The 56,604-nt window shown below is 60.1% G+C and carries 53 protein-coding genes (1 of these 53 only partly in view); 33 read left to right on the forward strand and 20 right to left on the reverse strand.

The window, feature by feature from the left end; all coding sequences use genetic code 11:
- Positions 1 to 108: 108 nt before the first annotated feature.
- The gene (locus tag OKC40_RS09150) at positions 109 to 2,736 is read left to right on the forward strand and encodes an AAA family ATPase (RefSeq protein ID WP_270794907.1); all 2,628 of its coding nucleotides are present in this window, start codon (positions 109 to 111) and stop codon (positions 2,734 to 2,736) included.
- Between the two features lie 118 nt (positions 2,737 to 2,854).
- A complete protein-coding gene (locus OKC40_RS09155; protein ID WP_182938194.1) occupies positions 2,855 to 3,340 on the forward strand; it encodes a GNAT family N-acetyltransferase in 486 nt (161 codons plus the stop codon).
- A 123-nt stretch (positions 3,341 to 3,463) separates the two neighbouring features.
- Here the strand turns inward: OKC40_RS09155 and eno are convergent, their stop codons facing one another.
- The 5 genes from eno to rlmD form a co-directional block, all read right to left on the reverse strand.
- On the reverse strand, positions 3,464 to 4,765 hold the full coding sequence (eno, locus tag OKC40_RS09160) for a phosphopyruvate hydratase (protein ID WP_270794908.1): 1,302 nt from the start codon (positions 4,763 to 4,765) through the stop codon (positions 3,464 to 3,466).
- Positions 4,766 to 4,853: 88 nt separating this feature from the next.
- Positions 4,854 to 6,491, reverse strand: coding sequence for a glutamine hydrolyzing CTP synthase (gene pyrG / locus OKC40_RS09165; RefSeq protein ID WP_033135024.1), 1,638 nt, complete (start codon positions 6,489 to 6,491; stop codon positions 4,854 to 4,856).
- A 141-nt stretch (positions 6,492 to 6,632) separates the two neighbouring features.
- Positions 6,633 to 7,430 (reverse strand): nucleoside triphosphate pyrophosphohydrolase, encoded by a 798-nt coding sequence (mazG, locus tag OKC40_RS09170; protein ID WP_270794911.1) that lies wholly within the window; start codon positions 7,428 to 7,430, stop codon positions 6,633 to 6,635.
- Positions 7,431 to 7,610: 180 nt separating this feature from the next.
- Positions 7,611 to 9,824: a GTP diphosphokinase gene (gene relA / locus OKC40_RS09175; RefSeq protein ID WP_182938196.1), complete on the reverse strand. Its 2,214-nt coding sequence runs from the start codon at positions 9,822 to 9,824 to the stop codon at positions 7,611 to 7,613.
- A gap of 432 nt (positions 9,825 to 10,256) precedes the next feature.
- The gene (gene rlmD, locus OKC40_RS09180; RefSeq protein ID WP_182938197.1) at positions 10,257 to 11,579 is read right to left on the reverse strand and encodes a 23S rRNA (uracil(1939)-C(5))-methyltransferase RlmD; all 1,323 of its coding nucleotides are present in this window, start codon (positions 11,577 to 11,579) and stop codon (positions 10,257 to 10,259) included.
- Positions 11,580 to 11,732: 153 nt separating this feature from the next.
- On the opposite strand from rlmD, the gene barA reads away from it, so the two are divergent.
- The 7 genes from barA to galE all read left to right on the forward strand — a co-directional run bounded on the left by barA (position 11,733) and on the right by galE (position 20,754).
- Positions 11,733 to 14,450 carry a two-component sensor histidine kinase BarA gene (barA, locus tag OKC40_RS09185; protein WP_182938198.1) on the forward strand — a complete coding sequence of 906 codons (2,718 nt, stop codon included), beginning with the start codon at positions 11,733 to 11,735 and terminating at the stop codon, positions 14,448 to 14,450.
- Positions 14,451 to 14,539: 89 nt separating this feature from the next.
- On the forward strand, positions 14,540 to 15,019 hold the full coding sequence (locus OKC40_RS09190) for a DUF1456 family protein (RefSeq protein WP_042063090.1): 480 nt from the start codon (positions 14,540 to 14,542) through the stop codon (positions 15,017 to 15,019).
- A gap of 34 nt (positions 15,020 to 15,053) precedes the next feature.
- Positions 15,054 to 15,941: an N-acetylmuramoyl-L-alanine amidase gene (locus OKC40_RS09195; protein ID WP_182938199.1), complete on the forward strand. Its 888-nt coding sequence runs from the start codon at positions 15,054 to 15,056 to the stop codon at positions 15,939 to 15,941.
- A 155-nt stretch (positions 15,942 to 16,096) separates the two neighbouring features.
- A complete protein-coding gene (locus OKC40_RS09200) occupies positions 16,097 to 16,564 on the forward strand; it encodes a Dps family protein (RefSeq protein ID WP_021229540.1) in 468 nt (155 codons plus the stop codon).
- Between the two features lie 288 nt (positions 16,565 to 16,852).
- The gene (gene hcp, locus OKC40_RS09205; protein WP_182939790.1) at positions 16,853 to 18,502 is read left to right on the forward strand and encodes a hydroxylamine reductase; all 1,650 of its coding nucleotides are present in this window, start codon (positions 16,853 to 16,855) and stop codon (positions 18,500 to 18,502) included.
- Between the two features lie 131 nt (positions 18,503 to 18,633).
- Positions 18,634 to 19,623, forward strand: a complete 990-nt coding sequence (locus OKC40_RS09210) for a hybrid-cluster NAD(P)-dependent oxidoreductase (RefSeq protein ID WP_182938200.1) — start codon at positions 18,634 to 18,636, stop codon at positions 19,621 to 19,623.
- Positions 19,624 to 19,740: 117 nt separating this feature from the next.
- Positions 19,741 to 20,754 carry a UDP-glucose 4-epimerase GalE gene (galE, locus tag OKC40_RS09215; RefSeq protein ID WP_270794915.1) on the forward strand — a complete coding sequence of 338 codons (1,014 nt, stop codon included), beginning with the start codon at positions 19,741 to 19,743 and terminating at the stop codon, positions 20,752 to 20,754.
- A gap of 70 nt (positions 20,755 to 20,824) precedes the next feature.
- Here the strand turns inward: galE and OKC40_RS09220 are convergent, their stop codons facing one another.
- The gene (locus OKC40_RS09220; RefSeq protein WP_182938201.1) at positions 20,825 to 21,538 is read right to left on the reverse strand and encodes a phosphatase PAP2 family protein; all 714 of its coding nucleotides are present in this window, start codon (positions 21,536 to 21,538) and stop codon (positions 20,825 to 20,827) included.
- Positions 21,539 to 21,796: 258 nt separating this feature from the next.
- Here OKC40_RS09220 and mpl point away from each other — a divergent pair, with 258 nt between their 5' ends.
- Both mpl and OKC40_RS09230 read left to right on the forward strand, forming a co-directional pair.
- On the forward strand, positions 21,797 to 23,167 hold the full coding sequence (mpl, locus tag OKC40_RS09225; protein WP_182938202.1) for a UDP-N-acetylmuramate:L-alanyl-gamma-D-glutamyl-meso-diaminopimelate ligase: 1,371 nt from the start codon (positions 21,797 to 21,799) through the stop codon (positions 23,165 to 23,167).
- Complete coding sequence (locus tag OKC40_RS09230; RefSeq protein ID WP_182938203.1) at positions 23,164 to 23,775, forward strand: flavin prenyltransferase UbiX; 612 nt, start codon at positions 23,164 to 23,166, stop codon at positions 23,773 to 23,775. The genes mpl and OKC40_RS09230 overlap by 4 nt, the downstream gene beginning before the upstream one ends.
- A gap of 70 nt (positions 23,776 to 23,845) precedes the next feature.
- Here the strand turns inward: OKC40_RS09230 and OKC40_RS09235 are convergent, their stop codons facing one another.
- Positions 23,846 to 24,460: a TetR/AcrR family transcriptional regulator gene (locus OKC40_RS09235; protein ID WP_042656644.1), complete on the reverse strand. Its 615-nt coding sequence runs from the start codon at positions 24,458 to 24,460 to the stop codon at positions 23,846 to 23,848.
- Between the two features lie 201 nt (positions 24,461 to 24,661).
- On the opposite strand from OKC40_RS09235, the gene hpt reads away from it, so the two are divergent.
- The 12 genes from hpt (at position 24,662) to OKC40_RS09295 (ending at position 34,761) form a co-directional block, all read left to right on the forward strand.
- On the forward strand, positions 24,662 to 25,192 hold the full coding sequence (gene hpt, locus OKC40_RS09240) for a hypoxanthine phosphoribosyltransferase (RefSeq protein ID WP_005335618.1): 531 nt from the start codon (positions 24,662 to 24,664) through the stop codon (positions 25,190 to 25,192).
- A 111-nt stretch (positions 25,193 to 25,303) separates the two neighbouring features.
- Positions 25,304 to 26,221, forward strand: coding sequence for an ABC transporter ATP-binding protein (locus OKC40_RS09245; protein WP_042063102.1), 918 nt, complete (start codon positions 25,304 to 25,306; stop codon positions 26,219 to 26,221).
- On the forward strand, positions 26,218 to 26,991 hold the full coding sequence (locus tag OKC40_RS09250; RefSeq protein ID WP_042656642.1) for an ABC transporter permease: 774 nt from the start codon (positions 26,218 to 26,220) through the stop codon (positions 26,989 to 26,991). Before OKC40_RS09245 ends, OKC40_RS09250 begins: the two co-directional genes overlap by 4 nt.
- A 217-nt stretch (positions 26,992 to 27,208) precedes the next feature.
- Positions 27,209 to 28,360, forward strand: a complete 1,152-nt coding sequence (locus tag OKC40_RS09255; protein WP_182938204.1) for a double-cubane-cluster-containing anaerobic reductase — start codon at positions 27,209 to 27,211, stop codon at positions 28,358 to 28,360.
- 9 nt (positions 28,361 to 28,369) lie between these two features.
- Entirely contained in the window at positions 28,370 to 29,152 is a 783-nt protein-coding gene (locus OKC40_RS09260; RefSeq protein ID WP_182938205.1) for an acyl-CoA dehydratase activase, read from the forward strand.
- On the forward strand, positions 29,149 to 29,406 hold the full coding sequence (locus OKC40_RS09265; RefSeq protein WP_182938206.1) for a DUF3343 domain-containing protein: 258 nt from the start codon (positions 29,149 to 29,151) through the stop codon (positions 29,404 to 29,406). Before OKC40_RS09260 ends, OKC40_RS09265 begins: the two co-directional genes overlap by 4 nt.
- A gap of 134 nt (positions 29,407 to 29,540) precedes the next feature.
- Entirely contained in the window at positions 29,541 to 30,551 is a 1,011-nt protein-coding gene (locus OKC40_RS09270) for a sugar ABC transporter substrate-binding protein (RefSeq protein WP_058052511.1), read from the forward strand.
- On the forward strand, positions 30,552 to 31,310 hold the full coding sequence (locus OKC40_RS09275) for an ATP-binding cassette domain-containing protein (protein WP_182938207.1): 759 nt from the start codon (positions 30,552 to 30,554) through the stop codon (positions 31,308 to 31,310).
- Positions 31,307 to 32,290, forward strand: coding sequence for an ABC transporter permease (locus OKC40_RS09280; protein ID WP_182938208.1), 984 nt, complete (start codon positions 31,307 to 31,309; stop codon positions 32,288 to 32,290). Before OKC40_RS09275 ends, OKC40_RS09280 begins: the two co-directional genes overlap by 4 nt.
- A gap of 9 nt (positions 32,291 to 32,299) precedes the next feature.
- On the forward strand, positions 32,300 to 33,661 hold the full coding sequence (melA, locus tag OKC40_RS09285) for an alpha-galactosidase (protein ID WP_182938209.1): 1,362 nt from the start codon (positions 32,300 to 32,302) through the stop codon (positions 33,659 to 33,661).
- 148 nt (positions 33,662 to 33,809) lie between these two features.
- Entirely contained in the window at positions 33,810 to 34,229 is a 420-nt protein-coding gene (locus tag OKC40_RS09290) for a MauE/DoxX family redox-associated membrane protein (protein ID WP_182938210.1), read from the forward strand.
- Positions 34,230 to 34,233: 4 nt separating this feature from the next.
- A complete protein-coding gene (locus OKC40_RS09295; protein ID WP_182938211.1) occupies positions 34,234 to 34,761 on the forward strand; it encodes a rhodanese-like domain-containing protein in 528 nt (175 codons plus the stop codon).
- 80 nt (positions 34,762 to 34,841) lie between these two features.
- Here the strand turns inward: OKC40_RS09295 and OKC40_RS09300 are convergent, their stop codons facing one another.
- The 10 genes from OKC40_RS09300 to thpR all read right to left on the reverse strand — a co-directional run bounded on the left by OKC40_RS09300 (position 34,842) and on the right by thpR (position 43,803).
- Positions 34,842 to 36,206, reverse strand: coding sequence for a cation:dicarboxylate symporter family transporter (locus OKC40_RS09300; RefSeq protein WP_182938212.1), 1,365 nt, complete (start codon positions 36,204 to 36,206; stop codon positions 34,842 to 34,844).
- 144 nt (positions 36,207 to 36,350) lie between these two features.
- A complete protein-coding gene (locus OKC40_RS09305) occupies positions 36,351 to 36,701 on the reverse strand; it encodes a putative quinol monooxygenase (protein WP_139406465.1) in 351 nt (116 codons plus the stop codon).
- Between the two features lie 24 nt (positions 36,702 to 36,725).
- A complete protein-coding gene (gene panC / locus OKC40_RS09310; protein ID WP_042656634.1) occupies positions 36,726 to 37,583 on the reverse strand; it encodes a pantoate--beta-alanine ligase in 858 nt (285 codons plus the stop codon).
- A gap of 201 nt (positions 37,584 to 37,784) precedes the next feature.
- Positions 37,785 to 38,579, reverse strand: coding sequence for a 3-methyl-2-oxobutanoate hydroxymethyltransferase (gene panB / locus OKC40_RS09315; RefSeq protein ID WP_042063124.1), 795 nt, complete (start codon positions 38,577 to 38,579; stop codon positions 37,785 to 37,787).
- Entirely contained in the window at positions 38,576 to 39,085 is a 510-nt protein-coding gene (gene folK / locus OKC40_RS09320; RefSeq protein WP_139406477.1) for a 2-amino-4-hydroxy-6-hydroxymethyldihydropteridine diphosphokinase, read from the reverse strand. The genes panB and folK overlap by 4 nt, the downstream gene beginning before the upstream one ends.
- Positions 39,086 to 39,096: 11 nt before the next feature.
- On the reverse strand, positions 39,097 to 40,572 hold the full coding sequence (gene pcnB / locus OKC40_RS09325) for a polynucleotide adenylyltransferase PcnB (protein WP_058052520.1): 1,476 nt from the start codon (positions 40,570 to 40,572) through the stop codon (positions 39,097 to 39,099).
- Between the two features lie 344 nt (positions 40,573 to 40,916).
- The gene (gluQRS, locus tag OKC40_RS09330) at positions 40,917 to 41,825 is read right to left on the reverse strand and encodes a tRNA glutamyl-Q(34) synthetase GluQRS (protein ID WP_182938214.1); all 909 of its coding nucleotides are present in this window, start codon (positions 41,823 to 41,825) and stop codon (positions 40,917 to 40,919) included.
- Between the two features lie 111 nt (positions 41,826 to 41,936).
- Complete coding sequence (gene dksA, locus OKC40_RS09335; protein WP_005335644.1) at positions 41,937 to 42,386, reverse strand: RNA polymerase-binding protein DksA; 450 nt, start codon at positions 42,384 to 42,386, stop codon at positions 41,937 to 41,939.
- A 119-nt stretch (positions 42,387 to 42,505) separates the two neighbouring features.
- Positions 42,506 to 43,249 carry a DNA/RNA nuclease SfsA gene (gene sfsA / locus OKC40_RS09340; protein WP_111807100.1) on the reverse strand — a complete coding sequence of 248 codons (744 nt, stop codon included), beginning with the start codon at positions 43,247 to 43,249 and terminating at the stop codon, positions 42,506 to 42,508.
- Positions 43,246 to 43,803 (reverse strand): RNA 2',3'-cyclic phosphodiesterase, encoded by a 558-nt coding sequence (gene thpR, locus OKC40_RS09345; protein WP_182938215.1) that lies wholly within the window; start codon positions 43,801 to 43,803, stop codon positions 43,246 to 43,248. The genes sfsA and thpR overlap by 4 nt, the downstream gene beginning before the upstream one ends.
- Positions 43,804 to 43,981: 178 nt before the next feature.
- Between thpR and hrpB the strand changes: the two genes are divergently transcribed.
- The 3 genes from hrpB (at position 43,982) to gloA2 (ending at position 49,317) form a co-directional block, all read left to right on the forward strand.
- Positions 43,982 to 46,429: an ATP-dependent helicase HrpB gene (gene hrpB, locus OKC40_RS09350; protein WP_270794935.1), complete on the forward strand. Its 2,448-nt coding sequence runs from the start codon at positions 43,982 to 43,984 to the stop codon at positions 46,427 to 46,429.
- Between the two features lie 109 nt (positions 46,430 to 46,538).
- Complete coding sequence (gene mrcB / locus OKC40_RS09355; protein ID WP_139406457.1) at positions 46,539 to 48,857, forward strand: penicillin-binding protein 1B; 2,319 nt, start codon at positions 46,539 to 46,541, stop codon at positions 48,855 to 48,857.
- Positions 48,858 to 48,915: 58 nt separating this feature from the next.
- Positions 48,916 to 49,317, forward strand: a complete 402-nt coding sequence (gene gloA2 / locus OKC40_RS09360; RefSeq protein WP_182938217.1) for an SMU1112c/YaeR family gloxylase I-like metalloprotein — start codon at positions 48,916 to 48,918, stop codon at positions 49,315 to 49,317.
- Between the two features lie 90 nt (positions 49,318 to 49,407).
- Here the strand turns inward: gloA2 and OKC40_RS09365 are convergent, their stop codons facing one another.
- Together OKC40_RS09365 and OKC40_RS09370 are read right to left on the reverse strand one after the other, a co-directional pair.
- On the reverse strand, positions 49,408 to 49,728 hold the full coding sequence (locus OKC40_RS09365) for an SMR family transporter (RefSeq protein ID WP_182938218.1): 321 nt from the start codon (positions 49,726 to 49,728) through the stop codon (positions 49,408 to 49,410).
- Positions 49,716 to 50,117 (reverse strand): SMR family transporter, encoded by a 402-nt coding sequence (locus tag OKC40_RS09370; protein WP_182938219.1) that lies wholly within the window; start codon positions 50,115 to 50,117, stop codon positions 49,716 to 49,718. The genes OKC40_RS09365 and OKC40_RS09370 overlap by 13 nt, the downstream gene beginning before the upstream one ends.
- Before the next feature lie 158 nt (positions 50,118 to 50,275).
- Between OKC40_RS09370 and OKC40_RS09375 the strand changes: the two genes are divergently transcribed.
- The 3 genes from OKC40_RS09375 (at position 50,276) to ppa (ending at position 53,599) form a co-directional block, all read left to right on the forward strand.
- The gene (locus OKC40_RS09375; protein ID WP_182938220.1) at positions 50,276 to 51,157 is read left to right on the forward strand and encodes a LysR family transcriptional regulator; all 882 of its coding nucleotides are present in this window, start codon (positions 50,276 to 50,278) and stop codon (positions 51,155 to 51,157) included.
- Between the two features lie 110 nt (positions 51,158 to 51,267).
- Positions 51,268 to 52,848, forward strand: a complete 1,581-nt coding sequence (locus tag OKC40_RS09380) for a response regulator (RefSeq protein ID WP_270794936.1) — start codon at positions 51,268 to 51,270, stop codon at positions 52,846 to 52,848.
- Between the two features lie 220 nt (positions 52,849 to 53,068).
- Positions 53,069 to 53,599 (forward strand): inorganic diphosphatase, encoded by a 531-nt coding sequence (ppa, locus tag OKC40_RS09385; protein WP_033137821.1) that lies wholly within the window; start codon positions 53,069 to 53,071, stop codon positions 53,597 to 53,599.
- Between the two features lie 28 nt (positions 53,600 to 53,627).
- Here the strand turns inward: ppa and OKC40_RS09390 are convergent, their stop codons facing one another.
- Positions 53,628 to 53,975, reverse strand: coding sequence for a hypothetical protein (locus tag OKC40_RS09390; protein ID WP_182938222.1), 348 nt, complete (start codon positions 53,973 to 53,975; stop codon positions 53,628 to 53,630).
- A gap of 139 nt (positions 53,976 to 54,114) precedes the next feature.
- Between OKC40_RS09390 and OKC40_RS09395 the strand changes: the two genes are divergently transcribed.
- From OKC40_RS09395 to OKC40_RS09410, 4 genes are all read left to right on the forward strand, one after another.
- Positions 54,115 to 55,005: a hypothetical protein gene (locus OKC40_RS09395; protein ID WP_111807086.1), complete on the forward strand. Its 891-nt coding sequence runs from the start codon at positions 54,115 to 54,117 to the stop codon at positions 55,003 to 55,005.
- A gap of 220 nt (positions 55,006 to 55,225) precedes the next feature.
- Entirely contained in the window at positions 55,226 to 55,768 is a 543-nt protein-coding gene (locus tag OKC40_RS09400; protein ID WP_182938224.1) for a YtfJ family protein, read from the forward strand.
- Between the two features lie 44 nt (positions 55,769 to 55,812).
- Positions 55,813 to 56,112, forward strand: coding sequence for a DUF2607 family protein (locus tag OKC40_RS09405; protein ID WP_182938225.1), 300 nt, complete (start codon positions 55,813 to 55,815; stop codon positions 56,110 to 56,112).
- Between the two features lie 31 nt (positions 56,113 to 56,143).
- On the forward strand, positions 56,144 to 56,604 hold the 5' portion of the coding sequence (locus tag OKC40_RS09410; RefSeq protein ID WP_182938226.1) for a DUF2796 domain-containing protein. Its footprint extends 118 nt past the window's final position; 461 of the gene's 579 nt are visible here — the first part of the coding sequence; the start codon lies at positions 56,144 to 56,146; its stop codon lies off the right edge, out of view.

Consider the following 56,604-nt stretch of genomic DNA (forward strand, 5'->3'; position numbering starts at 1 on the left):
AATGAGCGTTCACATTGGTCCGGAAATGGTGTTCACGTTGAACCGGAATCGGTGTTCATGATCAGCCGGAATATGCAGTAATTACTTTTTGAGACAACAGGAAGCTTTATGGCAAGTGTTTACTCGGAATATCACCGTTTTCTTGCATATCTATCACAGCAAGATGTGCCGGATGATGTGCGTCGACTTGCACACCTAGTGCTCGCTCATCTTCAACCCCTTTCAGAGGTCGGCGCAACACGCCGTGGCCGATCAACCCGACTAGCACCATTGGCTATTGAACATCTGGCACAAATGCCAGTCGAGTACACAGGTGATACACATCGAGCAGAAGCAGTGCCTACAGCTGGTCGCTTGCTACGGCTCGAAGTCGGTCCATTTCGCGGATTCATGCGCCAAGAAATATTCGACCTTAGCCATGATATAACGCTGATCTATGGAGCTAATGGGACTGGTAAAAGCAGCTTCTGCGAGGCATTAGAAGTGGCGATGCTGGGCTCCATTAGCGAGGCACAGATCAAACGGGTAGATCGGCGACTTTACTGTAACAATGCCCGACTGCGCAGACATGTAGCACCAACCTTATTTGCTGAAGATCCTCATGGGACCCAGCTCCCCCTTCAACCCGACGAAGCAGAATACCGCTTCTGCTTTATCGAGAAAAACCGGCTAGATGACTTCGCTCGTATTGCCGCTAGGACTCCGAGCGATCAACGACAGCTAATCGCAACATTATTCGGTGTAGAGCAGTTCAGCGAATTCGTTCGTGGATTCAACCCTTCGTTAGACCAAAATCTTATACTGGCCGGCCCCCTAGCTTCTCAACTTGCTCAGCTTCGCCAGCAACTAACAAACGCTGAACAGATAATCTCAGCTCATTCACAAAAAGTAGCGGGAATCGAATTACAAGAAGTAGCCTTGGCGCAGCGCATTTGGCCAGATGCGACATATCAGTGGTTCGTTGATTGGTTGCTTGGGACCCCGCACCAACAGGGTCGCCTGCCATATTTGCAAGCCCAGCTAAATGCGATTCCGCCAACGATCCACAATGTTACCCAAGCACAACTACAGGCTCGGCTGGAAGATGCATACCGTGTCAATGGATTATGGCAAGACACCTCACAGCAACTCGCAGCTCGAGCAGGGGAAGTGTCATACGCCAAGCTTTATGACGCGGTGTTAGCACTTTCCGATGGAGCGACTGTATGTCCTGCATGTGGCACCGGACTTGCTGCTGTAAGACAGAATCCCTTCACAAAAGCTCGTGTGGGTTTGGAACAACTGGCACAACTTGCTGTTCTTCAGCAGCAGGGGGAATCTCTTCGGGCACAGTTGAATGAGGCTGTTCGAATATTGTGGGAGGAAATGCGTCGAGTAGTGGAAGTTGGTACACGAGCTTGTCCTGCTGAACTACAAGCCGCAGGGCTCCCTATCTTACCGACGTCATATGCAGGAGATTGGCTAAGAACATGGGTCGATGGTGAACAGCATGCTTGGTCAGCTTTACTGCAAATCGCCAGCATTATTGAGGGTTTTGATGCACAGGCTAGAGCCATCCACGAACAACGCTCTGCGTTAATCCAAGAACGGGATAGCTTAGATCAATATCGGTTGGAAATTGAACGGTTGCGAGTTATGCGAGAAACAGTAGAACAAGATCTCGCATCAGCTCGCCAGACTGTAGCTCAATTCGTAGAGACAAACAGCGAACTGATTCAGGCAGTAGAAGATGAAGCGCCTTTGGTATCTCATCATCAACGGGTCAAGGCAGCCTATGATGGCTTTATTCCTAAGATCCAAGCCTATCTGGCCGCACTACCTAGCCTCCTCCTACAAGGATTAGGGGAACAGGCATGTAATCTCTACAATGCTTTCAATCGTGATGACCCACCCGGAGACCTACTCCACGCGCTGTGGCTGCCTGTGGCGGAGAACGGTGATATCGACATAGAGTTTGCAGGTGAACCTGGCGTCCGTTACGACGCCCTGATAGTTCTTAGCGAAGGACACATCAAATGTCTTGGCCTAGCAATCTTGCTTGCGAAGAACATCTCTCAGGGCTGTTCTGTGGTTATTTTCGATGATGTTGTAAATGCAATTGATGATGAACACAGAAATGGTATCTGGCGTACTTTCTTCCAAGACGGGCTTTTGGATGATAAACAGGTCATTCTGACCTCTCACGCAGAAGAATTTCTACATCGTATTCAACAAGAGCTAGGGGCTGGCCGTGCAGCAGCCATTAAGCAATATAAGTTCCTGCCCCATCATGGTGAACATGATCTTCGGGTTGATAGCCATCCCCCCATGAAGAACTACGTTCTACTGGCCCAACAAGCATTAGAGAACGATGAGAAGCGCGAGGCATTGCGCCAAGCTAGACCCGCACTTGAGAGCCTTACTGATCGACTGTGGTCCTGGTTGGGGCGCCGCGGGGATGGTCGCATTGATATCAAACTCAGCGGGCCCCGTTCACCTTGGGAACTGAACAACAAGTGCTCCAAATTACGCTCAGCAGTTGAGCGTATCGCAGCCCAACATGTAGGAGCGCCTGAGGCTGTTGCCGCACTGGTTCGCCTGCTCAACATCAATGGTACGAGTATTGAGTGGGGCTATCTCAATGGTGGCGTACATGACTCCCAGCGTGACCATGAATTTGACCGATCTACAGTAAGAACAATTATCGAATCCATTGTCTCATTAGATACAGCACTCGATCGCATGCAAAACAGATGAAAATATGCATGTCATATTGTACAGGTCTAGTTATCACCTGACAGCAGCCTCCAGTTGGTGCCTTGCTCCACTTGCTATCACAGCCAATAACGGTTTGACGAATGCGCCAAGGAGATAAATGAAGCCTGACTTAACCGGCACACGGATTGTGCTGCGCACCATTGGCCCGCAGGATGCCGCCGATCTGTTCGAGATTTATGGCAATCCACTGACCATGGAGTTTGCCTCTGATCCCTGCTTTACCTCTCTCGCCATGGTGGCACAGATGATGGCGAGCGTGGTGCGGCTGGAGCAAACGGGGGAGTCGCTGGAGTGGGCGATTGTCGAGCGGGAGGGCAACAAGGTGATCGGCACCTGCGGCCTGCACAGTTTCAGCGAGGCGGGTCGCTGCTGCGAGGTGGGCTGTCTGCTTAATGCGGCCTATTGGCGCAGAGGGTTTATGTCGGAAGCGCTGGGATTGCTGTTCGCCCACGCGAGCACGCTGGGAGTCACCCGCCTCACCGCAGATATCGATGCAGATAACGTCCGCTCTATCGCCCTGTTTAAAAAGCTGGGCTTCAAGGCGCATGCAGGGCGCTATCAGCGCATGCTGCCCTTTGTCTGACCCTAGACCAGAGGCACCACGCCCTCGCCTCTCGGGCCGTTGTGGCAAGGATCAGACATAAAAAAACCGGAACCCAAGGGTTCCGGTTTTTTTCATTCCAGCCGAGGCTGGCAAACCAGCAAATTAAGCCTGGTTTTTAACTTCTTTCAGACCGCGGAAAGGAGCTTTGGCACCCAGAGCTTCTTCGATACGGATCAGCTGGTTGTACTTGGCAACACGGTCAGAACGGCTCATGGAACCGGTCTTGATCTGGCCAGCAGCGGTACCAACAGCCAGGTCGGCGATGGTCGCGTCTTCGGTCTCACCGGAGCGGTGGGAGATGACGGCAGTGTAGCCAGCGTCTTTGGCCATCTTGATGGCAGCCAGAGTTTCGGTCAGGGAACCGATCTGGTTGAACTTGATCAGGATGGAGTTGGCAACGCTGTTGTCGATACCACGCTTCAGGATCTTGGTGTTGGTTACGAACAGGTCGTCACCCACGATCTGGATTTTCTTGCCCAGTTCAGCAGTCTGGTAAGCAAAACCGTCCCAGTCAGATTCGTCCAGGCCATCTTCGATGGAGACGATCGGGAACTTGGTGGTCAGGTCAGCCAGGTAGTCAGAGAACTCGTTGGAGGTGAAGATACGACCTTCGCCTTTCAGGTTGTACTCTTTCTTCTCTGCGTCGTAGAACTCGGAAGCAGCACAGTCCATCGCCAGAGTGATGTCGGTGCCCAGCTTGTAACCGGCAGCAGCAACAGCTTCAGCGATAACTTCCAGCGCTTCGGCGTTGGATTTCAGGTTAGGAGCGAAACCACCTTCGTCACCGACTGCAGTGTTGTAGCCCTTGGACTTCAGCACTTTGGCCAGGTTGTGGAACACTTCAGCGCCCATGCGGACAGCTTCTTTCAGGGTCTTGGCGCCAACCGGCTGGATCATGAACTCCTGGATGTCGACGTTGTTGTCGGCGTGCTCACCACCGTTGATGATGTTCATCATCGGCAGCGGCATGGAGTAAACACCAGCAGTGCCATTCAGCTCGGCGATGTGGGCGTACAGCGGCATGCCTTTGGCAGCAGCAGCAGCTTTGGCGTTAGCCAGGGAAACAGCCAGAATGGCGTTGGCGCCGAACTTGGATTTGTTCTCGGTACCGTCGAGGTCGATCATGATCTGGTCAACAGTGGCCTGGTCCTTGGCATCTTTACCCAGCAGAGCTTGAGCGATCGGGCCGTTTACGGCTTCGAGGGCTTTCAGCACGCCTTTACCCAGGAAACGGCTCTTGTCGCCGTCACGCAGTTCCAGCGCTTCGCGGGAACCGGTAGACGCGCCAGACGGAGCGGCTGCCATACCAACAAAACCACCTTCCAGGTGAACTTCGGCCTCAACGGTCGGGTTACCACGGGAGTCGATGATTTCACGACCGATCACTTTAACGATCTTGGACATGTGTATTTCCTCAGGTTTCGTAAAAAAACAACAAAAATATGCCAAAAAAAGCGGCTGTGGCACAGGCCCCAACCGCATTTATTTTAAATTACTTCAAATTACGCTTCTGATACTCGCCTGCCGCCTTCACAAAACCGGCAAACAGAGCGTGGCCATCACGGGGAGTTGAGGTGAACTCCGGGTGGAACTGCGCGGCCACGAACCAGGGGTGATCCGGGATCTCGATGATTTCCACCAACTTCTTGTCGGCGGAGAGACCGGTCACTTTCAGACCTGCCGCTTCAATCTGCGGCAGCAGCTTGTTGTTCACTTCGTAACGGTGACGGTGACGCTCGTAAATGGTCGGGCTGCCGTACATCTGACGCACCTTGGAATCGTCGACCAGGTGGCAGAGCTGGGAACCCAGACGCATGGTACCGCCCAGATCAGACTTCTCGGTACGGGTCTCGACGTTGCCTTCTTCATCCACCCACTCGGTGATGAGGCCGACGACCGGGTACGCGCAATCTTTCTTGAATTCGGAGGAGTGAGCCCCTTCCATGCCCGCCACGTTGCGAGCGAATTCGATCATGGCAACCTGCATGCCGAGGCAGATACCCAGGTAGGGGATCTTGTTCTCGCGCGCATACTGGGCCGCCTGGATTTTGCCTTCCACGCCACGCTCACCGAAGCCACCCGGTACCAGGATCGCATCCAGACCTTCCAGCAGCTCGGAGCCACGGGTCTCGATGTCCTGGGAGTCGATGTACTTGATGGTGACGGAAAGACGGGTCTTCAGACCACCGTGCTTGAGCGCCTCGTTGACGGACTTGTAAGCATCCGGCAGGGATACGTACTTGCCGACCATACCGATGGTCACTTCTGCAGTCGGGTTGGCCTCTTCAAAGACAACTTGTTCCCACTCGGACAAGTCCGCTTCTTTGCACTCCAGACCGAAACGCTCGGTGAAATAGGAGTCCAGATTCTGGGATTTCAGCAGTGCCGGGATCTTGTAGATGGAGTCGACGTCTTTCATGGAGATGACGGCGCGCTCGGGCACGTTACAGAACAGGGCGATCTTGGCGCGCTCGTTGGCCGGAATAGCACGGTCGGAGCGGCAGATCAGCACATCCGGCTGGATACCGATGGAGAGCAGCTCTTTGACGGAGTGCTGGGTCGGCTTGGTCTTCACTTCACCGGCAGCAGCCAGGTAAGGAACCAGGGTCAGGTGCATGAACATGGCGCTGTTGCGGCCCACTTCGGCAGCCAGCTGACGAATGGCTTCGAGGAACGGCAGGGACTCGATGTCACCTACGGTACCGCCCACTTCGACGATGGCAACCTGATGGCCTTCGGCACCGGCAATCACCCGCTCTTTGATGGCGTTGGTGATGTGCGGGATAACCTGAATGGTGGCGCCCAGATAGTCACCACGACGCTCTTTACGCAGTACGTCGGCGTAGATACGGCCGGTGGTAAAGTTGTTGCGACGGGTCATCTTGGTGCGGATGAAACGCTCGTAGTGGCCCAAATCAAGATCGGTTTCGGCCCCGTCCTCGGTTACGAACACTTCACCATGCTGGGTCGGGCTCATGGTGCCCGGATCCACGTTGATGTACGGGTCCAGTTTCATGATGGTCACATCCAGACCACGGGCTTCCAGAATGGCTGCCAGAGAAGCTGCGGCAATGCCTTTGCCGAGGGATGAAACAACGCCACCAGTAACAAAAATATATTTGGTCGTCATGCTGAACCTGAAAGAAGTTTAGGGAATTTTAAGGGGTGCTTCGGGGATGAAGCAGGACGGGGAAACAGTATACCAAAAACCCCTCTCCCAAACAATGAGCAAAAATCTATCAGGCTCACCGCCCCCCCATCTTGCGCCAAATCAACTTTGCTCGGTTTCCTTGGCCCGATCCCAGGCAGCATCGAGCTTTTCGAGGGTGCAATCGGTCATTTTCAAGCCTTCTGCGGCGATAAACTGCTCAACCTGACGAAAACGACGTTCGAACTTGGCATTGGCGCCCCGCAGTACCTGCTCCGGATCCTTGCCCAGATGACGCACCAGATTGACGGTGGCAAACAGCAGGTCGCCGAGCTCGTCGCTCACCCGCGCCTCGTCCACATCGGCCATCAGCGCCTCTTCCATCACCTCGTCGATCTCTTCGTGGATCTTGTCCACCACCGGCCCCAGCGTCTTCCAGTCAAAACCGACGGTGGCGCAGCGTTTCTGAATTTTGGCAGCGCGGGTCAGCGCCGGCAGCGCCTGCGGGATATCGTCCAGCACGCTCTCTTGATCGAGAGCTGCTCGCTCCTTGGCTTTTTCCGCCTCCCAGTTCGCTTTTACCGCCTGCTCGTTGGAAAGGTCTGCATCGGAAAACACATGGGGATGACGGCGAATCAGTTTTTCACTCACCGTGTCGACGATATCGGCAAAGTCGAACAAGCCCCGCTCTTTACCCAGCTGGGCGTAGAACACCACCTGAAACAGCAGATCGCCCAGCTCCCCTTTCAGCCCCTGCCAATCCTCGGTCTCGATGGCATCGGCCACTTCGTAGGCCTCTTCCAGGGTGTGCGGCACTATGCTCTGGAAGCTCTGTTTCAGATCCCAGGGGCAGCCGTTTTGCGGATCGCGCAGACGAGCCATGATGTCGAGCAGTTGAGAGAGGTCGTAACGTTGAGACATGAGCTACTCACTTTCGATTCGTTAAATGGGGATAAAGCGACATCACGCCGCACAGCCGAACAATCTCATGTCGAGCACTTGGGAGAGCTCGTAACGTTGAGACATGGGATATTCGCTTGTTGATTCGTTCAAAAAGGGTCGGAAATGCAGACCGGCCACAGGGGCCGGTCGGTTCGATAATTACAGCCGCTTGGCGCTGATCACATCGTTTAGTTGGCTGAGCTTGGCCAACGCCCGGTTGAAGGCGTTGATGTTGTAAATCTCCAGCTCCATGTCGATCTCGGCGGTCTGCTCACGCACGTTGGAGCGCGAGCGCACCCCCATTACATTGATCTTCTCGTTGGCCAGCACGGTGGTGATATCGCGCAGCAGGCCGGAGCGATCGTTGGAGATAATCCGGATGGTGAGGCCGTAGCCGCCGGAGTAGTTCTCCCCCCACACCGCATCGATCAGCCGCTCCGGGTTGCGCCGTGACAGCTCTTTCAACTGCTCGCAATCTTCACGGTGGATTGAGACGCCACGCCCCATGGTGATGAAGCCCTGAATGGAGTCCCCCGGGATCGGCTGGCAGCAGCGGGCGATATGGGTCATCAGATTGCCGACCCCTTCCACTACTATGTGATCCTTGGGCTTGTGGCGCATCGGCGCGTTGGCCTTCTGCTCCAGCTTCTCCAGCAGGCGACGATCTTCCTCTTCCGCCGTCGGCTTGTTGTAGCAGGTGTCGAGATAGTTGAGCACCTGGTTGATGCGGATATCGCCGCTGCCGATACCGGCAAGCAGATCGTCGGTGCTCTCCAGATTGAAGCGGCGCAGCATGTTGCCCTTGTCGATCTTGGACATGCTGAGGTTGTGGCGATCCAGCTCCTTCTCGAACAGCTCGCGACCGGCCACGATATTCTTGTCCCGATCCAGCTTTCTGAACCAGGTCGCCACCTTGGCCCGCGCTCGGCTGGAGCGCAGGAAGCCGGAGTTGGGGTTCATCCAGTCGCGGCTCGGGTTCGGCTCTTTCTGGGTGATCACCTCCACCTGATCGCCGGTCTGCAGCGCGTAGGTAAACGGCACGATGCGACCGTCTATCTTGGCGCCGATGCAGCGGTGGCCGATCATGCTGTGGACGTGATAGGCAAAATCGAGCGGGGTGGCGCCCGCAGGCAGGTCGATCACATCCCCTTTCGGAGTGAAGACGTAGACCCGGTCCTCGAACACCTGACTGCGCAGATCCTCGAGCAGGGAGCCGCTCTCGGAGAGATCCTCCTGCCAGGCGAGCAGCTTGCGCAGCCACTCGATCTTGTCTTCGAAGGTGTTGGCCTTGCCGCCTGCCTGTGCCCCTTCCTTGTATCGCCAGTGCGCCGCGACGCCGAGCTCGGCATCCTGATGCATCTGGTCGGTACGGATCTGGATCTCGACCGTCTTGCCCTCCGGCCCCACCACTACGGTGTGGATCGACTGATAGCCGTTGGGTTTGGGGTTGGCGACATAGTCGTCAAACTCGCGAGGAATGTGGTGGAACTGGGTATGCACGATACCGAGCGCCGCATAGCAATCCTGCAGCCGCTTGGTCACTACCCGCACCGCGCGCACGTCGAACAACTCGTTGAATTCGAGGTGCTTCTTCTGCATCTTGCGCCAGATGCTGTAGATGTGTTTCGGCCGACCGTACACCTCGGCGTCAACTCCCGCCTCTTTCAACCCATTACGCAGGGATTGCACAAACTCGCGGATATAGCGCTCGCGGTCGAGCCGCTTCTCGTCGAGCTGCTTGGCGATCTGCTTGTAGGTATCCGGGTGCAGATAACGGAAGGCGAGATCTTCCAGCTCCCACTTGAGCTGGCCGATGCCGAGACGGTTGGCGAGCGGCGCATAGATATTGGTGATCTCCTGGGCCATCAGCACCCGGGTCTCTTCATCTGCTGTCTTCGCTTCCCGCAGGCAGGCGATCCGCTCCGCCAGCTTGATCACCACGGCACGCACATCCTCGACCATGGCAAGCAACATGCGACGCACGTTGTCGACCTGCTCCGGCGAGGTTTCGCTGCGATGGAGGGTTTGCAGGGAGCGGATGGCTTCCATCTCCAGCACCCCTTCCACTAGCTTGGCGATCTTGGAGCCAAAGTCTTCGTCCATCCGCTCCTGGCTGATGAGACCGGCTTCGACGAAGGGGTAGATGATGGCCGCTTTGAGGGTACCGATATCCATGCTGAGCATCTGCAGGATGCCCACCATTTCGATGCCGCGCACCAGCAACTTGCTGGTCAGCGCCTCGTCACCGAGCGTCAGACAGTACTGGTAAACGGTTCGCAGCTGATCCTTGTCACTGTCACTCAAGGAGAGCGAGCCGACCCACTCCTCCAGGGTGAAGTTGTCTTTCAAATGAATATCGCGAACCGCAACCATGGTATCAATCCTTTAAATTATCGGGCCGAAAGCTGTCACTTTCTCCCTCTCATGAGATTGCCTCAAATGGGGATATCCAGCGCACTTTTCAAGGCATATTGTCCAGAAAGACAATAGAGCGCGCCAACAGGCCCTGCCGAACGACAAGGGTCTAGATTACCCCAATCACATCTGATCAAACAGCCGGATGACCTATCCGGCATCGCCAAACTGATGAGTCATTTGCTCCCATTCAAACAGCACCATGAATTCCAGATGACCGCTGCTACGGAACATCTGGATACCCCACAGCCTAGATCCGTTCAAACAGTGCCATGGACTCCAGATGGCCGCTGCTACGGAACATCTGGATACCCCACAGCCTAGATCCGTTCAAACAGTGCCATGGACTCCAGATGACCGCTGCTATGGAACATCTGGATACCCCACAGCCTAGATCCGTTCAAACAGCGCCATGGACTCCAGATGACCGGTGTGAGGGAACATGTCGAGCATACCGAGACGCACCAGACGATAACCCCCTTTCACCAGCACCTGACTGTCCCGCGCCAGGGTGACCGGGTTACAGGAGACGTAGACCACCCGCTTGGGTGAAAGTTTCACGACGTGCCCCATCACTTCCTGCGCACCGGGGCGAGCCGGATCCAGCAGCACCAGATCAAACCCTTCCCGCGCCCAGGACATGCCGACGATGTCATCGCTCAGGTCGGCCTTGTAGAAACGGGCATTGGTGATGCCGTTGCGACGGGCGTTCTCTTCGGCCCGTTGCACCATGGCCAGTTCACCTTCGACACCCACCACTTCGCGAGCCTGACGGGCCAGCGGCAGGGTGAAGTTGCCGATACCGCAGAACAGATCGAGCACCTTGTCATCCTTGCTCGCCCCGAGCCATGTCAGCGCCTGCTCCACCATGCTCTGGTTGATGGGGCCGTTGACCTGAATGAAATCACCGGGAGCAAATGCAAGAGACAGGCCATCCAGCGAGTAGGATGGGGAAAATTGTTGCTGCAGCGCTTCGATACGATCATCGGCGGCCTGCAGATAGAGGTCGATCCCCTGCGCTTTGGCAAACTCCACCAGCAGGGCGCGATCCGCCTCATTGGGGCGGCCGGTGTGGCGCAGCAGCATCATGATCCCCTGCTCGGCCTGAATCAGCTCGGCATGGCCCAGCTCGCGCTGGCTCTTGAGGCGATTGAGGCACTCACGCAGTGCAGGGATCAAGGCAGAGAGCGGCTCGGCCAGCACCGGGCAACCGTCAATCTCCACCAGATCATTGCTGTTGCGGCGGCGGAAACCGACCCGGGTGCAGCGACCGTTCTTGTCAAATTTGATGGCCAGACGACAGACCCGGCGGTAGGCGCGATCTTCACCGGTCAGTACCGGCTCCAGTGCCGGCGCCTTGATGTTGCCCAACCGCTCGAACAGGCTGACCAGCCCGGCCGCCTTGGCCGCTTGCTGATCGGCAACCGACATGTGCTGGGCACTGCAACCGCCGCACTCGCGATAGTGGCTGCAAAAGGGGGCGATACGATTGGCCGCTGGGGTCACCACCTGTTGCAAGGCGGCGTGACCATACTGTTTTTTCTCTTCGGTGATGCGTGCCTTGACGGTCTCGCCGGGCAGAGCCCCTTCGACGAAGATCGCCTTGCCCTGATGGCGACCGATACCGACGCAGTGGTGATCGAGGGTGTCTATCGTAAATTCAATGCGTTGGAGCTGGGTGGACTTCTTTTGGGGCTTGAAAAACTGGGCCATAAAACTTGGTGCCTATAGGTGGCTATGTCATGATTGTGGAATCTGCTGCCGGGTATTGTCCCACAAGAATAATAGTATGACCAAATACGGCCTGAGAGCCCGTGCATTGCCATCAACCCTATCGCCAACCCTGTTCACTGGTGGCCTGTTCGTATGACCAAATATGGCCTGAGAGCACGCGTTCTCGCCTTCACCATTCTGCCGACCCTGATCATCGGTGGCCTGATGGCCGGTTACTTCACCTTCCACCGCTACCAGCAGCTGGAAAACAACCTCATTGATCAGGGGATCAACATCATCGAACCGCTGGCGATCGCCAGTGAATATGGCATGACCCAGCACAGTCGCGAATCCCTCAAGCGGCTGATTGGCCTGACCCATCGCAAGAACTCCCCCTTCATCAAATCCATCGCGGTCTTCACCCAGGACAACCAGCTGTTCGTCACCTCGAACTACCACCGGGATTTCACCCGGCTCAGACTGCCCGATGGCGAGCCGATTCCGGATCTGACCAGCGTGACGTTTCAGGGGGACGACATCATTTTGCGCACCCCGATCCAGGCCGAAACCAGCCTCGATGGCTTTCCGCTGCCCAGCGATGTAGAGCCGCCGATGATCGGCTACATCTCGATGCAGATGGCGACCGATCGGGCCATGCTGCTGCAGTACCGCGACACCTTCTTTGCGGTGATCATGGTGCTCATCGGGGTCGCCTTCAGTACCCTGTTTGGCTTCCGTCTGGTCAAGAGCGTGACCCAGCCCATCACCAACATGGTGCAGGCAGTGCACAAGATTAGGGAAGGGCGGCTCGATACCCGGGTCAGCGGCGAGCTCACCGGCGAGCTCGATATGCTGAAAAACGGCATCAACGCCATGGCCAAGGCGCTCTCCGAATATCACGAAGAGATGCAGCAGAATATCGATCAGGCCACCTCGGATTTGCGCGAAACGCTGGAGCAGATCGAGATCCAGAACGTCGAGCTCGACATGGCCAAGAAACGGGCGCAGGAGGCGGCGCGGGTCAAGTCGGAGTTTCTGGCCAACATGTCCCACGAGCTGCGCACGCCGCTCAACGGCGTCATCGGTTTTACCCGCCAACTGCTGAAAACCAGCCTGACCCCGAGCCAGACCGACTACATGCAGACCATCGAGAAGTCGGCGCGCAACCTGCTTGGCATCATCAACGACATCCTCGACTTCTCGAAGCTGGAGGCGGGCAAGTTGCAGCTGGAGCATATTCCGTTCAGCCTGCGCGACACCCTCAACGAGACCATGCACCTGCTCGGCCCCAGCGCCCACGACAAGCAACTGGAGCTCTCGCTACGGGTAGATGCCGACGTGCCGGACTCCCTCACCGGCGACCCCATGCGGCTGCAGCAGGTGCTGACCAACCTCGCCGGCAACGCCATCAAGTTCACCGAACAGGGCAACGTGGATGTCCATATCGAGCAGATAGGCAGCGGCAACCACAAGGTGAGACTCAACATCCAGATCCGCGATACCGGTATCGGCATCTCGCAAGAGCAGCAGCGCCAACTGTTCCAGGCCTTCAATCAGGCCGACTCCTCCATCTCCCGCCGTTATGGCGGCACCGGCCTTGGCCTGGTCATCACCCAGAAGCTGGTGCAGCAGATGGGGGGCCAGATCCGCTTCGAGTCGGAGCTGGACAAGGGCTCGATCTTCTCGTTCAGTCTCGATGTGGAGGTCTCGCCCCTGCCCCAGACCGATCAATTGCCGCTGGATCGGATCCGTGGCAAACGGCTCTGGCTGCTGGAGCCGGATCCCTTCGCTCAAGCCTCCCTGCTCGCCCTGCTGGCGGAGTGGCAACTCGACGTGCAGCCACTGACCAGCGATGACCCCTGGCCCGAAATGAGCGAGCAGGAGATGGTGATCATCGGCAGCAGCCCCCTGCATACGCCACAGCAGGTGATTGGCCGCCTCGACAGCCTGAGCGGCCAGCAGCAGAACACCATAGTGTTGCTCAGCAGCCACGAGCCGGCGCTCTACGAGGCGATGCTGGCCCACGGCGCCCAGCACTGCCTCTCCAAACCGGTCAACCACCGCAAGCTGCTGCACGCCCTGCTCTCGCCCGAGGCGAGCCGCCAGAAGCTGCCCGCGCAGCCTGCGCCGCGCCAGTTGCAACCGATCAAGGTGCTGGCGGTGGATGACAACGCCGCCAACCTCAAGCTGATCGCCGCCATGCTCAAAGAGATGGTGAGTCAGGTGGTGGTGTGCAAGAACGGCAAGGAGGCGGTTAAACAGGCCCAGAGCCAGCCGTTCGACATCATCTTCATGGATATCCAGATGCCGATCATGGATGGCATCAGCGCCACCCAGGCGATCCGCAACCAGTCACTCAACACCACCACCCCGATCGTGGCGGTGACCGCCCACGCCATCCCCGGCGAGCGGGAACGACTGATCCGCCAGGGGATGGACGACTATCTGGCCAAGCCCATCGACGAGACCATGCTGGCCCAGCTCATCACCGACTTTGCCTATCGCCGCCACCAGAATGACGGCGCCCAGCAGATAGACTGGGCGCTGGCGGTGCGTCAGGCGGCGGGCAAAGAGGATCTCGCCAAAGAGATGCTGACCATGCTGCTGGCCAGTTTCGACGAAGTCGAGCCGGTGCTGGATAGCGCACTGGCGGGCGAAATTGAAGATAGCGAAGTACTGGCCCAGCTCCATCGCCTCAACGGTGGCTGTGCCTATTCCGGGGTGCCGGGGCTGCAACGGCTGCTCTCCCAGCTGGAGCAACAGCTGCGAGACGGCGTACCGGTCAGCGAGCTGGAACCCGAGCTGCTGGAGCTGCAAGATGCGCTGGAACTGGTGCGCCAGGAGGCGCCCCGTTATCTCGGTAAGGCTTGATGAGCTTGACCCGAACTGTACCGACCCCCGCTTTTTCTGACGCGAGGGCCGCCAGATGGTAAAGTTGCGCCGTTTACACAGGAGTCAGCATGACCAACAACGATATTCTGCGCCGTCTGCGCTACGCCCTCACCATCAGCAACGACGAGATGGTCGAGATGTTTGCCAAGGGCAACCTGACGGTCACTCACGCCCAGCTGCACAGCTGGTTGATGAAAGAGGCGGCGGAAGGTGAAGAGCAAGAGGCAGGCTATGTCGCCTGTCCCGACTCGGCCCTGAGCCAGTTCCTCGATGGCTTCATCATCGCGCGCCGTGGCGTGCGGGAAGATGCCCCGGCCCAGGTGATCCCGAACCGGATCAACAACAACATGATCCTGCGCAAGCTGCGCATCGGCCTCAACTACAAGGAAGAGGATATGCTCGGCACGCTCAAGCTCGCCGACTTCAACCTCTCCAAGTCCGAGCTCAGTGCCCTGTTCCGCTCCAAGGATCACAAGCACTATCAGGATTGCGGGGATCAGATCCTGCGCAACTTCCTGATCGGGCTCACTGCCAAGTACCGCAGCTAACCAGCAGCGCGACTGACCGGGCAGGGCCTTCGACATGTGCCAGCGACTCACTCCCCCCACGCTCAGCAGACTGGCTGTGGCAGGGGGATGGCGCTGGCGCTGTCTTCTTCCTCTCTTCTTTCTGCCACTAGTTCTACTGCTGGGTGGTTGTACTCCGTCCGAGTACCAGCTCTCTGCCCGCTATCAGAGCGCCAACCAGAACGAGCGGATCGCCTTTCTGATCCTCCACTACACCGACGAAGATGATGCCAACTCCCTGCGCCTGCTGACCGAGCCGGAGCACAAGGTGAGCGCCCACTACCTGATCCCCCGCGACAGCCGCGAGACCCCGCTACCGGTCTATCAGCTGGTGCTGGACAGTGCGCGCGCCTGGCATGCAGGGCGCAGCCGCTGGCACCAATATGCCGGGCTCAATGCCAGCTCCCTTGGCATCGAGATCGTCAACCTCGGCTATCCAGCGGAAGATGAGTCGTTGGCCCCCGATGCCCGCCGCTGGCAACCCTATACCCCGCAGCAGATTGCCGCCGTCGGCGCCCTCAGTCGGGAGCTGGTCGCCCGCTACCGCATTCCACCGACCCAGGTGCTGGGCCACAGCGATGTCGCCCCCGAGCGCAAGCAGGATCCCGGCCCCCACTTCCCCTGGCGCCAGCTCTATCTGACGTACGGGGTCGGCGCCTGGCCCGATGAAGATCGGGTAGCCGAGCTACTGGCCAGCCCCTTGCCCGACTGGGATGCGGCCATGTGGCAACAACAGCTGGCCCGCTATGGCTACGGCCTGCCCCGGAGCGGCCAGTGGGATGAGCAGAGCCGCGCCGTCATGCGCGCCTTTCAGCTCCACTTTCGCGCCAGCAAGGTCGATAGCGAAGCGGACCGCGAGTGTCAGGCCATCCTGATGGCGCTGCTCGAAAAATACTTCCCCTAATCCTCATCCATTGTCCCCGCTGCTGCGTACTGTTTGATAGCCGTTAGCTATCAAACAGTTAGGCACAAGCAATTGTCCCTGCATTTTGCAAGGCGTTATTCTGACTGCGTTCCAAAAGAGAATTTAAAACTGATTTCCAAATCTGGAGGTGAATGATGAAAAGCCCGATTGGTCTTGATACTGCTCAATCACAAGCCCTGGCAGCCGAGTTGAACAAATTGCTGGCCAGCTACCAGATCCTCTACATGAACGTGCGCGGCTTCCACTGGAATATCCGTGGCAACCAGTTCTTCGAACTGCACCTGAAATTTGAAGAGATTTACAACGACCTGCTGCTCAAAGTCGATGCGCTGGCCGAGCGGATCCTGACCCTGGACGGGGTGCCGATGCACAGCTTCAGCGACTACCTGAAAGTCTCTGCCATCCCCGAGCAGAAAGGGCTGCACGATGGCCGCGCCTGTGTCGAATCCCTGCTGGAGAGCTTCCGCGAACTGCTGGTCGCCCAGCGCCGCATTCTGGGTCAGGCCGCCGAAGCCGGTGATGAAGGCACCGCCTCCATCCTCTCCGACTATGTGCAGCAGCAGGAAAAACTGGTCTGGATGCTGCGCGCTTATCTGGCCTGATAGTGAACCAAGCTGACTACAGCATACGTATGCTTGCTTGAGTAAGTAGCGGGCCGGGGCACCTGACCTGACTCGGCCCAACCCGCTTGATTGTTATGTTCTGTTGCAAACCTGAGTTGTCTCTCCTTTTATCCACCCGCTTGCCGCCCTGTTTGGGCGGCTTTTTTTTATTTTTGATCTGCATCAAGGGAACCTTAATTGGCAAATTGAATGTCTATTAAGTTTTTCACGAGGGGAATAGAATCGCCACAAAACAAACAACTGAAATGTCCAATTAGGAGAGACATGATGTTTTGTGTGCAATGTGAACAGACAATTCGTACCCCGGCAGGCAACGGCTGTGCCTACGCACAAGGTATGTGCGGCAAGACGGCGGAAACCTCGGATCTGCAAGATGTGCTGATCTATACCCTGCAGGGGCTCAGCGCCTGGGCGCTGGCCGCCCGCGAGCAGGGCATCATCGACCGCGAAATCGATGCCTTCGTGCCCAAGGCCTTCTTCGCCACCCTCACCAACGTCAACTTCGACTCGAATCGCATCGTGGCCTACGTCAATCAGGCCCTCGCTTATCGCCAGCAGCTGGCCGAGCGGCTGACCGCCATGGCGGTGCAGGTCAACGACTTGCCGCAATCCGCTCACTTCGAGCCCGGCGCCGAGCTGCTGGAACAGCTCGCCCATGCTGCGCCAGCCGCCCCCAATCGGGGCAAGAGCGAGGTGAACGAAGATATCATGGGGCTGCGCCTGCTCTGCCTCTACGGCCTCAAGGGCGCCGCCGCCTACATGGAGCACGCCCGGGTGCTGGATCAGCAGAGTGACGAGGTGGCCGCCGAATTCCACCGCATCATGAGCTGGCTCAGCACAGACCCGAGCGAAATGGGTCGGCTGTTTAACTGCGCCATGGAGATCGGTCAGCTCAACTTCAAAATCATGGAGATGCTGGATCTCGGTGAAACCAGCGCCTTCGGCCATCCGGAACCGACCCAGGTCAGAGTCACCTCCATCCCCGGCAAGTGCATTCTGGTCTCCGGCCACGACATGATGGATCTCAAGCTCATTCTGGAGCAGACCAAGGGGACCGGCATTCATGTCTACACCCACGGCGAGATGCTGCCCGCACTGGCCTATCCCTTCTTCAAGCAGTACCCCCATCTGGTGGGCAACTACGGCTCCGCCTGGCAAAACCAGCAGAAGGAGTTTGCCAACTTCCCGGGCGCCGTGGTGATGACCTCCAACTGCATCATCGACCCGAACGTAGGCAACTACAGTGACCGCATCTTCACCCGCTCCATCGTCGGCTGGCCGGGCGTCACTCATCTGGAAGGGGATGATTTCTCCGCCGTGATCGCCAAGGCTCTGGCACTCGATGGCTTCAAACACACCGAACTCGAGCACTTCATCACCATCGGCTTTGCCCGCAACGCCCTGATGCAGGCCGCGCCCGCGGTGATTGAGAAGGTCAAAGCCGGGGAGATCAGCCACTTCTTCCTGGTGGGTGGCTGTGACGGCGACAAGGCCGAGCGCGCCTACTTCACCGAGTTTGCCAAGGCGGCACCGCGCGACAGCCTGCTGCTCACGCTGGGCTGCGGCAAGTACAAGTTCAACAAGCTCGACTTTGGCGACATCGGCGGCATTCCGCGCCTGCTGGACGTGGGTCAGTGCAACGATGCCTACTCCGCCATTCAGCTGGCGCTGGCGCTCTCCGAGGCGTTCGAGTGCGGGGTCAACGATCTGCCGCTGACGCTGGTGCTCTCCTGGTTCGAGCAGAAAGCCATCGTCATTCTGCTCACCCTGCTGTCGCTCGGGGTGAAAGACATTCGTACCGGCCCGACCGCCCCCGCCTTCCTCACCCCGGCCCTGCTCAAGGTGCTGGAGGAGCAGTTTGGCCTGAAAGGGACCACCACGGCCGAGGCTGACTTGGCCGAGATCCTGGCGGCCTGAGCGGTTCCATATCTGCCTTACACGCTCAGTATGTTGTAAGCATTTGGCGAGCCGCCCGGCTCGCCTTTTTTCTGGCCCCGGCTTTTTCATCAGACGTTTTTCAACCCGTTTCAAACATAAGGAGCCTTGTGATGACCTCTCTCACGCTCACCTGCATTGGCCGCCAACAGAACACCCACGACGTAGTGAGCTGGCAGCTGGCGCCGCTTTCTGGCAGCCTTCCTCCCGTGCTGGCTGGCCAGTGCATCACCCTGCATACCGAGATCGACGGCCAGCCGGAGTGCCGCGCCTATACCCTCTCCTCCAGCCCGCAGGATGCGTGCTGGCAGGTGACTATCAAGGATGTGGGACGGGTCTCCCGCCATCTGCACCAGACCTTGCAGGTGGGAGACAAGATCCGGGCCGATGGCCCGTTCGGCGAGTTCAACCTGACCAACCTCCCTTGCGAGCGGCCGCTGCTGCTCAGCGCTGGTTCCGGCATCACCCCCATGTGGGCCATGCTGCGGGACGAGCTCGCCAAACGACCGGATGCCGATATCCGCTTTATTCACAGCGCCCGCTCGCCAGCAGATGTGATCTTTGCCGAGGAGCTGACTGCGCTGACTAAGGCACATATCGGGCTACGTCATGCATTCGTGCTGGAGCACGCTCCGGCTGACCACCCCTGGATTGGCCGACTCACCCCCACCATGTTGGCCGAACTGGCCCCTGACCTGCGCGAACGCCATGTCTATCTCTGCGGCCCAACCTCCTATATGGCGGCGGTCAGCACCATGCTGGCAGAGCTGGGATTGCCGCCGGAGCAGTTGCATCAGGAGTCCTTTGGTCTTCCTCCCGCAGAGCCCGCCACGACCACCAGCGACCACTTCTGGCTGACCCTGAAAAAGAGCGGCAAGAAAGTGAAAATTTTGCCGGGCCAGACCCTGCTGGCGGCGCTGGAAACAGCGGGCGAAACCATGATGGCAGCTTGTCGCGCCGGCGTATGTGGCGCCTGCAGGTGCTCCACCGAGGGGGATATCGAGCGCCAGAGCGTGATGACCCTGAGTGCGCAGGATCTGGAGAGCGGCGTTGCTCTGGCCTGCTCCTGCACCGCGAAAGGGGATATCAGCCTCGATTATTGAGGCGTGGTAAAGGCTTTCTTGAGCAGTAACGAAGGCTTCATTGGCATCCCAAGCTTTTCCAGAGCAGACAGGACGGGTAGACTCTGCCCCCAGTTTCACCAGAACACGGGATAAAAAATGACAATACTGGTCACAGGGGGCGCCGGCTATATCGGCTCCCACACCCTGGTTGAGCTGCTCGGCGCGGGGCAGCAGGTCGTGGTACTCGACAACCTATCCAACTCCTCACCGGAGTCACTCAAGCGGGTCGAGCAGATCACCGGCAAACCGGTCACCTTCGTCGAAGGGGATGTGCTGGACAGAGCCTGCCTGCAGCAGCTGTTTGCCAACCACCAGATCGAATCGGTGATCCACTTCGCGGGCCTCAAGGCAGTCGGAAAGTCGAGCCAGATCCCGCTCACCTACTACCAGAACAACATCAGCGGCACTCTGGTGCTGTGCGAAGAGATGGCCAAGGCCGGGGTTTTCCGGCTGGTGTTCAGCTCCTCGGCCACCGTCTATGGCGATCCCGCTTCGGTGCCGCTGCGGGAAGATTTCCCTACCAGTGCCACCAACCCCTACGGTCGCTCCAAGCTGATGGTGGAGGAGATCCTCCGTGATCTCGCCAAATCCGATCCCCGCTGGGCCATCGTACTGCTGCGCTACTTCAACCCGGTCGGCGCCCACGAGAGCGGTCTGATTGGTGAAGACCCCAACGGCATCCCCAACAACCTGCTGCCCTATATCAGCCAGGTGGGTGTCGGCAAGCTCAAGGAGCTGGGGGTATTTGGTAATGACTACCCAACGCCAGACGGCACCGGCGTGCGCGACTACATCCATGTAGTGGATCTGGCCATAGGCCACCTGAAAGCACTGGCGCGCATCAAGCGCGACACCGGCGTCTTCACCTACAATCTGGGCACCGGTCAGGGTTACTCGGTACTGGAGATGGTCAAAGCGTTCGAGGCCGCCAGCGGCCGCCCCATACCCTACCAGATCAAACCCCGTCGCCCGGGCGACATCGCCGAGTGCTGGGCCGAGCCGACGCTGGCCCGTGCCGAGCTGGGCTGGCAGGCAGAGCGCGGTCTGGAGCAGATGATGGTCGATACCTGGCGCTGGCAAAGCAACAACCCGAACGGCTATCAAGGCTGATGATCTAGCGGGTTGATAACAAAACGCCCCGACATTTTCATGTCGGGGCGTTTTATTTTGCGACGCTCAATCAGTGGGTCTGGCAGTGGGTCTGGCTGCGCAGCAACGGCAATGGCGCGAGATAGGGAACGATTCGCGCGATCAGCCGATCCGCCAGCGGGGTGAGCAGTAACCAGGGCAGGCAGAGGGTCGCCAGCCCCAGTGCGCCGACATAGACGTCGGTAAACCAGTGGGCCCCCGCCAGAATGCGCGGCGCGGAAAAGATCGGCACCATCAGCAGCGCACTGACACCGGCCCAGCGCGGCAGATAACGCAAGGCGTAACCGGCGAAGATCATCAGGAACAGGGCGTGATCCCCCGGGAAGCTATCGCCGGAAGAGTCCTTGGTCGGGATCGCACTGAGATGGGTGACTCGCAAGGCGTCGCTCACCATCAGAGTCGGGCTGGGGCGCTCCACCGGCAGTTGATGACCAAGCTGATTGATCGCCAGCGCACTGAACAGCATCACAATGCCCATCGCCACCAGCTGGCGACGACCCGCCAGATCCCGGGCGAAGAAACAGCGGGCCAGGATCAGTCCCATACAGGCGAGTACCGCCAGATCGAACAGCCGGTTATTGGTGATGGCCACCAGATCGGGCCACAACGGCGACTGCCCGAGCCAGCCGTTAACGGTATGAAAAATCGCGAGGTCCCACTGATCCCAGGGACCATGAGCGGGCAGCGCAGCCCAACTGATGGCCACCAGACCACCGACCAGATAGCAAAGCAGGAACTTGCCCATGGGGACTCTCCGTTGGAAAAGGGCGATATGATAAAACTGTAGAGTGCGTCACAAAACCGAAGAATTGTAAGAAAGTGCGACACGAAATCAAGCCTCAAATAAAACCGACCCACCCATTCCAGCCTCGCACGCCCGAACAGTGACAAGATTTCTGCTTCCGGGGCAGCATCTGTGGGCCTCTCACCATGAGTGCGGCTTGTGCCACCACCGCAACACCCCCTAGAATGCGCACTTCCCTTTACTGCGAAAGGAAGCGGTATGCATATTCACATTCTCGGGATCTGCGGCACCTTTATGGGTGGTCTGGCGGTGTTGGCAAAACAGCTTGGTTACCGGGTGACCGGCTCAGACGCCAACGTCTATCCCCCCATGAGCACCCAGCTCGAGCAACAGGGCATCGAACTGACCGAAGGCTATGACCCCTCCCAACTCGATCCGGCGCCGGATCTGGTGGTGATCGGCAACGCCATGAGCCGCGGCAACCCCTGTGTTGAATATGTGCTGGACCGCAATCTGCCCTACATCTCCGGCCCCCAGTGGCTGCTGGAGCACGTGCTGCAGGATCGCTGGGTGCTGGCCGTAGCCGGCACCCACGGCAAGACCACCACCGCCAGCATGCTGGCCTGGGTGCTGGAGTACGCCAAGCTGGAGCCCGGTTTCCTGATCGGCGGCGTACCGGGCAACTTCCCGGTCTCGGCACGTCTCGGCTCTGCCCCCTTCTTCGTCATCGAGGCGGACGAGTATGACTGCGCCTTCTTCGACAAGCGTTCCAAGTTCGTCCACTACCACCCGCGCACCCTGGTGATGAACAATCTGGAGTTCGACCACGCGGACATCTTCCCGGATCTCGCCGCCATCCAGCGCCAGTTCCACCACCTGATGCGCACCGTACCGAGCAACGGCCGGGTGCTGTTCCCGCAAGCCGATCACAACCTCACGGCCGTGCGCAAGATGGGCTGCTGGAGCGAAGTGGAGCTGGTGGGTCAGGACGACGCCAAGTGGAAAGCGGTGAAACTGGCCGATGACGGCTCTGCCTTCGAGGTGTGGCTGGATGGGCAGAAGCAGGGCGAGGTGCACTGGGAGTGCATCGGCGAGCACAACGTCAACAACGGTCTGATGGCCATCGCGGCCGCCCGCCATGCTGGTGTCATGGTGGAGCACGGCATCGCAGCCCTCTGCCAGTTCAAATCCCCCAAGCGGCGGATGGAGCTCAAGGGCGAGGTGGCTGGCATCAGCGTCTATGACGACTTTGCCCACCACCCCACCGCCATCGAGACCACCCTCGGCGGTCTGCGCGCCAAGGTAGGCGGCTCACGTATTCTGGCGGTGCTGGAGCCTCGCTCCAACACCATGAAGCTGGGGGTTCACAAGGAGGAGTTGGCTGGCTGCTTCGATGGCGCTGACGAGGTGTTCTTCTTCCAGCCGCCCAACATCGGCTGGGATCTCGGCGAGGTGACAGCCCATATGACCAGACCGGCCAAGGTGTTCAACGATCTGGAGACCCTGATCAACCGGCTGGTGGCCGAGAGCCGCGATGGCGACCATATTCTGATCATGAGCAACGGCGGCTTCGGCGGCATTCATGACAAGCTGATCGCCCGCCTCAAGGATTACCACGGCGAACTATGAACAAAGCGATCACCCTGGCGCTGACCGGTGCCTCCGGCGCCCCCTACGCCCTACGCCTGCTCCAGTGTCTCGTGCAGGCAGACTATCGGGCCTACCTGCTCGCCTCCTCGGCGGCCAGAGTGGTGCTCAAGACCGAGCAGCAGCAGGAGTGGCCCGGCTCGCCGAAAGAGCTCTCTGCCTATCTCTGCCGCCAATATGGCGCCAAAGAGGGTCAGATAGTTGCTTGCGGCAAGGAGGAGTGGTTCTCGCCGGTGGCTTCCGGCTCGGCAGCACCGAAACAGATGGTGGTCTGCCCCTGCTCCATGGGCACCGTCTCGGCCATTGCCAACGGCACCTCGGACAACCTGCTGGAGCGGGCGGCGGATGTGGTGATCAAGGAGCGCGGCCAGCTGATCCTGGTGCCCCGCGAAACCCCTTTCTCGGCGATCCATCTGGAGAACATGTTGAAACTGGCGCGGCTCGGGGTGACCATCATGCCTGCCGCTCCCGGTTTCTATCATGAGCCGAAAAGCATCGAGGATCTGGTGGACTTTATGGTCGCCCGCATCCTCGATCATCTCGGTGTCGAGCATGAGCTGACCCGCCGCTGGGGCTATGGCCACCAGTGAAGTAACTGCCACATCCGGCCATAAAAAAAGGCGCCCCCTCGATGAGGGGCGCCTTTTTCGTTAAGCCGTATCAGCAAGCCTGAATAGGTGCCGTCACGTACTTGAACAGGAAATCAGTCACCTCTTCGCGCGCCGGGCGCTGGGGTTGATTGATCATCTGCATCATCACATAGCCAAAACCGGTCAAAGAGCGGGCCAGATCCTGTGCCGACAGCACGCTGGTGATCTCCCCTGCATCCATGGCGGTTTGCAGCTCGCTGGCGATCAGCTCAAGGCACTGATCGAGCAGCCGGGTATAGCGGGGCCATACCTCTTCCCGAACCGATGAACTCCACTCCAGCCAGATACCGGCATAATCCGGTTGATCGTAGGCGGCATCGACAGAGAGGCGGACATGACGCTGGATCTTGTCGAAAATGGAGCCCTGGTCACCATATGCCTGCGACAGCATCTGGTTCACAAAGCGTTCGATCTCGGCCAGCACCTCATCAACCAACTCCTCGCGGGTGTTGAAATAGTTGAAGACGGTAGCCACAGAGACCTTGGCCTGTTCGGCTATCTCGGCGTGACCTGCACGGCCAATGCCGCGACGGGAGAACACCTCGATGGCACATTCCATCAATTGGGAGCGACGAGCTTCCGGCGACAACCGGGTACGACGTCTTATTTCTGCGCGTGGTTCCATAGTTTTTATCATCTAATAGTTATTGATTATGGTGTTTATAGTATTTTAACTAATCATGCCTGAGTGCCTGCTAACTCTATCAATTAAAATAAGCCGATAAAAGCACCACGTATCTCTAGCACCCTTCGACATGAGTGGTAGAATCATCGGTTTTGATATTCATGAACGGCCAAATCCCCTTTGGCCTTATGGGAGTAAGTGATGAAACACACCGTCGAGGTGATGATCTCCGAGGCTGAAGTAGCCGCCCGGATCGCCAAATTGGGTGAAGAGATCACCGCCCGCTATCAGGGTTCTGACGAAGTCGTGATGATTGCGCTGCTGCGCGGTTCCTGCATCTTCCTGGCCGACCTCTGCCGCCAGTGCCAGCTGCCCATCACCCTGGACTTCATGACCGCCTCCAGCTACGGCTCCGGCATGCACAGCACCCGTGACGTCCGCATCCTCAAAGACCTGGACGATGACATCAAGGGCAAGGATGTGGTGATCGTGGAAGACATCATCGACACCGGTTACACCCTCAACAAGGTGCGCGAGATCCTCTCCCTGCGCGAGCCGAAATCCCTGGCCATCTGCACCCTGCTGGACAAACCCTCCCGCCGCGAAGTGCAGGTGCCGGTCGACTGGATTGGCTTTGCCATCCCGGACGAATTCGTGGTCGGCTGTGGCATCGACTACGCCCAGAAGTACCGCAACCTGCCGTTTATCGGCAAAGTGGTACCCCAGGAGTAAGCCAGGTTCAGGAATATCACGGGTGAAGTGGCCTTGCGCCCTTTACTCTGTGCAGGCGGCCTTGGCCGCCTTTTCTGTATCGAGCCGGATTCAACCATCACAGAGGTTGCAATGAACGCACTGGAAATCAGCGGCCTGAAAAAGACCTATCAGGGGGGCGTCGAAGCCCTTAAAGGCATCGATCTGACCGTCAGGCAGGGGGACTTCTTCGCCCTGCTCGGCCCGAACGGCGCGGGCAAATCCACCACCATCGGCGTCATCAGCTCGCTGGTGAACAAGAGCGCCGGCAAGGTGAAGGTATTTGGCTACGACATCGACAGCGATCTGGAACAGGCCAAGGCCCAGCTCGGGCTGGTGCCGCAGGAGTTCAACTTCAGCCAGTTCGAGAAGGTGATCCAGATTGTCACCCATCAGGCAGGTTTCTACGGCGTGCCCAAGGCGGAAGCGAAGATCCGCGCCGAGAAGTACCTGCGCCAGCTCGACCTGTGGGAGAAGCGCGACATGCCTGCCCGCACCCTCTCCGGCGGCATGAAGCGTCGCCTGATGATCGCCCGCGCCCTGATGCACGAGCCCAAACTGCTGATCCTCGATGAACCGACCGCCGGGGTCGATATCGAGATCCGCCGCTCCATGTGGACCTTCCTCAAGGAGCTCAACGAGCAGGGCGTCACCATCATCCTCACCACCCACTATCTGGAAGAGGCGGAGATGCTCTGCCGCAACATCGGCATCATCGACAAGGGTCGCCTGATCGAGAACACCAGCATGAAAAACCTGCTGGGCAAGCTGGGTCGCGAGACCTTCCTGCTCGACCTTGCGCCAGGTTCTGCCGTACCCGAGGTACCAGAGTTCAACGGCCGCATGCCGGATGAGCGCACCCTCGAGGTGGATCTCGACAAGAGCCAGTCACTCAACAGCCTGTTCGAGCAGCTGTCGAATCAGCAGGTGCAGGTCGTGAGCATGCGCAACAAGGCCAACCGACTGGAAGAGCTGTTCGTCAATCTGGTCGAAGAGGGGAGAAAAGCATGAATCTGGCCACCTATTACATCGCCTTCAAGAGCATTCTGGCCAAGGAAGTGAGCCGCTTTACCCGGATCTGGATCCAGACCCTGGTGCCACCGGCCATCACCATGAGCCTCTACTTCGTCATCTTCGGCAACCTGATCGGTTCGCGCATCGGTGACATGGGCGGCTTCAGCTACATGGAGTTCATCGTGCCCGGCCTCATCATGATGTCGGTGATCACCAACTCCTACTCCAACGTCGCCTCCTCCTTCTTCAGCGCCAAGTTCCAGCGCAATATCGAGGAGATGCTGGTGGCACCGGTGCCCAACTACGTCATCATCGCCGGTTATGTGGGCGGTGGCGTGGCACGCGGCCTCTGTGTCGGCCTCATCGTCACCCTGGTGTCGCTGTTCTTCGTACCGCTGCAGATCCACCATCTGTTCAGCGTCTGCTTCACCGTGCTGCTCACCTCGATCCTCTTCTCGCTGGGCGGGCTGATCAACGCGGTGTTTGCCAAGACGTTCGACGACATCAGCATCATCCCCACCTTCGTGCTGACACCGCTCACCTATCTGGGCGGGGTGTTCTACTCCATCAGCCTGCTGCCGCCGTTCTGGCAGGGTGTCTCCCAGGTGAACCCCATCATTTACATGGTGAACGCGTTCCGCTACGGCTTCCTCGGTATCTCCGACGTGCCGCTCGGCACCGCCTACCTCATCATCATCGGCTTTATCGTGGCCCTCTACGGTATCGCCTGGTGGCTCATCTCTCGGGGCACCGGGCTGCGTCACTGACGACATGTAACGGGCACCTCGCGGTGCCCGTTGTTTATTCTCATCCCCCTCTCTTCATCACACATCAGATAACCTCCCTGTTATTAAGGCTTTATCCGGCACCTTGTGATCCACCGCAATTTTCGGATTACCCCCAAAGGTATAATTCCCGCGGTTGGAAGAGCCGTGATGGACGGCCTCTTCCTCTCTCTCATTTCCCAGCAGGACAGGATCGCTTATGTCACTGATCACCGAGTTGCCAGCCATTTTCGAGAGTTTTTCAGATGCCCGTCGTCAGGGCTTTCTGGCTGTGATGGCACTCAAGGAGCGACAGATCCCCCTGGTCGGAACCTACTGCACCTTCATGCCGCAGGAGGTGGCGATGGCCGCTGGCGCCGTGGTGGTATCGCTCTGCTCCACCAGCGACGAGACCATCGAGGAGGCCGAGAAAGATCTGCCCCGCAACCTCTGCCCGCTGATCAAAAGCAGCTATGGGTTCGGCAAGACCGACAAGTGCCCCTACTTCTACTTCTCCGATCTGGTGGTGGGTGAGACCACCTGCGACGGCAAGAAGAAGATGTACGAGTACATGGCCGAGTTCAAACCGGTGCACGTGATGCAGTTGCCCAACCGCGCTGATGACGAGGCCTCCCGCACCCTGTGGCGCAGCGAGATCGTCCGCTTCAAGGCGCTGCTGGAGCAGCAGTTCGGCCAGCCCATCAGCGAGCAGGCGCTGCGAGATGCCATCGTGCTGAAAAACCGCGAACGCCGCGCGTTGGCCGACTTCTACCGGCTGGGCCAGCTCAATCCCCCGGCACTGAGCGGCACCGACCTGCTCAAGGTGGTCTATGGCGCCACCTTCCGCTTCGACAAGGAGCAGCTCATCAGCGAGTTGCAAGAGATGACCCGCCGCATCAAGGCCGAGTATGCCGAGGGCAAGCGGCTCGACGCCCGTCCGCGCATCCTCATCACCGGCTGCCCCATCGGCGGTGCGGCCGACAAGGTAGTGCGCCTCATCGAGGAGCACGGCGGCTGGGTGGTGGGATACGAGAACTGCACCGGTGCCAAGGCGACCGAACAGTGCGTCAGCGAACAGGGTGACCCCTACGACGCCCTGACCGACAAGTATCTGGCCATCGGCTGCTCCTGCATCTCCCCCAACCACCAGCGCATGACGCTGCTGAGCCAGATGGTGGAGGAGTATCAGGCGGACGGAGTGATCGACGTGATCCTGCAGGCTTGCCACACCTATGCGGTGGAGTCACTGGCCATCAAGCGCCACGTGCGCGAACGCCACGGCATCCCCTACATGGCGGTCGAGACCGACTACTCCAGCGCCGACAAGGGACAACTGGCAACCCGGCTGGCCGCCTTTATCGAAATGCTGTAAGGAGGCGCCGTGTCACTCTCCATCGGGATTGACTCGGGCTCCACCGCGACCAAAGGGATCCTGTTCGACAGCCGGGATGGCGGACGCATCGTCCGCCGTTTTCTGGTGCCGACCCCCTTTCGTCCGTTGGCTGCCATCGAGCAAGGCTGGGCTGAACTCTCGGCCGATTTGCCAGAACGCCCCCATCTCACCCTGACCGGCTATGGCCGGGATCTGGCGTCGTTCGCCGATCGCCGGGTCACCGAGATCTCCTGCCACGGGCTGGGCGCTCGCCTGCTCTGCCCATCGGTACACACCGTCATCGACATCGGCGGCCAGGATAGCAAGGTGATCCAGCTCGATGGCGACGGCAACCTCACCGACTTTCTGATGAACGACAAGTGCGCCGCCGGTACCGGCCGCTTTCTCGAGGTGATCACCCGCACCCTGGGGGCGCGAGTCGAGCAGCTCGACGAGCTGCTGGAGGGAGCAGAGCCCCACGACATCAGCAGCATGTGTACCGTGTTTGCCGAGTCGGAGGCGATCAGCCTGCGCTCGGCGGGGATTCCGGCCGAGTCGATCCTCGCGGGCATCGTCCGATCCATGGCCCGGCGCAGTGCCAACTTCATCGGCCGCCTCGGCGCCAGACCGACGGTGCTCTTTACTGGCGGCGTCAGCCACTGCGCCACCTTCCGCCACTATCTGGCCGAAGGGTTGGGCTGCGAAGTCGCCACCCATCCGGATGCCCAGTTTGCCGGTGCGCTGGGGGCCGCCCTATTCGGTGCCCGCGCCAGCACGGGAGGCAAGTCATGAACGAGGAGTTTCTCTACCTGTTCCACTCCACCCTCGGCACGATCAGGCTGCGCAAGCGGCTGGAGCAGTACGGCCAGTCGTTTCGGGTCTGCGACGTACCGCGCCAGCTCAGCGCTGGCTGCGGCCTCGCCATTCGCCTCCACTGCCCGCCTGAGGAGTGGCAGCAGTGGTGCCAGCACGGCGAAACCGCCGCCGTCTTTCGCTGCGAAGCGGACGGCGACTATCAGGAGCTGGCCCGCTATCCAGCCGTGTGAGCCTGCAGGAACCACCCCATTTGACCGCCCGACACCCGATCGTGGCAGCAACCACATTTACCCGGCGCGTTGAATGGCCTGTGCCTCACCGCAGGCGATCCACCGCGCCCGCATTTACAACAAGGAGAAACACAATGCACAACACGCACACTGGCAATACTCACACGGCCAAACGCTGGCTGACCGGCCTGCTGATGTCCGGCTGCCTGCTCGCCTCCCAGGTGGGCGCAGCCCCCTCCGGCAAGGATATGACCATCTGGTTTGATCTCGGCGGCCCGGTCGGCGAATCCTACGTCACCGTGGTGCAGAATGGCGCCAAACAGGCGGCTGAAGATCTGGGGGTAGATCTGCGACTGGTCTACTCCGACTGGCAACCCCAGAAAATGATCGAGAACTTCAAGCAGGCAGTGGCCGCCAAGCCCACCGGCATCGTGGTGATGGGCCACCCCGGTGACAGCGCCTACCAGCCGCTGATTGCCGACGCCATCACCAAGGGGATCAAGGTGACCTCGGTGGACACCGAGCTCTCCGGCACCATGGCCAATGAATTGAGCAACGGCTTTGGCTACGTGGGCGACAACAACGCCACCCGCGGCATCAATCTGGCCAAAGAGGCCCTGCGCCGCAGCGGCCTGAAGAAGGGTGACCGCGCCATGGTGTGGGGCATCAAGGATATCGCCCAGCGCAGCGACTCTACCCGTGGCCTGATCAAGACCCTGGAAGAGGCGGGCATGAAGGTCGACTTCATCCAGATCTCGCAAGAAGTGGACAAAGACCCGTCCCTGGGTGCCCCGGTCGTCACCTCCTATCTGGCCACTCACCCCGACGTGAAGATGGTGCTGGTGGATCACGGTGCCCTGACCGCCCAGATGGGCAACTTCCTGCGCAACGCCGCCGTCAAACCCGGTGAGCTGTTTGTCGCCGGTTTCAGCCTCTCCCCCGCCACCGCAGACGGGATCCAGTCCGGTTATGTGCAACTGGTAGCCGATTGCCAACCCTACCTGATGGGTTACCTCTCGGTGGTCCAGCTGGTGCTGAGCGAGCGTTACGGCTTTGCCGGGCTGGACATCAACACCGGGGCCGGTTTTGTCACCAAAGACAACATCGCGCTCATCGCCCCGCTGGCGGCCAAAGGTCTGCGCTAAATGGCGCCACTGGCCCTCGAGCTGCACGGGCTGAACAAATGGTTCGGCCCGGTGCAGGCCCTGCGGGATATCCATTTCCAGCAGCGGGCGGGTGAAGTGGTGGCCCTGCTTGGCGACAATGGCGCGGGCAAGTCGACCCTGATCCGGGTCATTGCCGGTGCCGAACCGTTCGGCAGCGGAACCCTGACCGTTGCCGGGCAGACGGTGGCTGGCGATCGCTACGATGTGCCCACCGCCCGTCGACTCGGCATCGAGACCGTCTATCAGAGCGGCGCCCTTGGCGAGCAGCAGAGCGTCTGGCGCAACCTCTTTCTGGGGCGCCATCTGCGCAATCGCTGGGGCTTTATCGACCGGCAAGAAGAGCGATGCCGGGCCGCCGAGCTGCTGCGGGTGCTCCATTTTCGCGGCATCGGTGCCAACGTCGATGCGCCGGTCAGCCTGCTCTCTGGCGGCGAACGACAGGGGCTGGCCATCGGCCGCGCCATGCTGTTTGATGCCCGGCTGGTGATCCTCGATGAGCCGACCACCGCCCTATCCCTCGGTGAGGTAGAGAAGGTGCTCAGCTTTATCGAACAGTTGCGGGCCCAGGGCCGCGCCTGCCTGCTGATCACCCACAACATGGCCGATGCCTACCGGGTCGCCGACCGCTTCGTGGTCATGGACAGGGGTGCCATCGTCGCCCAGTACCACAAGGCCGACATGACCCTCCCGGCCCTGCAACAGGCGCTGCTCGATGCCGTCAGAAGGGGTAGCCAATGAGACACTTCCTGCTCGCCCATCGGGCGCCTTTACTGACCGGGCTGATCCTGCTGCTGCTGTGGGGGTTGTTTGCCAGCATCAGTCCGGTCACCTTTTTCCATGGCCGGATCTACACCTCCCTGCTCTCGACCATTCCGCTGACCATCCTGCTGGCGCTGGGCATGACCCTGTTGATCATCGCCCGCGAGATCGACATGAGCTTTCCTGCGGTCATCGCGCTGGGGGGATTTATCTTCGCCTGGCTGTTCCAGCACACCGGCTCGCCGCTGCTGGCACTGCTGGGGGCGATGGCGGGCGGGCTGCTGTGCGGGCTGCTCAACGCCCTGCTGATCGTGCAGTTCCAGATCCCCTCCATCATCGCCACCATCGGTACCCAGTTCTTTATCGGCGGTCTCACTACTGTGCTGGCCGACGGGCTGGCCCTCAGCCTGCCCGAGATCCGCGACACCCTGCTCCATACCCTGCTGACTGGCAGAGTGTGGGAGTGGCTGCCCGCCCAGGCCCTCTGGAGCCTGCTGGCAGCGCTGCTGCTCTGGCTGCTGCTGGCTCATCACGAGCTGGGTGACAATATCAACTTCATCGGAGACAACCCGGAGGCTGCACGCCTGATGGGGGTGCCGGTCAACCGGATGCGGCTCGGCCTCTTCATGCTGATGGGGCTGCTCGCAGCGCTGGTCGGGGTGCTGATCAGCGTCGAGATGAGCAGCTGGTGGCCCAATCAGGGGCAGGGTTACATGCTGCTGGTGTTTGCCTCTGTGTTCATTGGCGGCACCTCGGTACTGGGGGGCAGAGGCACTCTGCTGGGCAGCCTGTTTGGCGCCTGCATCATCGGCATGCTGGAGGCGGGCATCATCAGCGCCGGTCTCGACGGCTTCTGGACCCGACTGGTCTACGGGGTGATGATCCTCGCCGCCCTGATGATCCACGGCAGCATGCTGCAACTTCAACAGGGACGCTGGCGTTCCCGTTTTTTAAAATAAGGTTCTGACATGAGCAAAATCACCATCATTGGCGCAGGCAGCGTCATGTTTACCCGCCAGATCGTCTCGGCCCTGCTCTCCTACCCCGCCATGGCGGGCACCGAGCTGGTGTTGATGGATCTCAATCCCGAGGTGCTGGCCCAGAGCCACCGTCTCATCACCATGATGGTGGCGCAATCCGGCCTGCCGATGCAGGTGAGCCAGACCACCAGCCAGCGCGATGCGATTCGCCATGCGGACTTCGTCATCAGCGCCATTCAGGTGGGCGGCCTCGCCCCCTGGAAGCTGGACATGGCGATCCCGGCCAAATACGGGGTGATCCAGGAAGTGGGCGACACCATGGGACCGGGCGGCATCTTCCGCGCCCTGCGCCACATTCCGCCCATGCTGGCGATCCTGCGGGATATGGAGGAGCTCTGCCCGAACGCCCTCTTCATCAACTACGCCAACCCGCTGGCCCCCCTCACCTGGGCAGCCAAGGAGGCAAGCGGCATCCAGTCCATCGGCCTCTGCTATGGAGTGCGCTACACCGTCGCCCAACTGGCCGGTTATCTGGGGGTCGGCCCCTGGGTAGATCACCCCTCCACCCCGGAACGCTGGCAGCGCCTGATGTATCACGATGTGCCCGCCGAGGTGGAGTACGAGTTCGCCGGGATCAACCACATGACCTGGATCACCCGCTTTGCCATCCATGGCGAAGATATGCAGCCGAAGATCCGGGCGCTGGTGAATGATCCGAAAACCCGCGAGGCGGACGGCGTGCGCTGCGAAGTGCTGAAGTTCTTTGGCCTCTGGTGTACCGAGAACCACTGGCACTGCAGCGATTACCTGCCCTATTTCCGCAAGAACGAGGCGATGATCAACCACTTCCTGCCCCAACGCTGGAATCTGTTGGCCCTGGAAGAGCAGGTCCACGCTGCCGGCAAGGCGGAGATCGCCGCCCAGCTGGCGGGGGAAAAACCCTTCGTCATCGCCCCCAACATGCTCAACGGGCCCAAGCTGATCCACGCCATGGTGAGCGGCGAGCGCACCCGCATCAACGGTAATCTGGCCAACTGCCAGCCCGAGGGACTGCTGGTGGAGAACCTGCCCGCCGACTGCGTGGTAGAGGTGCCGATCTGGGTCGATGAGAAGGGGCTGCAACCGCAGGCGATGGGGCGGCTGCCGACCCAGTGCGCCAGCCTGTGCAAGAGCAACACTGCGGTGCAGGAGCTGATTGTGCAGGCGGCCCTGACCGGCGATCTCGATGCCGCCCGCTACGCGCTGGCCCTCGATCCGGTCACCGCCACCGTCTGTACCCTGGAGCAAATCCAGCAGATGTTCGACGAGATGTACGCTGCCCAACGTCAGTGGCTACCCCAGTTCGCCTGATTGCAATAAGGGTCGGGACTGCGGCGTTCATACCCAGTACCGACCCTTTCCCCGCAAAATCGAGATTTATCTTGTTCGGTTCGGGGTTAGCCATTGCGGCTCAATCGGGAACTGTTAGAATTCATCCCTCTCTATAAAGAGGTAGAACATGCCTGCGTTGCTGCGCATGCTGGCCAATCTGGCGCTGGGGGGATTTTTCGTCGCCTCGGCCGGGTTCAAGCTGGTATCCCCCGCCCTGTTTGTCGAACAGATCGCGGCCTTCGGGCTGATCTGGCCGTCACTGATCCCGCCGGTGGCCTGGGGGTTGATAGCCCTTGAACTCTGCGCCGGACTAGCGGTCATCGCCAACCGGCGCTGGGGATTGTGGCTGGTGATCGGGCTGCTCGCCCTGTTTATTCCGGTGTTGGGCTATGGCGTTGCCATCGGGCTCGACATCTCTTGCGGCTGTCTTGGCAGGGCTGATCTCAGCTCGCTGCCAGAAGCCATTGTGCGGGATCTGCTGCTACTGACGCTTGCGGGCGCCCTGCTGCGAACTTCCCGCCCCGTTTTTCCCGTTCCTAAGGAGTAGTGACATGATGACATTGCGATCCCGCACCCTGCTGGCCTCGCTGATCGCCGCCAGTTTTGCCCTCGGTGGCTGTGGCGACAACCAGTTCGAGCAAGAGGTGAAGCTGGAGCAGTCGGCGGTACAACTGGCGCAAGAGACACAGCAAGGGGGCTATCAGCTGCTGACCGTGGCCGAGCTGAAAACCCGGATGGACAAGGGCGAGGAGCTGGTGATCATCGACACCATGCCCTATGAGGACTCCTACAAGAAAGAGCACATCCCGGGCGCCAAGAACTTTGTCTTCGTGAAGGAGGCCAAGGCCGGTGACAACTGGAGCGAGATCGTCGAGGGGAGCGGCACGGCGGAGCAGTTCCAGGCGCTGCTGGGTGAAGACAAGTCCCGCCCAGTGGTGATCTACTGCGGCTTCGTCAAGTGCGGTCGCAGCCACAACGCCGCCGCCTGGGCGGTGACTCAGGGCTATCAGCAGGTCTATCGGGTGCCGGGCGGCATCTTCGCCTGGAAAGGCGCCGGTTACCCCGTCTCTGCCAAGTAATCCCTGCTCACAAGGCAACACAGCCAATATGAAAGAAGCCCGCAACTGCGGGCTTCTTTCATATTGGGTCACGCTCGGGGTTAGCTGGCGGCCTGTGGCTGCACCATCTCCACGTTGGCCAGCTGCTGTTTGCCCAGCAAGCGCTTGGTGATCATCGCCGCCATGATGGAGCCGTTGACGTTGAGGGCGGTACGGCCCATATCCACCAGTGGCTCAATGGCGATCATCACCCCCACCAGCGCGATGGGGAAGTTGAGGGTGGAGAGCACGATCAGCGCGGCGAAAGTGCCACCGCCGCCCACCCCGGCAACCCCGATGGAGCCGAGCGCAATGACCGGCAGCAGGGTCAGCAGGAACAGGGGATCGAAGGGGTTGATGCCGAGCATGGGGGCGATCATCGCCACCATCATGGCCGGATAGATACCGGCGCAGCCATTTTGACCCAGATTGGCACCGAACGACGCGGCAAAGTTGGCGATGCTGGCGGGCACCCCAAGGCGCTGCTGGGTCTCGATGCTAAGCGGAATGGAAGCTGCGCTGCTGCGGGAGATAAAGGCGAAGGTGAGCACGCCCCACACTTCCCGCAAATAGTGCAGCGGGTTCTGGCCGAGCAGCAGCAGGATCACCATGTGTACCGCAAACATCGCCAGAATGGCGACATAGCAGACCAGAATAAAGCCGAGCAGATTGAGGATCTCGCTCAGCGGATAGTGCGCCACCACCCGGGCGATCAGCGCCATCACGCCATAGGGGGTAAGTGCAATCACCACCCGTACCATCTTCATCACCCACAGCTGCAGGGTATCGATGGCGACGGCGGCGCGAGCCCCCGCATCCGGGTGCTCCGCCTTCAGCTGCAGCAGGGCAACCCCGGCCAGCACGGTGAAGATCACCACCCCGATCACCGAGAGGCCGCGACTACCTGCCATGTCGGCGGCAAAGTTGGTGGGCACCAGCGAGAGCAGCAGGGCGGGCAGGGTCTGGGCACTGTCGATGGTACTCATGCTCTGTTGCAGGGCGGCGCTGTCGCTACCGTGGCTCAGCAGCCCCTCGGCAGTGAGACCGCTCAGATGGGTGATGGTCATCCCCACCACACCGGCAATCATCACCAGGGTCAGCATGGAGCCGATCAGCACGGCGCTGATCTTGCCGAGGGACTGGGCCTGCTCCAGCTTGTTGATGGCGGAGAGGATGGAGGTGAACACCAGTGGCATCATCACCACCTTGAGCAGGCTGACATAGCCGCCGCCAACGATATTGACCCACTCCAGGGTCTGCTGGACACCGGCATCATCGGCGCCCCAGCCCAGTTGCAGACCGAGACCAAACAGCCCCCCCAGCAGCAGACCGGCGAGCACCTTGCGCGACAACGGCACCGTGGCGGGCAGCCGGGTCAGGGCAAAACAGAGCAGACAGAAGAGCAACGAAGCAAACAAGGTAAACATAAATAAACACCTGTAGCGGCCATCAGGGCCGATTGTGGAGAGAGAAAACAACGGGTGCGAGCAGAGTCGCGAGGGAAAACGCCAAATGACAGGCGTGAAAAAACAGCGGACGCCTGAGGGGGCGTCCGCTGGCAATCGGGGGAATTACTTCTTTACGGGGGCGTCGTACTGTTCGGGTTCGTCGCTATAGACGCAGACATTCCACTTGGCGGCCAAACCATCATCGGCCAGGCAGTAACGCTCGAAGAACGCGGAGATCTCGGCGCGCTGGCAGTGAGCTTCAAAGGCTGCCATATCTTGCCAAATCTCGTTGAACACGATGGGGAAGCTCTCCCCCTCGGCAAACGGACTCGGAATGTGGCGGGTAACCAGATATTGCAGGCAACCATCCTCACGCAGGGTATTGGGCTCGAGCGCCTGCAGCACCTGAAACAGGGCTTGCTCCTGACCGGGTTTCGGCAGGAATTGGGCAATGCAGTAAACCTTCTTGGACATGGGGTCCTCCTGGTTGTGGCGGGCTCAGGCTTGCTGCAGCGTGACCACTTGGTTGTCGATAAGGCGGGCCTTGCCAAGATAAGCGGCCATCAGGATCACCAGCTGCGCGCTCTCGTCAGTGGCGGATTCGAGGGTGGCGGCATCGACGATGTCGATAGCATCGGTACGGAAACCGGCATTGTCGAGACGCTGACTGGCCTGCGCCACCAAGGAGGGCAGGTGGTGGTCACCCGCTTCGATCTGCTCGGCGATCCAGTTCATGGTGCGCGCCAGCTCGGGGGCGATGGCCCGCTCGGCGGCAGTCAGGTAGCCGTTGCGCGAGGAGAGCGCCAGCCCGTCCTCGGCCCGCACAGTCGGCACACCGACGATTTCGATGGGCATCGCCATATCGGCCACCATCTTGCGAATAAGCGCCAGCTGCTGGTAATCCTTCTGGCCAAAGCAGGCCACATCCGGCTGCACCAGATTGAACAGCTTGGTAACGACGGTGCTGACCCCACGGAAGTGACCGGGGCGTAGCGCCCCTTCCAGCAGGCCGGAGAGGCCCGGCACTTCGACGAACGTCTGGCTCGCCAGCCCCTGCGGATACATGATCTCCGGGGTCGGGGTGAATACCATGTCGACGCCGGCGACTTCCAGCGCAGCGCAATCCTGCTCCAGAGTACGCGGGTAGTTGGCGAGATCCTCGGCCTTGTCGAACTGCATCGGGTTGACGAAGATGCTGACCACCACCTTCTCGGCGTGGCTGTGCGCCTCTTTCACCAGCGTCAGGTGGCCCTGATGCAGGTTGCCCATGGTGGGCACGAATGCAATGGCTCGCCCTTCACGGCGCCATTGGCTGATCTGCTCACGCAGAACGACGGGATTATTTACGACCAACATCAGCAGTTCACCTTCCGATAAATCAAAAAGAGAGACGGGTTGCATCCACCGCTAGCGCTCGGGCGGGATGGGGCACGAGCATGGCTATCAGCAGTTCACCTTTAGATGAATCAATAAGATACGGATTAGCTATAGGGATTAACTCTACGAGGCTGACAAGCAGAGACGGGGGCCGCAGCCCCCATCGTGCAACCGCCAGGATCAGTTGAAGCAGTGCTCCGGGCCGGGGAAGCTCCCCTCGCTCACCTGCTGGACATAGAGGCGGATGGCGGCACGCACATCGCCGGTCTCGGCCAGGAAATTCTTGGTGAACTTGGGCACATAGCCGGAGGTGACGCCAAAGGCATCGTGCATCACCAGGATCTGGCCATCGGTCGCGGGACCGGCTCCGATACCGATCACCGGGATGCGCAGCGCCTTGGTGATGCGCTCGGCCAGCGCAGTGGGCACACACTCGAGCACCAGCAGCTGGATACCGGCCGCTTGCAGTTCGAGGGCCTGACGGTAGATCTCTTGCGCCTGAAACTCGTCGCGCCCCTGCACCTTGAAGCCACCAAAGACATGGACGGATTGCGGGGTGAGGCCGAGGTGACCACACACTGGCACCCCGTTGCGGGTGAGGTGGCGGATGGAGTCGCACAGCCAGTCACCCCCTTCCATCTTCACCATGCGGGCACCGGCCGCCATCAGGCGGGCCGCATTCTGGTAAGTCTGCTCCGGCGTGGCGTAGCTCATGAACGGCATGTCGGCGACCACCAGTGCCTTGCTGGCACCGCGCGCCACACAGCGGGTGTGATAGACCATCTCATCCATGTTGACCGCCAGGGTATCCTGACCCCCTTGCAGCACCATGCCCAGCGAATCGCCGATGAGCAGCACGTGGGCCCCCTCGTCGTCGAACAGCTTGGCAAAGGTGGCATCATAGGCGGTGATGGCGGTGAACTTTTGACCGTCCTGCTTCATCTTCAGCAGGCTGGCGGTGGTGATCTTGCTCATAGAGGCTCCTGTAGATCTGCACGCGGGGCAATGATGGCCAAATCATTGTGCGGGCAGCGGGCAACCAGTCGGGCGAGCGGGGTGCCGCAGGGCAGCACCAGAGCAGGCGCAATTTCGGCAAGGGGCAGCAGCACGAACTCCCGCTCCTTCATGCCGTAGTGGGGTACGATCAGGCGCTCATGGTTGATCACCTGATCCCCATAAAGCAGCAGATCGAGATCCAGGGTTCTCGGCCCCCACCGCTCATCTTTGCGCACACGTCCCTGTTCCAGCTCGATTTTTTGTAATTGATCCAGCAGCGCAAGGGGCGCCAGCCGGGTGTTGAGCCGGGCCACGGCATTGACGTAGTCCGGTTGGTCAGCAGGCCCCATGGGGCGGCTGCTGTAAAACGACGAGGCCTCCACCAGCACAGATTCCGGCAACCGGCCTAAAGCGGCGACGGCGCGACGAGCCTGACCCAGCGGGTCAGACAGGTTGGAACCTATGGCGATGAAGACCTCGGTCATCACGTCTGTTGTCACTCGGCCACTTTCGGTTTGCGGCGACGGGGGCGACGACGGTTGCGGCTGTTGCTGCTGCGCTTCTCGCCATCGTTGCTGCGGGCCTCACCGGCCGGGGCACGCTCACCGCTCGCCGGGCGACGGGTCGCTTCACGCTGCAGTTGCGGGCGCACATCCGGATTGGAGGCGACATAGCGCTCCCACCAGCTGGCCAGCTCGCCGAGACCACGCTCGACCCGGTTGCGCAGCAACAGGAAGTCGTACGCCGCGCGGAACTTGGGATGCTCCATGGCGCGCTCGGGGTGTTTGCCCTGACGACGGGTCAGACGCTGTTGCAGTGCCCAGATGTCGCGGACATCGGTGGTGAAACGGCGGGGAACGGCGATGATCCGCACCTGATTGTCCAGCACCTCGTTGATCGCCAGCATGAAGGCGTCATACCAGGGCAAGCCGCTCTCGTTCTCCAGCACCCGACCACGGGCCTCGACAGCGCCCCACAGCAGGGTGGCGTAGAGGAAGGCGGGAGTGACGCGCTTGTCTTCACGGACACGGGTGTCGGTATCGATCAGCGCCAGCTCAATCAGCTGCTCACAGGGCGAGTTGCCGTGCGGGGTAAACAGCGCCGCCACTTGCGGGAACAGCTGCTGGAACAGGCCATACTCGCGCAGCAGCTTGTAGGTCGCCAGACCGTCGCCAGCCAGGAACAGCTTGAGGGTCTCCTCAAACAAGCGAGCAGCAGGGATGTCTTGCAGCAGCGGCGCCAGCTCCTTGATGGGGGCGGCGGTACGCGGGCTGATGGTCATGTCCAGCTTGGCGGCAAAGCGCACGGCGCGCAGCATCCGCACCGGATCCTCACGATAACGGGTCTCGGGATCACCGATCAGCTCAAGCTTGCGCTCGGCCAGATCTTCCAGACCCCCTTCGAAATCGTGCAGGGTGAAATCTTTGGCACTGTAGTAGAGGGCGTTGACGGTAAAGTCACGGCGCTCGGCATCCTCTTCGATGGTGCCGTAGACGTTGTCACGCAGCAGCATGCCTTCATCAGACTGGGCCGACACATGTTTGCTGGTATTGACCTGATGGTGGTGACCCCGGAAGGTGGCCACTTCGATCACGTCACGACCAAAGACAATGTGGGCAAGGCGGAAACGACGGCCAATCAGGCGGCAGTTGCTGAACAGCGCCTTGATCTGCTCCGGCGTCGCATCGGTTGCGATGTCGAAATCCTTGGGTGTCTTCCCGAGCAGAATATCCCGGACTCCGCCGCCGACCAGGTAGGCCTCATAGCCCCCTTTGTTCAGGCGATAGAGCACCTTGAGGGCATTCTCGCTGATCTCTTTGCGCGAAACAGGGTGCTGATCACGGCTTAAGGTACGACGTTGACCGGCGACACGGGCTGGAATGGGGGATTCCACCGGCTGCTCGCCATCTTCCTTGCCGAGCACCTTGCGGCAAAAGTTTGCGATCTGGGAAAAAATGGTACACCTCTTCATGACTTCTAAATTGACGGGAGGCCAAAAAATAGCGGCCTATCATAGCTCACGCCTGACCAAATGAAAAACCATGCGGTTACTTCAGCTCATTTGAATCAAACCGGGCCAAAAAATAGCGGTCTACCTGTGCATAGCTCACGCCTAACCAAATGAAAAACCGTGCTGACAATTGATCCCGAATGAAACAGGTCGCCAGCAAAAATAGCGGTCTACCTGTGCATAGCTCACACCTGACCAAATGAAAAACCGTGCTGGCAATTGATCCCGAATGAAACAGGTCGCCAGCAAAAATAGCGGTCTATCTGCGCCCTGCTCACGTCCTATTACACGAAAACCGGCTCTCTTTACTCAACGTCCAGCGGGATCTTCTGGCTGGCGGGCACCCGGTCGAGCCGCCAGTTGGCGATGCCCCACCCGATGATCTCGTCGAGCCGGCTCGCCATCAGCTCGGGGGGCGGACACTGGCCGAGGAAGTGCAGCGCCTGCCACAGGGCCGGGCGCACCTCATCGAGCGCCAGCGCCGGCGCATGGTTCTGCTTGGAGAGCTTGTTGCCATCGGCCAGTACCGCCAGCGGCAGATGCACCCAGTCGGGCACCGGTGCCACCAGGGTCTGGTAGAGGGCAATCTGGCGCACCGTGGGCTCCAGTAGATCGGCGCCGCGCACTATCTCGGTGATGCCGCTGTCCATATCATCCACCACCACCGCCAGGTTGTAGGCGTAGAGCCCGTCGCGGCGACGGATAATGAAATCCTCCTCGGCGAGCGCCGCTGGCACCGCAATATGGCCCTGCAAGCGATCATCGAAGTGGTAGACCGGATGGTGCTGGCGCAGCCGGGCGGCACATCCCTCTGCCGTCAGCCCGAGGGTGCGGCAGTGGCCGTTGTAAAATCCACCGCTCGCCATGATTTCGCGCCGGGTACATCGACACCAGTAGAGATCGCCAACCCGATAGAGCTGGTCGATGATCTCGTCATAACGGCCGTGGCGCGCACTCTGGAACATCACCTCCCCATCCCACTCGAGGCCATATGCCTCAAGGGTCTTGAGGATCAGGGCCGCCGCGCCTGCCATCTCCCGCGGCGGATCGATATCTTCGATGCGCACCAACCAGCGCCCCTGCCGGGATCGGGCCTGCAAAAAGCTGCCGAGGGCGGCGATCAGCGAACCGAAGTGAAGCGGACCGGAAGGTGAGGGAGCAAAGCGGCCGACATAGGGGCGCATAAGGAGTGAGGACGGGGTATTCACGGGCATGACTGTTCGGGTAAGCGATTCATTGAGGCAGCATTCTGGGGCGCTACCGCCAAAAGCTCAATAAAAAAGGGAGCCCGCGAGCTCCCTTTTTCATATACCAGAGGGTCGGGATCAACCGGCCATCTGTTTTTCCTTGATCTCGGCCAGCGTCTTGCAATCGACACAGAGGTCGGCAGTCGGACGGGCTTCCAGACGACGGATACCGATCTCGATACCGCAGTGTTCGCAGTAACCGAAATCATCGTCTTCAAGCAGCTGCAAGGTCTTCTCGATCTTCTTGATCAGCTTGCGTTCACGGTCGCGGGTACGCAGTTCAAGAGCGAACTCTTCTTCTTGCGCGGCACGATCCACGGGATCCGGGAAGTTGGCAGCCTCGTCTTTCATATGGTCGACGGTACGATCAACTTCCTGCATCAGTTGGTTGCGCCAGGCACCCAGGATCTTGCGAAAATGCGCCTTTTGTTGGTCATTCATGTACTCCTCACCCGGCTTTTCCTGGTAAGGCGCGACACCCGCAATGGCCAGGGGGCCCAGAGATTTCCTGTTTTCGCCTGTTGGCATGCCCTGTCTCCTAATTCAGCACGCTACCCGTGCCATCCATAAATTGAGGGCGACATCTATAGCAGAAGGGTAACGGGTAAGCAAACGAGCCGTACCAATAATGTTACCCACTCCAATATTTATGCACTCCCCTCGGGTAACAGGTGACCAGATTCAAATGGGATGAAACCTTGGGCCACCATGCCATGCACCCCAACATGGGGCCGATAGCATAAAATTTCAACCCCCGCCGCAATTGACTGCTCAATTAGCAGACTATAGTGCGGATCTATATGGGTTGCAGGGCGCATCCGGCTTATTCCGGAGTGCAACACCATAAAGAGCAGCACGGCTCTGTGGCCCGCCGCTTTCATCGCCATCAGCTCGCGCAAGTGCTTGGCGCCACGGGCGGTGACCGCATCGGGGAAGTAACCCATGCCCGGTTGATAACGTTCGTCGAGCAGGGTCACCGATTTTACCTCGACGTAACAATTGCCCTTCTCGTCATCTTCCAGCAGCAGATCGATGCGACTGTTCTCTTCGCCATACTTCACCTCGGTGCGCAACCGGCTGTAGCCCGCCAGCGGGGCGATGGCCTCCTGCTCGATAAGCTCCCGGGCGATCTGGTTAGCGCGCGCCGTGTTGACGCAGATAAAGTGGCCCGCCGAGCTCTCGGCGATCTCCCAGCTGTTTGGCAGTTTGCGCTTGGGGTTGTCGGAGGTGGAGTACCAGACTCGGGTGCCCGGCTCGGCACAGCCGGTCATGGCACCGGTATTGGCACAGTGGATGGTGATGACCTCGCCGTTATCGAGTTGCACATCGGTCAAAAAGCGCTTGTAGCGGGCCACCAGCTGGCCCGATTGCAGGGGGGGATCAAAGATCACGGATTTGCCCTCCGTTGCTCTTCATTATCCAATCCCTCTTTGCGTCTTGCCCGCAGCGGCCAGCAGGCGAGCGGCTCGTAGCGTACCCCGTCCGGGGTCGAGATGGATTGATAGAGGCAGAACTCGTCAGCCTGCAGCAGAAAATTTGGGGCAGGCTGGATGGCCGGTGCCTCACCCGCCTTGCGCGACAGGGTGACGTGGGGGCGATAACCCTGCTCGCCATTGCCAAGACGCAGCTTCTCGCCGTGGCGGCGCAGCGCCCGGGCCAGCACATTCAGCTCGTTTGGCCACTCCTTCGGGCCAATCCAGGCGGCCTTGGCCCGGCTGAACCAGCCGGTCTCATCCAGCCTGATGGCAAGCGGCGGACAGTGCTGACGCTCTACGGCGGCGATCAGGCGGCGGGTGGTCACCTCGTCCGCTTCACCGAGGAAGGCGAGGGTCAGGTGAAGGTTGGCTTGCGGCACCAGCTGACCGGGCCAGGGCTGCTGATCGCGCCAGGCGATGAGCTCGGGGGCGAGCTCCTTGACGGGCAGGGCAAAGAAGAGTTTGGCCATGTGGTGATAATGCCTTTTTCACGCTCATTGGATGGGCCCATTCTATGGCAGCCATCCGGCCATGTCTCGCCAGCCTCCCGCCCGAGTGGCCATCTCCGCACATCCACTCACGGTGGCGCGGGTGGCTGTGGCAGAATAGGCGCCGTTTTACCGGTTGCTACAGAAGGTGCTCATCGCTTTGTCCCAGCTCCCCATCGTTTCGGTATTGCCCGAACTCTTTGCCGCCCTCGACCGCCACCCCAGCGTGATCCTGCAGGCGCCCCCCGGCGCGGGCAAATCGACCCTGCTGCCGCTGGAGCTGGTGCGCCAGAACAGGCTGCCCGGCCGCATCATCATGCTGGAGCCAAGGCGGCTCGCGGCGCGCAACATCGCCAGCTTTCTGGCGCGCCAGCTGGGGGAAAAGGTGGGTGAGCGCATTGGCCTGCGGGTACGCGGCGAGAGCCGCACCAGCGCAGGAACCCGGCTCGAGATCGTCACCGAGGGGGTGCTGACCCGGATGTTGCAGCAAGACCCCGAGCTGACCGGCGTCTCGCTGGTCATCTTCGATGAGTTCCATGAACGCAGTCTGCACGCCGATACCGCGCTGGCCTTCGCCATCGAGAGCCAGCAAGGGCTGCGCGATGACCTCAAACTCCTGGTGATGTCTGCCACCCTGGATGGCATGGCGCTCGAGCGCCTGCTGCCGGATTCCCCTGTAGTTCGCTCCGAAGGGCGCGGCTTTCCCATCGACTACCACTACCGCCCCGCCAATCGCCAGCAGTGGCTGGAGCCGCAGGTCGGTGCCGTGGTGCTGGAGGCGCTAGCCGCACACCGCGGTAGCCTGCTGGTCTTTCTGCCGGGACAGGGAGAGATCGAGCGACTGGCGCAGTGGTTGGCAGACAAACTGCCGGACGACGTGCTCCTCGCCCCCCTCTACGGGCGCCTCGATATGGCGGCCCAGCAGGCAGCCATCGAACCGGCGCCTGCCGGCCGCCGTAAGCTGGTGCTCACCACCAATGTGGCGGAGACCTCCCTCACCATCGAGGGGATTTCGGTGGTGATCGACAGCGGACTGGAGCGGCGCGCCTCGTTCGATCTGAAAAGCGGCGTCACCCGACTGGAGACCCGCCAGATAGCCAAATCCTCCACCACCCAGCGGGCAGGTCGCGCCGGTCGTCTCGGCCCCGGTGTCTGCTACCGGCTCTGGAGCAGCGAGGTGCAGGAGCGGCTCGCCGAGCAGAGCCCGCCAGACATTCTCACTCAGGAGCTGACCGGCCTGCTGCTGGACGCCGCCCAGTGGGGCGCCAGGGTGGAAGATCTGCCGCTGCTTGACATGCCTCCCGCCGCCGCGGTGGCCAGCGCCCAGCGGCTGCTGGTGGCCCTTGGCGCCATGAAGCCGGAGGGTGAGCAACAACTCACTCCCGCTGGCCGCGCCATGGCCGCCTTCGGCACCCACCCTCGCCTCGCCCGCATGTTGCTGCGCGCCCGCGAGCTGGAGTCCGAGGGTCTGACAGGGATTGTCGCCGATGCCGCATATCTGGTGGCGTTGCAGGAAGAAGATCTGCGAGGATCGGAGCGCCTCTCGGTGCTGTTCCACCGCCGTCAAAGCGCCCTGCGCCAGAGCGCGGCCCGCTGGTTTGAACGGCTTGGCGCCCGCCCTGCCACTGCGCAGGGCCAGTGGCTCGGGCTGCTTTGCGCCCTCGCCTGGCCGGATCGCATCGGGAAGCTGCGCAGCGGCAGTCGCTATCAACTCAGTGGTGGGGTGAGCTGCGATCTGGTAGAAGGTCATCCCTGTCAGGGACAAGCGGCCCTCATCGCCATCGAGATGGGGCAGAACGATCGCGGCAGCCGCATCTTTATCGCCGAACCGGTCGAGCTGGACGAGCTGGTGCGCCTGCTGCCGGAGCTGGTGAGCGAACGACAGTGGTTCGACTGGGATGAACGGGAAGAGCGGGTACGGGCCGAACGCCAGCAGGTGATCGGTGAGCTGGTGCTGAGCCAGTGCCCGCTGACCGAACTCTCTGACGAGCAGAAAGGGCGCTGCCTGCTGCAAGGCATTCGCCGCAAGGGGCTGCATGTGCTGCCGTGGGACGAGAGCAGCGAAGGGCTGCTGGCCCGTCTGCGCTGCGCCCGCGACTGGCTGCCCGATGAGGGGTGGCCCGCGATGGACGAGGAAAACCTGCTGGCCACGCTGGAACAGTGGCTGCTGCCAGCGGTGAGCGGCATGACCCGGCTGGAGCAACTGAAAAAGCTCAACCTCGGCGATATCCTGCGCCAATCCCTGCCCTGGCCGCTGCCCAAGCGGCTGAACGAGGCGCTGCCGAGCCACTTTGCGGCGCCCACCGGCAGCCGGGTGCGGATCCGCTATCAACCGGGGCAGGCACCGGTGATCCCGGTGCGTATTCAGGAGATGTTCGGACAAGGTTCGACCCCCTGCGTGGCCGATGGCCGGGTGCCGCTGGTGGTGGAGCTGCTCTCCCCCGCCCAGCGGCCGCTGCAGATCACCGCCGATCTGGCTGCCTTCTGGGCTGGCTCTTACGAGCAGGTGAAAAAAGAGATGAAGGGGCGCTATCCCCGCCACTACTGGCCGGATAATCCGCTGGAGGCGATGCCGACCAGGGTCACCAAGAAGAAGATGGGGATGTAGGTTCGATGAACGAAATCTCACCGACTATTTGATGGATAATCGGCCGCGATCGTTCGATTACGCCGCGATGGCAACACAACGAATAATGATGAACAGGTAAAGAGGAACCATGGCAACCCAACGACGCAAGAGCCCTCCCAAGAAGGCCGCACCCAAACGCACCATCTGGCGCAAGCTGTTCTGGCTTGGCTTCAAGCTCTCCCTGGTGGTGGCGGCCTTTATGGTGGTGTTCGGCATCTATCTGGATACCAAGGTGCGCGAGCGCTTCGATGGCGAGAAGTGGCAGCTGCCGGTGATGGTCTACAGCCGCCCGCTGGAGCTCTACCCCAGCCAGCGCCTGTCGCGGGACCAGATGCTGCGCGAGCTCAACATGCTGAGCTACAAGCAGGTGCGCCAGCCTCACACGCCGGGTGAATACACCATCAACGGCAACCGCATCGAGCTTATTCGCCGTCCGTTCGAGTTCTATGACGGCGCTGATGGGGCCCGTGGCCTGCGCCTCACCTTCAACGGCCCGCGCCTTGAGGGGATCCAGTCGCTGGAGAACCAGCGCCAGCTCGGTTACGCCCAGATGGACCCGGTGCTGCTCGATCGCCTCAATACCGAAGATCGGGAAGATCGCCTGCTGGTGCGCATCGCCGAGGTGCCCGACAGCCTGCTGGTGACCCTGCTCACCACCGAAGATCGCGACTTCTACCAGCATGGCGGCGTCTCGCCGGTGGCCATCATGCGTGCCATGTTCGCCAACCTGATCGCGGGTCGCACCGTGCAGGGGGGCAGTACCCTCACCCAGCAGTTGGCCAAGAACTTCTTCCTGACCCGTGAACGCAGCCTGTGGCGAAAACTGCAGGAAGCCTATATGGCGGTGCTGATCGACTATCGCTACAGCAAGGACGAGATCCTCGAGTCCTATATCAACGAGGTCTATCTGGGGCAGAACTTCTCGCAAGGGGTCTATGGTTTCGGGCTTGCCTCCTACTTCTACTTCGGCATTCCGGTCAACGAGCTGGATATCGATCAGGTCGCCCTGCTGGTCGGTCTGGTTAAAGGCCCCTCCTATTACGATCCCTGGCGCTTCCCGGAGCGGGCCAAGACCCGCCGTGATCTGGTGTTGAAGCTGCTGATGGATCACGGCAGCCTGACCCAGGCCGAATATGAGCTGGCCAGCCGTCAGCCCCTTGGCATCATCGCTCGCGGCCAGATGAGCTATGGCCGCACCCCGGCCTTTATGGGGCTGCTCAAGCGCGAGATCCAGAGCCGCTTCGGCGCCGATCTGCTCAAGCAATCTGGCCTGAAGATCTTCACCAGTCTCGACCCCATCGCCCAGCATGCGGCCGAGCGGGCGGTCGAATCGGGCCTCGCCGAGATCGAAAAGCTGCGCGGCAAGAAGAAGCTGGAGGCGGCCATGGTGGTCTCCGACTGGCACAAGGGCGAGGTAGTGGCGCTGGTGGGTGGCCGCGATCCCCGCTATGCCGGGTTCAACCGGGCGCTGGATGCCCGCCGCCAGATCGGCTCGCTGGTGAAACCGGCGGTCTACCTCACCGGCCTCTCCAACGGCCTGACGCTGGCGACCCCGCTGAAAGATCAGCCGATCCGCATTCGCGGTCAGGATGGTCAGGTCTGGACGCCGCAAAACTACGATCGCAAGTTCCGCCAGAGCGTGCCGCTGATGGATGCGCTGGCCAGCTCCCTCAACGTGCCGACCGTCAATCTGGGTCTGCAGGTCGGGCTGGAAAAAGTGGTCGATACCCTGCACAAGCTGGGGGTCCAGCAGGAGATCCAGCCCTATCCGTCGCTGGTGCTGGGGGCGGTAGCCCTCTCCCCGATGGAGGTGAACCAGATGTATCTGCCCATCGCCAATCAGGGGCTGACCCAGCCGCTGTCGGCCATCCGCGCCGTGGTCAAGGGAGATGGCAGCCTGCTCTATCAGCATGATCAGACCGCCAAGCGGGTCACCGATCAGCAAGCAAGCTGGCTGACCCTGTTCGCCATGACCAAGACGGTGAGTCAGGGCACGGCCCGCGCCCTCAGTGCCAAGTTCCCCGGCGCCACCATGGCGGCCAAGACCGGCACCACCAACGAGCTGCGCGACTCCTGGTTTGCCGGGATGGACAACAACGAGCTGGTCAGTATCTGGGTCGGTCGCGACGACAACACCCCGGCGGGCTTGACCGGTGCCAGCGGTGCGCTGCAACTCTTTAGCGGCTACATGAGCCAGCGCGGCGTCAACAGTCTGGGATTGAAGATGCCGGAAGGGGTCACCTGGGCCAACTTCTCCCGCGCCAGCGGCACTCGCGTCACCAGCGACTGCCCGGGCAGCCTGCAGGTGCCGGCCAAGGCATCCACCATGGGCTCCCCGGCCGGTTGCGCCAGCAGCGCGACGCCACGCAGTGCGCTGGATGACTGGTTCGGCGGTTTCTTCAACTAGATCAACAACACGGGCAGCGCAGGCTGCCCGTTCACTATGCTGCTGACAAGGAAACACCATGACCTTTCCGCTGTTTGACGCCATCCACCATGTGGCCATCATCGCCAGCGATTACCCACGCTCGCGCCACTTCTACCACGAGGTGCTGGGGCTGCCCATCATCGCCGAGACCCTGCGCGAGGCGCGCCAGTCGTGGAAACTGGATCTCGCCCTGCCGGACGGCAGCCAGCTGGAGCTGTTCAGCTTCCCAATCACCCCCAGCCGCCCCTCGACGCCCGAGGCGTGCGGTCTGCGCCATCTCGCTTTTCGGGTCAGCGACCTTGACCGGGTCATCGCCCACCTGCTGGCCCATCAGATCGCGGTAGAGCCGGTGCGGGTGGACGAGCTGACCGGCAAACGCTTCACCTTCTTCGCCGACCCCGACGGCCTGCCGCTGGAGCTCTACGAAGCGCCGCGCTGAGCCTGCATCGACCAAGCAATCAACCAAACAGTCGGCCAAACAAAAAGCCGCCCGGCGAAACCGGGCGGCTTGGTCATTGATAAAGCATTATCAAACGGTGGTCAGCATGGCGACGGCCAGCGCCATCACCACCATCCCTGCCCAACCGATGGGCTTGAGTCGCTCACGGAAGATGAGCAGACCGCCGAGTGCGGTCCCCAGAATACCGATGGCGCCCCAGGTGGCGTAGGCCACGGCAAGGTCAATCTTGCCACTGCTCACCGCTTCGGAGAGCAGGGTAAAGGCACCCAGCACCAGCATAATTCCCAGCACGCCCCACCCTTTGTAGCGAAAGCCCCGCGAGCGGTTGATCGCCATATTGGCACCGATATCCAGCAAAGCCGCGCCAAGCACGATAATTAACGGGTGCATACCGCCTCCTTGCTGTTACGGGTGACTCTCCTGCGCACCGGTTCATCCCCGGTTTCCCCCATGGTCACCATAACAATACCCACTATTGCCAGCGCCAGACCACTCAGCTCCTGAGCGTTCAGGTCGTAATCGAGGAACAGCACGGAGACGATGGTGATCAGTGCAATCCCCAGCCCCTCCCACAACGCGAAGGCAATACCAATGGAGATTGTTTTGGCGGCTTGAGCCAGTAGCAGATAGGAGAGGGTGATCAGGACCCACATCGGCAGGTAGTTCAGCCATCCTGCGGCATCCTCGGGGATCATCGCCATACTGGATGTTCCCGCCACTTCGGTGAGGATGGCCCCCGTCAAGAATATGCGTGCTAAAAGCATGCGACTGATTAACATAGAATTTTCCTTCTGTTGCTGCGACGGGAGAGATGATAGCCGCAGTCGCGGCGCGGGCAGGAATCGCTGAGCGTCGAATTATCAGACGCTGACGGTTTGCCTTGTTATCCGCGGGCGGGCTAAGGTAATGTCAGAACACTCCGTCATGACCCATCTTCATGAAGCTCTATCAGATAGAACTCTTTGTAGAATCAGCAAACAGTGGTTCCCTCGCCAATACCGCCAGACAACTTGGCAAAAGCCGTAGCGCAGTCAGTACCGCCATCGCCTCCCTTGAAGTGGAGCTAGGCGTCGAACTTTTTGAACGCGGCGCCAATCAGAGTCGCCTGACCGAGATCGGCGAGCTGGTGCTGGATGACTGCAAACGGCTGCTGCAGGCGGCCAACAGCCTCAAGCTCAAGTGTGAACACTACGCCTCCGGCGCCGAGGTGGCGCTGCGGGTTGCGCGCGATGACGCCATCCCCGAGCCGGTGTGGCGCGAGATGCTGGCCGCCTTGCGCAGCCAGTTCCCCGGTACCAGTATCTCGCTGGTGCTCGCCTCCCCGCCCGAACTGCCCGCACTGGTGGAAGAGGGGTTCGTCGATGCCGCCTTTGGCCTTATCACCGAGGATCAGGAGCGCAGCGGCCTCAATATCGACCTGCTCAACCCGATCCGCACTCTGATGGTGGTGGCCCCCAGCCATCCGCTGGCCAGCCTGAAGCGGGTGATGCAGCAGGATCTGACCGACCACACCCAGGTCACCCTCTCCTATGTGGATGAATTCTCGGTCAAAAGTCTGCTGCCCATCGGCGGCCAACACATCGGGCTCTCCAGTTTCGAACTGATGCGCGATGCGGTACTCGACGGACTTGGCTGGGCGGTACTCCCCTCGCCGCTGATCCAGAGCCAGCTGCGGCAGGGCTCCCTGCTGACCCTGAAACACAAGTTCAGCCTGCAGTGGCGGGACTACGGCGTCTATCTGGCGGAAAATGCCTACCACGGCAAGGTGCTGGCCTGGTTGAAAAAGTCGATTCAGGCGTATCTGGAGCCTTTTGAATAGAGTAAAAAGAGACAGAGCCCGCTCACGTTCTACAATTATCCGGGTGATCCGACCGGATATGATCGTGCATACTGTTCACATACTCATTGAGCGCCGGAGGCGTAACCGATATGAGCAGTGCCCAAGACAAGGACGATATCTGGCTGGACGACGACATCATCGAACTCGATGATGAAGAGGTCGTGGTCCCCAAGGCACTCAACCCCTGGCAGGTGCTGATCGTCGATGACGAGCCGGACATTCATCACGCCACCCGCCTGGCCCTCTCCAATATTCACTACAAGTCGCGCCCGCTGGAACTGCTCAATGCCTACAGCGGCGCCGAAGCGGGTCGCATGCTGGAAGCCAATCCCAGAATTGCCCTGATCCTGCTCGATGTGGTGATGGAGACCGAAGATGCCGGTCTGCGACTGGTACACCGGATCCGCAACGAGATGCGCAACTCGCTGGTGCGGATCGTGCTGCGTACCGGCCAGCCCGGTCAGGCCCCCGAACAGCGGGTGATCCTCGATTACGACATCAACGACTACAAGACCAAGACCGAACTGACGGTACAAAAGCTCTACACCACCGTCATCGCCTCCCTGCGCTCTTACGAAACCCTCAGCGCCATCGACAAGAGCCGCCAGGGACTCGGCAAAATTCTGGAAGGGGCGGGCGATCTCTATCATCTTCACTCCCTCAAGGAGTTCGCCTCTGGCGTGCTGAAACAGATCAGCGCGATTCTCGACGTGGGCACCGAAGGGGCCATCTGCGCCGAGCGGCGTCCCGATGAGCATGGCCTGGAGATCCTGGCCGCGACGGGTGACTACGAAGGGCTGCTGGAAGAGCAGGTCCTTGAGGACTTTCCGGCACTGCACGAGTCGGTGATGAAGGCGTTGAACGAACGCTGCAACCGCTTCGAACATCCGCAGGACTCCCTCTATATCGCCGCCCAGAATGGGCGCGAGTTCGTGCTGAGTTTCACCACGACCCAGCCTCTCGACCCGCTCGAATGCGATCTGCTGGATGTCTTCTGCCAGCGCATCTCGGCGGCCTACGATAACCTCTACCTCTATAACCAGCTGCTGCGCGCCCAGGAGGCAACCGTAGTAGCGCTGGCGGCGCTGGCAGAATTCCGTGACTCCGACACCGGCGAGCATGTGCTGCGGGTGCAAAAACTCTCCGATGCGCTGGTGGAAGAGCTGCAACAGATGGCTGTATATCCCGAGCAACTGACCCCGGAGTTTGTCGAGATGATCGGCATGGCCTCCATCCTGCACGACGTGGGCAAGGTCGGCACCCCCGATCATATCCTGCACAAGCCGGGGCGGTTCGATCCCGACGAGCGGGCCATCATGGAACAACATGCCGATATCGGTGCCAATATTCTGTACAAGGCGGGCGAGATGGTGGAGGGAACCAGCTACCTCTCGCTGGGAGCCGAGATCGCCCGGGGCCACCATGAGCACTTCGATGGCAAGGGCTATCCGGAACAGCTCGCTGGTCAGCAGATCCCGCTGTCGGCGCGGATCGTGGCGGTGGTCGATGTGTTCGATGCCCTGCTAAGCAAGCGCCCCTACAAGGAGCCCTGGACGCTGGCGCAAACCATGGAGTATATCCAGTCCCGCTCCGGCACCCAGTTTGACCCTCAAGTGGTGGCGGCCCTGTCGCGGCTGGTCAATGAGTCGAGGCTCCCCTACTCGCTCTGATCCACCTGTTTCACTCGCCACTCAACATGCCCTGCCGGTGGCCAAGGTCACCAGCAGGGCATCAAAACTGCCGTTTTGTTGCATCCAGAACACATCAAAGCACCGCAAACCGGAAACATCCCTCTTCTTTGGCCGCGATATCCGCTGAAATATGGTCATTTAACATCACATCGCTATAATATCGGCCTGCAAACCTGATACTAACAACGAAGGAAATATCATGAGCCTGAACCTGGTACCGGCCGGCAAGAGCCTGCCCGACGATATCTATGTCATCATCGAAATCCCGCAGAATGCCGACCCGATCAAATACGAAGTCGATAAGGACAGCGGTGCTATTTTCGTCGATCGCTTCATGTCTACCCCGATGTTCTATCCGTGCAACTACGGCTACGTGAACGCGACTCTCTCTCTGGATGGTGACCCCGTCGACGTACTGGTTCCGACCCCCTACCCGCTGCTGGCAGGCTCCGTCATTCGCTGCCGCCCGGTTGGCGTGCTGAAGATGACCGACGAGTCTGGCGAAGATGCCAAGATCGTTGCCGTGCCGCACTCCAAGCTGACCAAGCAGTACGATCACATCCAGGATGTGAACGATCTGCCGGAACTGCTGCGCGCCCAGATCCAGCACTTCTTCGAGCGCTACAAAGAGCTGGAAGCGGGCAAATGGGTCAAGGTGGAAGGTTGGGGCGACAAGGCCGCTGCCGAAGCCGAGATCAAGACCTCTGCCGAGCGTTACGCTGCCAAGTAAGCGTTATCCGGTATGAAAAAAAGGCGCCTTATGGCGCCTTTTTTGTCGGTGTTTGCGGCAACTGACCGGCTGCATCTCCGGCAGGATTGCCCTGAATGTATATTTCACGGCCATCTTTCTGGTAGGGGCGGTAGTAATCACCGCCACAGCGATAGCCGCCGCCCGGCTGGCTCATCAGTTCGCAGTTGACCGGCAATACCTCCAGCCACTTGATGGCCTGCTGGAAGCGCAGCCACTCCTGCCATTCGTGTTCGCGTGCCAGCTGATCGCGCAAGGCAAAGGTATCCGCAACGGACATCCCCTTGTTGACGATAACCTGACCCGCCATGGCTGGCAGGCTGAGCAGCCCAAACAGCACTATGATCCAAAGCTTCATAACCCCTCCAGAGTGACTTAATTTCACAATTAAATTAAAAGTCACATCAATCTGTTATCCAGATCACAAAACGAAACATAACCAAAGTGGTGCCGGCTCACCTAGTTGTTAATTATCGTCCACGGCAGGAAGCACCACCATGAAGCCGATCCCCGCGCTGTTGCTCAGCCTCACTCTCTGCACCACCCTTGGTGCCACAAGCAACGCCAGCGAAATCAACATGAGCTGGCAGTGGCAATCCACCGATGGCCAGCGCAAGCACTTCCAGCTGACCACCGACGATCAGGTGATGGCCGCCAGTCGCCACGAGATGAGCCTGCTGGAGGCCTCCCTCACCAATCCGCTGGAGACGCTCTACGCCTACATCAGCCCGCGCCTCTACAACAGCATCAACCTGATCAACCAGAGCAGCCCCGAGACCGCCACCAAGTTTCGCAATCTGGAGCAAGCCTTCACCCTGCGGGACAACAGCATGGAGTCGCTGCTGTTCTGGCAAGCCTACCAGCAGTATCAGGAGGATGCCTTCTACCAGATGAGGGTGGTGCCCTGCGTCCATCCGGCCAATCGCAAACTGCCTTGCGTGCGTCCCGATTACTCCCAGCTCTTCTACCACTTCAAGGGTCAGCTCAAGCCGCTGGCGCAGCAGTTTGCCGCCAAGGATCTCGCCACCAGCGTCAGCCTGCTGCAGGAGTGGCTGAATGCCATCCCGACCCAGCCGGAGCAGCTGGATCACTTCGCGCCGCCGCTGCAGGCACTGCAGGATAACAAGGCCGACAGCGACGAAAAGGCGCTGTTGATGGCCAGCCTGCTGGCGGAGCTGGCCCCGCAATATGTGCTCAGCATCATCTATCCGGATATCAGCATCGGCAGCGTCTCCCCTGCCTGGCTGGCCATTACGGCAGACAGTGGCGTACCCGGTGATGTGGTGGTGATCAACAACCAGCGCCATGTGCTGCTGACCGGCTCGTCCCTGCTAGCCCAGCAGATGACCATGGCCAAGATCCCCCTCATCAGCGAATCGCTCTACTGACGCAGACAGCTCAGACCAGCAGCCAATTCATTGATTTTTATCGATGTCATGCCATCCTAGTCGCCCTTGCCAGCAAACCCCCTGACTGGCGGGGCGCCGACGCTTCTGAATTGCGATCTTATTTAACACTTCTTAAACAGATCCGATCAGTTTAGGATGAAGCTCGCCCATTCCCTCAATCCGAAACTCGTTATAACATAACAAATGGAGTGTCATCAGGATGAAACATCTGGTACTTACTTTGGCGCTGCTGCCATCTCTGGTCTTTGCTCACAACGTCAAGGATGGCAACCCGGTGCCGCTGGTCAATGTCAGTGACAAGGGTGAGCTGGTACTGAACGGCAAGGATATCGGCTACCAACCGTGGCAGAGCACCTCGCTCACCGGCAAGGTATTCCTGATCCAGCATATTGCCGGTCGCTCCAGTGCCAAGGAGCTGAACGCCCCGATGATCGAGGCGATCAAGGCGGCCAAGCTGCCCCATGACAAGTACCAGACCGTCACCGTCATCAACAGTAATGACGCCATCTGGGGCACCTCCGGCTTCGTGAAGAGCAGCACCGAGGACAGCAAGAAAGAGTTCCCCTGGTCCGCCATGGTGCTGGATGCCAAGGGCATGGCGCGCAACGCCTGGGATCTGATGCCGGAAAGCTCGGCCATCATCCTGTTGGATAAAGAGGGCAAGGTGCTGTTTGCCAAAGATGGCCAGCTCGATGCCAACAACATTGCTACCGTGATGGGGCTCATCAAGTCCCATCTCTAAGTCAGAGAGAAAGGGCGCTGATGGCGCCCTTTCCATAAGGGTCTATGGGTCGTATCAAGCTGAAAATCTGGATCTTGCTGCTGGGCTGGTTATGGCTGCAGCCTGCCCTTGCCCGGCATCAGCTTGAATCCGCCCTGCCAGGCCACGACGACCATCACTGCCTGGTTTGCGCCCTCCATCTGGATGGCAAGCAGGTCATCACCGCCACCCCCTATTGTTTCCCCAGTGCAACCTCTGTTCTGCCCGCTGTTGCAACCATGCAACGATCGGCGGATACCGCCACGCTGCACAGCTATGCCATCCGTGCGCCGCCAGCCTCTGTTTTTCTCTATCCCTTTGTTTAATTTCGTTATTTGTTTTGAAAAAGGATTAAAGATGAAAGCAGTTACTCTGTTGCTGGCCGCAGCGGCCTTTGGCGCACACGCAAATCACGACGAACACGAGAGCCACAGCCATGGCGCCCACGAGCATGGCCACGGCCACCTCAATCTGGTGGTCGATGGCGACCAGCTGATGATCGAGCTGCAGGCACCTGCAGCCGATCTGGTGGGCTTTGAGCACGCCGCCAAGAGCGATGAAGAGAAGGCGCAGTATGCCAAGGCGGTCGCCCGCCTCCAGCAGCCTGATGCCCTGTTCCGCTTCGACCCGGCCGCTGGCTGCAAACTGACCCAGCAGGAGCTGCAAGCAGCCAAAGAAGAGCATGATCACGACCATGACCATGACAAGGCTGCCAGCGACGAACATGAAGACCAGCATGATCATGACGAAGCGGGTCACGCCGATATGGGCGCCATGTACACCTACACCTGCGCCACACCGGCCAAACTGACCGGCCT

This window comes from Aeromonas sp. QDB11, assembly GCF_027705265.1.
Classification (GTDB): domain Bacteria; phylum Pseudomonadota; class Gammaproteobacteria; order Enterobacterales; family Aeromonadaceae; genus Aeromonas; species Aeromonas allosaccharophila.

Excerpts from the sequence above, each read along its gene's own strand:
- OKC40_RS09150 (WP_270794907.1), top strand. The coding sequence starts at position 109 with ATGGCAAGTGTTTACTCGGAATATCACCGTTTTCTTGCATATCTATCA.
- OKC40_RS09155 (WP_182938194.1), top strand. The coding sequence starts at position 2,855 with ATGAAGCCTGACTTAACCGGCACACGGATTGTGCTGCGCACCATTGGC.
- eno (WP_270794908.1), bottom strand. The coding sequence starts at position 4,765 with ATGTCCAAGATCGTTAAAGTGATCGGTCGTGAAATCATCGACTCCCGT.
- pyrG (WP_033135024.1), bottom strand. The coding sequence starts at position 6,491 with ATGACGACCAAATATATTTTTGTTACTGGTGGCGTTGTTTCATCCCTC.
- mazG (WP_270794911.1), bottom strand. The coding sequence starts at position 7,430 with ATGTCTCAACGTTACGACCTCTCTCAACTGCTCGACATCATGGCTCGT.
- relA (WP_182938196.1), bottom strand. The coding sequence starts at position 9,824 with ATGGTTGCGGTTCGCGATATTCATTTGAAAGACAACTTCACCCTGGAG.
- rlmD (WP_182938197.1), bottom strand. The coding sequence starts at position 11,579 with ATGGCCCAGTTTTTCAAGCCCCAAAAGAAGTCCACCCAGCTCCAACGC.
- barA (WP_182938198.1), top strand. The coding sequence starts at position 11,733 with ATGACCAAATATGGCCTGAGAGCACGCGTTCTCGCCTTCACCATTCTG.
- OKC40_RS09190 (WP_042063090.1), top strand. The coding sequence starts at position 14,540 with ATGACCAACAACGATATTCTGCGCCGTCTGCGCTACGCCCTCACCATC.
- OKC40_RS09195 (WP_182938199.1), top strand. The coding sequence starts at position 15,054 with ATGTGCCAGCGACTCACTCCCCCCACGCTCAGCAGACTGGCTGTGGCA.
- OKC40_RS09200 (WP_021229540.1), top strand. The coding sequence starts at position 16,097 with ATGAAAAGCCCGATTGGTCTTGATACTGCTCAATCACAAGCCCTGGCA.
- hcp (WP_182939790.1), top strand. The coding sequence starts at position 16,853 with ATGTTTTGTGTGCAATGTGAACAGACAATTCGTACCCCGGCAGGCAAC.
- OKC40_RS09210 (WP_182938200.1), top strand. The coding sequence starts at position 18,634 with ATGACCTCTCTCACGCTCACCTGCATTGGCCGCCAACAGAACACCCAC.
- galE (WP_270794915.1), top strand. The coding sequence starts at position 19,741 with ATGACAATACTGGTCACAGGGGGCGCCGGCTATATCGGCTCCCACACC.
- OKC40_RS09220 (WP_182938201.1), bottom strand. The coding sequence starts at position 21,538 with ATGGGCAAGTTCCTGCTTTGCTATCTGGTCGGTGGTCTGGTGGCCATC.
- mpl (WP_182938202.1), top strand. The coding sequence starts at position 21,797 with ATGCATATTCACATTCTCGGGATCTGCGGCACCTTTATGGGTGGTCTG.
- OKC40_RS09230 (WP_182938203.1), top strand. The coding sequence starts at position 23,164 with ATGAACAAAGCGATCACCCTGGCGCTGACCGGTGCCTCCGGCGCCCCC.
- OKC40_RS09235 (WP_042656644.1), bottom strand. The coding sequence starts at position 24,460 with ATGGAACCACGCGCAGAAATAAGACGTCGTACCCGGTTGTCGCCGGAA.
- hpt (WP_005335618.1), top strand. The coding sequence starts at position 24,662 with ATGAAACACACCGTCGAGGTGATGATCTCCGAGGCTGAAGTAGCCGCC.
- OKC40_RS09245 (WP_042063102.1), top strand. The coding sequence starts at position 25,304 with ATGAACGCACTGGAAATCAGCGGCCTGAAAAAGACCTATCAGGGGGGC.
- OKC40_RS09250 (WP_042656642.1), top strand. The coding sequence starts at position 26,218 with ATGAATCTGGCCACCTATTACATCGCCTTCAAGAGCATTCTGGCCAAG.
- OKC40_RS09255 (WP_182938204.1), top strand. The coding sequence starts at position 27,209 with ATGTCACTGATCACCGAGTTGCCAGCCATTTTCGAGAGTTTTTCAGAT.
- OKC40_RS09265 (WP_182938206.1), top strand. The coding sequence starts at position 29,149 with ATGAACGAGGAGTTTCTCTACCTGTTCCACTCCACCCTCGGCACGATC.
- OKC40_RS09270 (WP_058052511.1), top strand. The coding sequence starts at position 29,541 with ATGCACAACACGCACACTGGCAATACTCACACGGCCAAACGCTGGCTG.
- OKC40_RS09275 (WP_182938207.1), top strand. The coding sequence starts at position 30,552 with ATGGCGCCACTGGCCCTCGAGCTGCACGGGCTGAACAAATGGTTCGGC.
- OKC40_RS09280 (WP_182938208.1), top strand. The coding sequence starts at position 31,307 with ATGAGACACTTCCTGCTCGCCCATCGGGCGCCTTTACTGACCGGGCTG.
- melA (WP_182938209.1), top strand. The coding sequence starts at position 32,300 with ATGAGCAAAATCACCATCATTGGCGCAGGCAGCGTCATGTTTACCCGC.
- OKC40_RS09290 (WP_182938210.1), top strand. The coding sequence starts at position 33,810 with ATGCCTGCGTTGCTGCGCATGCTGGCCAATCTGGCGCTGGGGGGATTT.
- OKC40_RS09295 (WP_182938211.1), top strand. The coding sequence starts at position 34,234 with ATGATGACATTGCGATCCCGCACCCTGCTGGCCTCGCTGATCGCCGCC.
- OKC40_RS09300 (WP_182938212.1), bottom strand. The coding sequence starts at position 36,206 with ATGTTTACCTTGTTTGCTTCGTTGCTCTTCTGTCTGCTCTGTTTTGCC.
- OKC40_RS09305 (WP_139406465.1), bottom strand. The coding sequence starts at position 36,701 with ATGTCCAAGAAGGTTTACTGCATTGCCCAATTCCTGCCGAAACCCGGT.
- panC (WP_042656634.1), bottom strand. The coding sequence starts at position 37,583 with ATGTTGGTCGTAAATAATCCCGTCGTTCTGCGTGAGCAGATCAGCCAA.
- panB (WP_042063124.1), bottom strand. The coding sequence starts at position 38,579 with ATGAGCAAGATCACCACCGCCAGCCTGCTGAAGATGAAGCAGGACGGT.
- folK (WP_139406477.1), bottom strand. The coding sequence starts at position 39,085 with ATGACCGAGGTCTTCATCGCCATAGGTTCCAACCTGTCTGACCCGCTG.
- pcnB (WP_058052520.1), bottom strand. The coding sequence starts at position 40,572 with ATGAAGAGGTGTACCATTTTTTCCCAGATCGCAAACTTTTGCCGCAAG.
- gluQRS (WP_182938214.1), bottom strand. The coding sequence starts at position 41,825 with ATGCCCGTGAATACCCCGTCCTCACTCCTTATGCGCCCCTATGTCGGC.
- dksA (WP_005335644.1), bottom strand. The coding sequence starts at position 42,386 with ATGCCAACAGGCGAAAACAGGAAATCTCTGGGCCCCCTGGCCATTGCG.
- thpR (WP_182938215.1), bottom strand. The coding sequence starts at position 43,803 with ATGGCCAAACTCTTCTTTGCCCTGCCCGTCAAGGAGCTCGCCCCCGAG.
- mrcB (WP_139406457.1), top strand. The coding sequence starts at position 46,539 with ATGGCAACCCAACGACGCAAGAGCCCTCCCAAGAAGGCCGCACCCAAA.
- gloA2 (WP_182938217.1), top strand. The coding sequence starts at position 48,916 with ATGACCTTTCCGCTGTTTGACGCCATCCACCATGTGGCCATCATCGCC.
- OKC40_RS09365 (WP_182938218.1), bottom strand. The coding sequence starts at position 49,728 with ATGCACCCGTTAATTATCGTGCTTGGCGCGGCTTTGCTGGATATCGGT.
- OKC40_RS09370 (WP_182938219.1), bottom strand. The coding sequence starts at position 50,117 with ATGTTAATCAGTCGCATGCTTTTAGCACGCATATTCTTGACGGGGGCC.
- OKC40_RS09375 (WP_182938220.1), top strand. The coding sequence starts at position 50,276 with ATGAAGCTCTATCAGATAGAACTCTTTGTAGAATCAGCAAACAGTGGT.
- OKC40_RS09380 (WP_270794936.1), top strand. The coding sequence starts at position 51,268 with ATGAGCAGTGCCCAAGACAAGGACGATATCTGGCTGGACGACGACATC.
- ppa (WP_033137821.1), top strand. The coding sequence starts at position 53,069 with ATGAGCCTGAACCTGGTACCGGCCGGCAAGAGCCTGCCCGACGATATC.
- OKC40_RS09390 (WP_182938222.1), bottom strand. The coding sequence starts at position 53,975 with ATGAAGCTTTGGATCATAGTGCTGTTTGGGCTGCTCAGCCTGCCAGCC.
- OKC40_RS09395 (WP_111807086.1), top strand. The coding sequence starts at position 54,115 with ATGAAGCCGATCCCCGCGCTGTTGCTCAGCCTCACTCTCTGCACCACC.
- OKC40_RS09400 (WP_182938224.1), top strand. The coding sequence starts at position 55,226 with ATGAAACATCTGGTACTTACTTTGGCGCTGCTGCCATCTCTGGTCTTT.
- OKC40_RS09405 (WP_182938225.1), top strand. The coding sequence starts at position 55,813 with ATGGGTCGTATCAAGCTGAAAATCTGGATCTTGCTGCTGGGCTGGTTA.